Source organism: Microcoleus vaginatus HSN003, assembly GCF_022701255.1.
Taxonomy (GTDB): domain Bacteria; phylum Cyanobacteriota; class Cyanobacteriia; order Cyanobacteriales; family Microcoleaceae; genus Microcoleus; species Microcoleus vaginatus_B.
In genome coordinates, this window is the sequence record NZ_CP031705.1 from 3,929,043 (window position 1) to 3,986,713 (window position 57,671).

The 57,671-nt window shown below is 46.6% G+C and carries 41 protein-coding genes and 2 tRNA genes (2 of these 43 cut by a window edge); 17 read left to right on the top strand and 26 right to left on the bottom strand.

The window, feature by feature from the left end; translation table 11 throughout:
• The 3 genes from D0A37_RS17015 to D0A37_RS17025 all read right to left on the bottom strand — a co-directional run.
• Positions 1-138, bottom strand: partial view of a Uma2 family endonuclease gene (locus D0A37_RS17015; protein ID WP_242716105.1) — the beginning only. 438 nt of this gene lie to the left of the window's left edge; the window shows 138 of its 576 coding nt (coding positions 1-138); it begins with the start codon at positions 136-138; its stop codon lies beyond the left edge, outside the window.
• 394 nt (positions 139-532) lie between these two features.
• Positions 533-1,816, bottom strand: a complete 1,284-nt coding sequence (locus D0A37_RS17020) for an ABC transporter substrate-binding protein (protein WP_242716107.1) — start codon at positions 1,814-1,816, stop codon at positions 533-535.
• Positions 1,806-2,033 carry a hypothetical protein gene (locus tag D0A37_RS17025; protein WP_242716109.1) on the bottom strand — a complete coding sequence of 76 codons (228 nt, stop codon included), beginning with the start codon at positions 2,031-2,033 and terminating at the stop codon, positions 1,806-1,808. The genes D0A37_RS17020 and D0A37_RS17025 overlap by 11 nt, the downstream gene beginning before the upstream one ends.
• Before the next feature lie 212 nt (positions 2,034-2,245).
• On the opposite strand from D0A37_RS17025, the gene pilM reads away from it, so the two are divergent.
• The 7 genes from pilM to D0A37_RS17060 all read left to right on the top strand — a co-directional run bounded on the left by pilM (position 2,246) and on the right by D0A37_RS17060 (position 12,322).
• Positions 2,246-3,340 carry a type IV pilus assembly protein PilM gene (gene pilM / locus D0A37_RS17030; RefSeq protein WP_242716111.1) on the top strand — a complete coding sequence of 365 codons (1,095 nt, stop codon included), beginning with the start codon at positions 2,246-2,248 and terminating at the stop codon, positions 3,338-3,340.
• 414 nt (positions 3,341-3,754) lie between these two features.
• On the top strand, positions 3,755-4,660 hold the full coding sequence (locus tag D0A37_RS17035) for a PilN domain-containing protein (RefSeq protein ID WP_242716113.1): 906 nt from the start codon (positions 3,755-3,757) through the stop codon (positions 4,658-4,660).
• A complete protein-coding gene (locus D0A37_RS17040; RefSeq protein WP_242716115.1) occupies positions 4,657-5,460 on the top strand; it encodes a pilus assembly protein PilO in 804 nt (267 codons plus the stop codon). The genes D0A37_RS17035 and D0A37_RS17040 overlap by 4 nt, the downstream gene beginning before the upstream one ends.
• 472 nt (positions 5,461-5,932) lie before the next feature.
• Entirely contained in the window at positions 5,933-8,311 is a 2,379-nt protein-coding gene (locus D0A37_RS17045) for a type IV pilus secretin family protein (RefSeq protein ID WP_242716116.1), read from the top strand.
• A 702-nt stretch (positions 8,312-9,013) separates the two neighbouring features.
• Positions 9,014-9,304, top strand: coding sequence for a non-specific DNA-binding protein Hbs (hbs, locus tag D0A37_RS17050; protein ID WP_006634837.1), 291 nt, complete (start codon positions 9,014-9,016; stop codon positions 9,302-9,304).
• A 15-nt stretch (positions 9,305-9,319) separates the two neighbouring features.
• Complete coding sequence (locus D0A37_RS17055; protein ID WP_242716118.1) at positions 9,320-10,603, top strand: pyridoxal phosphate-dependent aminotransferase; 1,284 nt, start codon at positions 9,320-9,322, stop codon at positions 10,601-10,603.
• A gap of 240 nt (positions 10,604-10,843) precedes the next feature.
• Positions 10,844-12,322, top strand: coding sequence for a dihydrolipoyl dehydrogenase family protein (locus tag D0A37_RS17060; protein ID WP_242716120.1), 1,479 nt, complete (start codon positions 10,844-10,846; stop codon positions 12,320-12,322).
• Between the two features lie 335 nt (positions 12,323-12,657).
• Here D0A37_RS17060 and D0A37_RS17065 read toward each other — a convergent pair whose 3' ends face one another.
• Both D0A37_RS17065 and D0A37_RS17070 read right to left on the bottom strand, forming a co-directional pair.
• Complete coding sequence (locus D0A37_RS17065) at positions 12,658-13,950, bottom strand: FAD/NAD(P)-binding protein (RefSeq protein WP_445242410.1); 1,293 nt, start codon at positions 13,948-13,950, stop codon at positions 12,658-12,660.
• Between the two features lie 247 nt (positions 13,951-14,197).
• Complete coding sequence (locus D0A37_RS17070; protein ID WP_242716122.1) at positions 14,198-14,341, bottom strand: hypothetical protein; 144 nt, start codon at positions 14,339-14,341, stop codon at positions 14,198-14,200.
• A gap of 504 nt (positions 14,342-14,845) precedes the next feature.
• On the opposite strand from D0A37_RS17070, the gene D0A37_RS17075 reads away from it, so the two are divergent.
• Positions 14,846-20,320, top strand: coding sequence for a trifunctional serine/threonine-protein kinase/ATP-binding protein/sensor histidine kinase (locus D0A37_RS17075; protein WP_242716124.1), 5,475 nt, complete (start codon positions 14,846-14,848; stop codon positions 20,318-20,320).
• Positions 20,321-20,819: 499 nt separating this feature from the next.
• Here D0A37_RS17075 and D0A37_RS17080 read toward each other — a convergent pair.
• The 7 genes from D0A37_RS17080 to D0A37_RS17110 form a co-directional block, all read right to left on the bottom strand.
• A tRNA-Ser gene (locus tag D0A37_RS17080) sits at positions 20,820-20,906 on the bottom strand.
• A 60-nt stretch (positions 20,907-20,966) separates the two neighbouring features.
• The gene (locus tag D0A37_RS17085) at positions 20,967-23,516 is read right to left on the bottom strand and encodes a ComEC/Rec2 family competence protein (RefSeq protein WP_242716126.1); all 2,550 of its coding nucleotides are present in this window, start codon (positions 23,514-23,516) and stop codon (positions 20,967-20,969) included.
• A gap of 343 nt (positions 23,517-23,859) precedes the next feature.
• The gene (locus D0A37_RS17090) at positions 23,860-24,339 is read right to left on the bottom strand and encodes a DUF4079 domain-containing protein (RefSeq protein WP_015176986.1); all 480 of its coding nucleotides are present in this window, start codon (positions 24,337-24,339) and stop codon (positions 23,860-23,862) included.
• Positions 24,340-24,485: 146 nt separating this feature from the next.
• Positions 24,486-25,607 carry an IS630 family transposase gene (locus D0A37_RS17095; protein WP_242716128.1) on the bottom strand — a complete coding sequence of 374 codons (1,122 nt, stop codon included), beginning with the start codon at positions 25,605-25,607 and terminating at the stop codon, positions 24,486-24,488.
• 624 nt (positions 25,608-26,231) lie between these two features.
• Positions 26,232-26,570, bottom strand: a complete 339-nt coding sequence (locus D0A37_RS17100; protein ID WP_015176985.1) for a DUF1815 family protein — start codon at positions 26,568-26,570, stop codon at positions 26,232-26,234.
• A 317-nt stretch (positions 26,571-26,887) separates the two neighbouring features.
• On the bottom strand, positions 26,888-27,619 hold the full coding sequence (radC, locus tag D0A37_RS17105; protein ID WP_242716130.1) for a RadC family protein: 732 nt from the start codon (positions 27,617-27,619) through the stop codon (positions 26,888-26,890).
• Between the two features lie 122 nt (positions 27,620-27,741).
• Complete coding sequence (locus tag D0A37_RS17110) at positions 27,742-28,362, bottom strand: excalibur calcium-binding domain-containing protein (RefSeq protein ID WP_242716132.1); 621 nt, start codon at positions 28,360-28,362, stop codon at positions 27,742-27,744.
• Between the two features lie 1,174 nt (positions 28,363-29,536).
• Here D0A37_RS17110 and D0A37_RS17115 point away from each other — a divergent pair.
• Positions 29,537-30,553 (top strand): succinate dehydrogenase/fumarate reductase iron-sulfur subunit, encoded by a 1,017-nt coding sequence (locus D0A37_RS17115; RefSeq protein WP_242716134.1) that lies wholly within the window; start codon positions 29,537-29,539, stop codon positions 30,551-30,553.
• A 98-nt stretch (positions 30,554-30,651) separates the two neighbouring features.
• Complete coding sequence (locus D0A37_RS17120) at positions 30,652-30,840, top strand: CAB/ELIP/HLIP family chlorophyll-binding protein (RefSeq protein ID WP_242716136.1); 189 nt, start codon at positions 30,652-30,654, stop codon at positions 30,838-30,840.
• A gap of 236 nt (positions 30,841-31,076) precedes the next feature.
• Here the strand turns inward: D0A37_RS17120 and D0A37_RS17125 are convergent, their stop codons facing one another.
• Positions 31,077-31,697: a pre-peptidase C-terminal domain-containing protein gene (locus D0A37_RS17125; RefSeq protein ID WP_242716138.1), complete on the bottom strand. Its 621-nt coding sequence runs from the start codon at positions 31,695-31,697 to the stop codon at positions 31,077-31,079.
• Here D0A37_RS17125 and D0A37_RS17130 point away from each other — a divergent pair.
• Positions 31,696-31,842 carry a hypothetical protein gene (locus D0A37_RS17130; protein WP_242716140.1) on the top strand — a complete coding sequence of 49 codons (147 nt, stop codon included), beginning with the start codon at positions 31,696-31,698 and terminating at the stop codon, positions 31,840-31,842. The genes D0A37_RS17125 and D0A37_RS17130 overlap by 2 nt on opposite strands.
• A gap of 97 nt (positions 31,843-31,939) precedes the next feature.
• Here D0A37_RS17130 and D0A37_RS17135 read toward each other — a convergent pair whose 3' ends face one another.
• From D0A37_RS17135 to psbX, 4 genes are all read right to left on the bottom strand, one after another.
• The gene (locus D0A37_RS17135) at positions 31,940-33,391 is read right to left on the bottom strand and encodes a trypsin-like peptidase domain-containing protein (protein WP_242716142.1); all 1,452 of its coding nucleotides are present in this window, start codon (positions 33,389-33,391) and stop codon (positions 31,940-31,942) included.
• Positions 33,392-33,500: 109 nt separating this feature from the next.
• Positions 33,501-34,625, bottom strand: a complete 1,125-nt coding sequence (locus D0A37_RS17140) for a redoxin domain-containing protein (protein WP_242716145.1) — start codon at positions 34,623-34,625, stop codon at positions 33,501-33,503.
• A 267-nt stretch (positions 34,626-34,892) separates the two neighbouring features.
• Positions 34,893-35,708: a Ycf66 family protein gene (locus D0A37_RS17145; protein WP_242716147.1), complete on the bottom strand. Its 816-nt coding sequence runs from the start codon at positions 35,706-35,708 to the stop codon at positions 34,893-34,895.
• A 280-nt stretch (positions 35,709-35,988) separates the two neighbouring features.
• Positions 35,989-36,108 (bottom strand): photosystem II reaction center X protein, encoded by a 120-nt coding sequence (gene psbX, locus D0A37_RS17150; RefSeq protein WP_242716148.1) that lies wholly within the window; start codon positions 36,106-36,108, stop codon positions 35,989-35,991.
• Positions 36,109-36,232: 124 nt separating this feature from the next.
• On the opposite strand from psbX, the gene D0A37_RS17155 reads away from it, so the two are divergent.
• Positions 36,233-36,517, top strand: coding sequence for a YggT family protein (locus D0A37_RS17155; RefSeq protein ID WP_190736140.1), 285 nt, complete (start codon positions 36,233-36,235; stop codon positions 36,515-36,517).
• A 60-nt stretch (positions 36,518-36,577) separates the two neighbouring features.
• Here D0A37_RS17155 and accC read toward each other — a convergent pair whose 3' ends face one another.
• Positions 36,578-37,930, bottom strand: a complete 1,353-nt coding sequence (accC, locus tag D0A37_RS17160; protein WP_242716149.1) for an acetyl-CoA carboxylase biotin carboxylase subunit — start codon at positions 37,928-37,930, stop codon at positions 36,578-36,580.
• Positions 37,931-38,158: 228 nt separating this feature from the next.
• Between accC and D0A37_RS17165 the strand changes: the two genes are divergently transcribed.
• Together D0A37_RS17165 and D0A37_RS17170 are read left to right on the top strand one after the other, a co-directional pair.
• Positions 38,159-38,242, top strand: a tRNA-Leu gene (locus D0A37_RS17165).
• Between the two features lie 225 nt (positions 38,243-38,467).
• On the top strand, positions 38,468-38,680 hold the full coding sequence (locus tag D0A37_RS17170) for a helix-turn-helix domain-containing protein (RefSeq protein WP_242725581.1): 213 nt from the start codon (positions 38,468-38,470) through the stop codon (positions 38,678-38,680).
• A 68-nt stretch (positions 38,681-38,748) separates the two neighbouring features.
• Here the strand turns inward: D0A37_RS17170 and D0A37_RS17175 are convergent, their stop codons facing one another.
• The 7 genes from D0A37_RS17175 to D0A37_RS17205 form a co-directional block, all read right to left on the bottom strand.
• Entirely contained in the window at positions 38,749-40,275 is a 1,527-nt protein-coding gene (locus D0A37_RS17175; RefSeq protein ID WP_242716150.1) for a hypothetical protein, read from the bottom strand.
• A gap of 17 nt (positions 40,276-40,292) precedes the next feature.
• A complete protein-coding gene (locus D0A37_RS17180; protein WP_242716151.1) occupies positions 40,293-40,637 on the bottom strand; it encodes a hypothetical protein in 345 nt (114 codons plus the stop codon).
• A 10-nt stretch (positions 40,638-40,647) separates the two neighbouring features.
• On the bottom strand, positions 40,648-44,031 hold the full coding sequence (locus D0A37_RS17185; protein ID WP_242716152.1) for a CHAT domain-containing protein: 3,384 nt from the start codon (positions 44,029-44,031) through the stop codon (positions 40,648-40,650).
• 80 nt (positions 44,032-44,111) lie between these two features.
• Entirely contained in the window at positions 44,112-44,789 is a 678-nt protein-coding gene (locus D0A37_RS17190) for a DNA-binding response regulator (protein ID WP_242716154.1), read from the bottom strand.
• Positions 44,790-45,128: 339 nt separating this feature from the next.
• The gene (locus tag D0A37_RS17195; protein WP_242716156.1) at positions 45,129-46,400 is read right to left on the bottom strand and encodes an FAD-dependent hydroxylase; all 1,272 of its coding nucleotides are present in this window, start codon (positions 46,398-46,400) and stop codon (positions 45,129-45,131) included.
• A gap of 204 nt (positions 46,401-46,604) precedes the next feature.
• Positions 46,605-50,111 carry a PAS domain-containing sensor histidine kinase gene (locus D0A37_RS17200; protein ID WP_242716157.1) on the bottom strand — a complete coding sequence of 1,169 codons (3,507 nt, stop codon included), beginning with the start codon at positions 50,109-50,111 and terminating at the stop codon, positions 46,605-46,607.
• 535 nt (positions 50,112-50,646) lie between these two features.
• Positions 50,647-51,777, bottom strand: a complete 1,131-nt coding sequence (locus D0A37_RS17205; protein WP_242716158.1) for a protein kinase domain-containing protein — start codon at positions 51,775-51,777, stop codon at positions 50,647-50,649.
• A 603-nt stretch (positions 51,778-52,380) separates the two neighbouring features.
• Here D0A37_RS17205 and D0A37_RS17210 point away from each other — a divergent pair.
• The gene (locus D0A37_RS17210; RefSeq protein ID WP_242716159.1) at positions 52,381-54,075 is read left to right on the top strand and encodes a S8 family serine peptidase; all 1,695 of its coding nucleotides are present in this window, start codon (positions 52,381-52,383) and stop codon (positions 54,073-54,075) included.
• Positions 54,076-54,155: 80 nt separating this feature from the next.
• Here D0A37_RS17210 and D0A37_RS17215 read toward each other — a convergent pair whose 3' ends face one another.
• Positions 54,156-54,824 carry a glycoside hydrolase family 108 protein gene (locus tag D0A37_RS17215; protein ID WP_242716160.1) on the bottom strand — a complete coding sequence of 223 codons (669 nt, stop codon included), beginning with the start codon at positions 54,822-54,824 and terminating at the stop codon, positions 54,156-54,158.
• Between the two features lie 99 nt (positions 54,825-54,923).
• On the opposite strand from D0A37_RS17215, the gene D0A37_RS17220 reads away from it, so the two are divergent.
• Complete coding sequence (locus D0A37_RS17220) at positions 54,924-57,104, top strand: tetratricopeptide repeat protein (protein WP_242725584.1); 2,181 nt, start codon at positions 54,924-54,926, stop codon at positions 57,102-57,104.
• A 38-nt stretch (positions 57,105-57,142) separates the two neighbouring features.
• Positions 57,143-57,671: the 5' portion of a MiaE family protein gene (locus D0A37_RS17225; RefSeq protein ID WP_242716161.1), read on the top strand. It continues 68 nt past the right edge of the window; the window shows 529 of its 597 coding nt (coding positions 1-529); its start codon is at positions 57,143-57,145; its stop codon lies off the right edge, out of view.

Genomic DNA, 57,671 nt, shown 5'->3' on the forward strand with positions numbered 1-57,671 from the left:
ACTGATTTCACTGGATACGATGTCTGATGGCCCCCTAACTGAAATTATCCCGTCTTCTAGTTCAATTTGGTAATCTAAACCCGCTTTGGAAAAAAGGGTTTGAACTTGGTTGAAATCTTTGAGTGTCATCGCTGGCATAAGAATTTTCTCCTATTCCGATCTGAGCTTGGATTTTAACACGAGTCAAATTTATGAATATTTGAGGAATTCAGGCTATATCCCTACAAATCATCAATCAAGCTGAATTGAGAAAGGCGATCGCACGGGATAAAGAAACCCGTTTCCTGGGATGAGCGATCGTTCTTATCAACAAACATTTACCTCTAAAATATTCGAGATTGACTTATCCAGAGTTATCCTCCGACTCCGCGTTGTGAAGAGGCGGTAATTTCATCATTCGATAATAACTTAAAAGCTTATATATGCTGATATATATGGTGGCACAGATTCCCATTATTTAATAATACGTCAAGTGGCAGAAAAAAGCAAGGGGCGAGAGCAAATAAAATCCCGCCCCTGCTGCAATTCAAAACTACCTTTGATCCCAAGCCTTAGCCGCATCAGCCACAGCCTGTTCTACCGATTTCTCCTCCAACATTGCAGCCTGCAAATTGTCATAAATCGCCTTTTGCAACTTCTTAACATCCTTGAGAGGCGGAATCAATAGCTCGGCGGAACTCAACCCAGAAGCACTAACAACCCGAGCTCGATCGGCAGCAGGAGCATCAGCAGGAACGCTCTTAAAATAACCGTCCTGTAAAGCCTCAACCGTAGAAGGCAAAACATTAGCAGCCTTAGCAAAAGCCAACTGATTTTGAGAATTAGTCACGTACAAAGCAAACTTGACAGCATCATCAGGGCGCTTGCTGTCGCGGGGCACAACCAAATTCATCACCGCCACAGTCTTCTTGCCGGTTTCCCCCGTAATTTGAGGCGCAGCAGCCGAAACAGCACCAATACTCGGAGCATTCTCAGAAATCGCCTTCAAAAACTGAGGCCCCGAAGCTAACAAAGTAGTTTCCCCAGCTTGATAAAGCTCGATCGCCCTACGATGTCCCTGCACCAAAACATCCTGCGGCAAAAGTCCGCCCTTGTACAAATCCACCCAATACTGAAAAACAGCTTTGCCCTTAGCAGTATTAAAAGCAGCCTTGCCTTTAGCGTCAACCAAAGGCACACCCATCTGCACGAAAGATTGCAAAACTTCCGCCGAATCTTCCGGCACAAAAGTCACAAAAAAAGCAAACTTACCAGTCTTTTCCTTCACCTGCTTGGCAACAGTTGCCAACTCGGCATAAGTAGCCGGAGGCTTAGCAATTCCAGCCTTCTTCAATAACTCCGTATTGTAAATAGTTACCCCAGTCGTGAGATACCAAGGAATGCCAAAACTCTTGCCGTCGAGTACGCCAGCTTTCCAGATATTTGGCAGATAGGTCGATCGAACTTGCTGCGGAATCCGAGAATCCAAATCCAGCCAAGCATTGCGTCCCGCCAACAGCGAAGCAAAATCGGGATTTAGGTTCACCACATCCGGCGCAGTTTTAGCCGAAACCGCCCCCAAAATCTTGCTTTCCATCGCCGACCAAGGAACGTCCACCCAGCGCACCTTCACCCCCGGATTTTCGGCTTCAAAACCGGCGATCGTCTTGTTGAAATACTCAGTAAACTGAGGTTGAAGCTGCATAGTCCAGAACTCGATTTCCTGCGTATTATTTGCCTGGGAATTAACAGCAGGCTTGCCGCAACTCACCACCGCAGCCAGCAGCAGCCCCACCAGTCCAAAAACAGCAAACAGTTGCCAAGATTTACGTTTCATAGAATAAAATTTGAGAGTTATGGGAACCGTCAGACAAAAAAGCGTGAAACGAAGCTATCCCGTTCCCCGCAGGGGTTCCCGAAGGGTAGGGAATCGCCCGAATCAAGCGCGATCGAGTCAGTAACAGAGTTTTGTACCTGGGCACGGCGATCGAGAGAGTCGGTTTTTGTGCAGAATCGGCAGGTTTTCGGTCGATCGAGCTGGAATTTATTGACATTCGCAGCAGAATAGCTATTGTCAAGTAAATTGGATAGCATAAAATCGGAACTAGCGATCGCGCAACACAGACGGAGCTGCGTAGCTACGGCGGGATACCGAGATTACAGCACTCTTGCGACAGTTGGAAACCAACCCTCCAACACCGGGCGCGCTTAATCAGGCTGGCCAACTACAAAAGAAAAAAATAGCAATTACCGGCGACCCAATCACATGGTTAACTTTTTCAAAGGTCTACTTTCCCAACGCCAGCCAGGAATCGGGATCGAAATAGCCCCAGACCGCATCAACATCATTCAGCTCGAAAAGAAAGCTCAGGCATTAAAATTAGGCATCCTAGCCTCCATAGAAGTTCCAGAAGACTATGTACAAGAAGGACAAATAGTCGATCCGCCAGGAATGGCAGAACTAATAAAAGCCGTCCTCGCCGACAACAAAATCAAAGCCAAGCGAGTAGCCACAGCCATTCCCGGCCGCGAAGCCGTCATCCGCCTCATCCCAGTTCCCGCAGAGCTCAACGAAGAAGAACTGCGGGATTACATGAACGCAGAAGCAGGACTGTACTTGCCGTTTCCCCGAGAAGACGCCGACGTAGACTATCAAAAAATAGGCCTATTTGTAGATGACGACGGAGTAGAAAAAGTGCAAGTCGTGTTAGTAGCAACCCGCAGAGAAGTTACCGACACATACATCGAAACCTTCAAAGAAGCCGGACTGATTATAGACGTACTAGAAGTAACCAGTTTTGCCCTAATCCGCACCCTCAAAGACCAACTGCAACAATTTTCGTCCCAAGAAGCCGCAGTTCTCACCGCCATAGAATTTGACAGCACCGAGTTAGCTATAGTAGTGGACGGTATACCTCAGTTCAACCGTACCATCCCGATCGGCACCTACCAAATCCAGACCGCTCTCAACCAAGCCATGAACCTGCCGCCAACCAGAGACACCAGCGAACTGCAAGGCATGACCCTGCCAGTCACAGATACAATGGGGGCATCGGGAGACGCCAATCCCGGCACAAATGCGATGATAAAAGTATTGGGAGAACTAGCAGACGAACTGCGCCGCTCAGTAGACTTTTACCTCAACCAGAGCGAAGAACTCGAAGTAGCGCAACTGCTGCTAGCAGGCCCGGGAGCTGCGATCGGCAAACTAGACGAATTTTTTATGCAAAGATTAAGCTTGCCCGCATCTCAAGTCGATCCCATCGAAACCCTAGGGCTAGAAATCAGCCAAGAAATTACCCCAGAACAGCGAGCAGGTTTAGGAGTCGCCCTAGGTTTAGGACTAAGGGAGGTTATGTGACCTAACAGTTGTAGATGAGAGAAAAACCGATTTGAGAATTTTAGGTAAAATCCCCCTTCCAAAAGAAGAAGGCAGAAAGCAGAAGGTAGAATATTGGAGGTAGAAGGTAGAAGGTAAAAGGTAGAATATATCTGAGGTAGAAGCAGCCCCTTCCTTCATTAGAAGGCAAAAAGTTGTTTCTTTCTTCCCTAAATAAATCCTTCACTTGTACCAGCAATCTTGGGTTCTGTCTAAAATCTAAAATTTCCAATTTAAATCTATAGCAACAGCCAAGACTGTTAGGACATTCTTAATTGCTGAAACATAAGCGGTAGATCACTTTTTCCTTCTACCTTCTACCTTCTACCTCGTGCCTTCTACCTTTTACCTTGTGCCTTCTGCCTTCTTCCTTCTGCTATAAAATCGAGTGAAGCCATGTACAGCCTAGATATTAATTTTCTCAACGACCGTCCGGACTACAAACCCGTTGCAGTAGCCAAAAGCTCAACTAAAAAAAGTTCCGGTGGAGCGAAAGACCAACTGCCCCTAATTGGGGCCCTGCTGTTTGCCTTCGGCCTCAACGCCGCAGTCATGGGCGCCTGGTGGTGGGCGACTAACGAAAATACCAACTTAGCCGCACAACAAGCAACCATCGACGAAGAACTAGCAAAGTTAAACACTCAAGCCAACACCATCAAAGCCATCAACGCCGAAACCGACCAAGTTACCGCCGAATACAAAGCATTAGCCGGAGTATTCGACCAAATTAAACCTTGGTCGGCGATGCTGCAAGACCTCAGTGCCCGCACTCCGGCGGGAGTGCAAATTGGCAAAATCGAGCAAATCGACCCGAGTCCCTCCCCCGTTGCAGCAGCACCCCCACCCCCCGCAGCCAGCCCCGCAGCCAGCCCGTCCCCAGGGGAGAGTCCGTCCCCCGCTAGCCCCGCCCCGGCGGCTGCTCCGGTTCCCGTCGTCCCGCAGCAGCCAGCAAAAGTACAAATTTCAGGGATAGCCAGTACCTTTGCTCAAGTTAACGACTTTATGCTGCTAATCCAACGCTCTCCTTTCTTCCTTAACACCGATACCAAACTGATAGCGGCCACATTAAAAAACAACCCCGCACAATTACAAGTGCGTAACCAAAACGCAGCACCACCAGAACTTCCCAAACTGCGACCGGTGGTGGAATATAAAATTGAAACGACGCTCAGCCCGACCGGAGCCTCCGAGTTGCTCCCCGAGCTCCGCAGCAAGCAGGCAGACGGGCTAGCAATACGGATTGAAACACTTCAAGAAAAAGGAGTGCTAGAACCACAAAAACCAGAGGTGAAAAAACAATGACAGCAGCAAATGAGTTTATTCCCAGTGGCGGAAAAGCAGAAGAGACAGGGGGTCAGGAAATATTCGGCATTAAGCTGACGCCCCAAGTGCAAGCAATCGGCATTGCCCTTCTCGGTCTCGGAATTGCGGGCTACCTTGGCTACCAGTTCGTACTGCCCGAATTCCAAAAAAGCGACGAATTCAAGCAAAAACTTAGCGAAAGCAAGCAAACGCAACTGCAATTGCAGACTCAAATTCAAAAAAAGGCAGAAGCAGAAGCCAAGCAAGAAGAAGCAAAACAGCGCCGGGCCAACGTGACGGCAATGTTTGCCAGCGACGCCAGCGCCAACACGCTTTTGCTGGACATGACCCAACTGGTTAATAGAATCAACGCCGGCGTGCAAGGAGATGACCTCAAGGCTAAAATTACCAAATTTGAGCCCGATATGCCGGCAGCAGCAGCAACCGCCGCGCCCGGAGCTGCAGACCCGGATATTCTGGCCGATACCTCCTTTGGGCCGTCCCTGGCTGGCAAGCTCAGACGCAAAAAATTTAAGGTAGAGTTTGAAGGCACTTTCGCTCAAACCCGCAATTTTATGCGTAACTTGGAGTTGATGCAGTCGCTGTTGGTAGTGAGGAATTTGAAATCTGAATTGCTAGCATCAAATCAGCCAATTGAAGTTGATTTTTTGAAAGGGAAAATAGTTCCTGTGGAGCAGCCGGCAACCAAAATTAAAACTGCTTTTGACTTGCACGCACTGCTGCCGTTAAAGCAAGAAGAAAAACCGCCAACTCCAGCTCCGAGTCCTGGTGCTAAGTAGCGGTTGTTTGGCCGATATTAGCTATTGTTCTCAAGTCGCTCTTTCACAAGAAGGTAGAAGGCAGAAGGTTGAAATTGGAAGATTGAAAGTAGAAGTCAAAAAAGTATGAATGCCAGAAAAATATTTTTCTGGCATTCAAAAATTGGCTCTGAAATCTAATTTCTTCTAATACCAGTTTCAAAAAGTAATGGAACTGTATAGCAATCCTTGCAGGAGTCGTAAATTTTTTCCCCCACCCCAACCCTCCCCTTACAAAGGGGAGGGAGTAAAAAATTCACAAATGATGCGAGGATTGCTGTAGGATAGCTTGTAACCCTTATGTCATCTGGTATTCCCAATCGAAAATTAAAAATCGAAAAGGGCATAACTTCTTCCTTTAAAAAGGCTCGAAGCGAGAATATTTTAGTCAGTTTAGCAGCTAGCGACAAAAGACTGCGAACAACAAATAACAAAGTGTAGTGGAGGAGAGAACGTGAAACAGCATCTACGGTTAAGTGGAGGACTCTTATGCAGCGTTGCAGGAGTTGTGATCGCCCAAGCCCCCGTCTTGGCAGCGCCGACTCAAGTCACAGGAGTGCAAGTAAGTCAAGGTAATAATGGCGTAAATATTGTGCTGGCGACAGAAAAGGGCGATCGCCCGCAAGTTTTCGCCATCAATAACGGCAATACTTACCAAGCCACAATCGTTAACACCCAGCTCCGCTTGCCCGAAGGCAACAGCTTCCGTCAAGATAACCCGGCTCCGGGAATTTCTTCAGTAGAAATCAGCCAGGTAGAGGCTAACAGCATCCGCGTTGTGGTAGCCGGCACCAACGGAGTTCCCAACGGACAAATTGTGCCGGGACAAGGCCAAAGCATCGTCCTCAGCGTTGCCGGACAGGGTGGTACAGTACAGTCTGCCCCAACAGCACCTCCGCCGCCTCCAGGCCTGCCACTGAGCCAAACAGCTCCCCCGCCGGCTCCCCAAATCCGCACGTCACAAAACCCAGGCGTACTGCTGCCAAATCCCGAAGTTAGTGTTACCAGGAACGATCGCCCGCCCCTCCCCAGCGAAATTCAATCCCAGAGCAATCAGGCTGCGCCTTTCCAACCGCGGGCAGTTGCTCCGCCCTTGGGAGATATCGCAGTGTCTAACATCGCCCCCGGCGCGGGAAATATTGAACTGAGTTCGGGAGAACGCATCCCCCGCTTGGTGCTGCGGGATGCCCCAGTCCGGGACGTTTTGGCTCTGCTGGCTCGCGCTGCCGGCTTGAACATTGCTTTTACAGGTGGCGGTGCCCCTGCTCAACCGGGCCAGCCCGCAGTGCCTGGTCAGCCGGGAGCCACCGGTTCAGATGAAGGGCCAAAGATTTCTTTGGACATCGAAAATGAGTCGGTGCAAGATGTCTTTAACTACGTGCTACGGCTCAGCGGGCTGCAAGCTAACCGCCAGGGGCGGACTATTTTTGTAGGGACTAGCTTGCCGATCGACTCGCGCAATATTATCATTCGGACTCTGCGGCTCAATCAAGTTCGGTCTACGGATGCAGCTAACTTTTTGAGCGCTCAAGGCGCGGAAAGTCAACTGCCGATTACTCGGGTGACTATTCAAAGCGTGGGCCAGGGAAATGCGGCGCGGGATGTGGAAATTAGGGAACCCGACATTAAGGCGATCGGCGCTACCCAAGGCACCGGGCCGCTGTTGCTAAGGGGACTGTCGGTGCTGGCGGATGCGAGGCTCAATTCCATCACTTTGGTGGGCGACCCGCGCAAAGTTGACATGGCTGTGGCTTTCTTGACACAGCTAGATTTGCGCCGCCGTCAAGTCGCTGTCAACGTCAAGGTGATCGATATCAACTTGTTGGGAGACAACCGAACCAACAGCAGTTTCTCTTTTGGAATTAATAACAATTTCTTCGTCAATGACAATGGGGCGGCAAGTCTCAATTTTGGTGGCATCAATCCGCCCAGTGGCCTTGGAGATCCCATCGCTAGACCGATCGTCCCCAACCCCCTAGGAACCCCAGATGTTTTCTACGATGCGAACGGGCGGCGTATCGTGCCGTTTACAGGTCAAGGTCTCGAAGGCCCCGCCAAAGGTGTGTTCCTCCAGCCGACAGCCCCAATTACTAATGACCCCAGGCGAGTTGGAATTACGGATTACGAACCAGGCTCGACGACAGGCTCAGGAAGTGCAGAGTTCGGCTTGTTCCCACTGTTCCAGTATCCTAGGAGGTTCCTGTCGGCGTTGCAGGCAACTATTGAGAGCCGGAATGCCAAAATCCTGACCGATCCGACCCTGGTGGTTCAAGAAGGAGAAACGGCGAATGTGAATATTACTGATGAGGTGATTACTAACATCACGTCGCAAACGCAGAGTACCGGAAATACAAGTACCCAAACGGTGACGGCGGTCAAAGACAGGGCTGGTTTGCAGTTGGGAGTGGCGATCGATCGAATTGACGACAACGGTTTTGTCTCTCTGCGGGTGAACCCAATTATCAGGACACCCGGCAACACTCAAACCCTTTCGACTGGCGCGAACGCCAATAGTATCACTCTGCTGGGCGAGCGATCGTTGCAATCGGGGCTAATTCGTCTGCGGGACGGTCAGACTTTGATTGTTTCGGGGATTATCCGAGACGAAGAACGGGTTACAGCGAACAAGATTCCGATTTTGGGAGATTTGCCGATTATCGGTTCGCTGTTCAGGAGCACAAGTAAGGCCAACCAGCGGGCGGAGTTGATTGTATTGCTGACACCGCAGATTTTGGATGATAGCGATCGATCGAACTTTGGCTACCAAAACAGCATCAGTCCCGACGCGCGCCAACTGTTGCAGCGCAGTCAGCCGGTCCAGCCGAGACAGTAGGAACGAAGGAAAAATGCCTTGCTGTCAACTTTCCACGCTCTTTTCCCTGAGTCCGACAGTCCAACAGTCCGACAGGGGTTGAAACCCCTGCCTCAAAGCTAAAGTCCTCTAAAAGAGGACTATAAATCACTCTTTCAGTCGTCTTCAGACGACTTTCGCTATTAGCCAGGGGTTTCAACCCCTGGCGGGTTTCGGGAGAATGAAACAGCCCTGCCCCACGGGGGAAAGAAAGAGGGGAAAGAAAGAAGGAAGAAGGAAAAAACTTTTCCTTTAGCCCTTGACAAATGACATTTTATTCCTTCTATTTCTCCTTTTTTTATGCTTTCAAATCCACCGAGGCGAGAAATCTTCTCTCCAAGGCGGTATTTTTTTACCTAAATTTTGGGATTAATTAAAAAAATTGTCCAAATCCATATAAATTAAAGGTTCCACCGATCCATAACGGTCGGCAAGACTTTAGAATAATGCAGTGAAAATTAGATGCTGTGGGGTTTTCAGCAGTTAGAAACAAAAATTCCTTTTCTGACCAATTACCCTAGGGTAATTGGTATTCAGCAGGAGTTGTGATTCGGGGAAGCGGACGGGAGCAATCGGGAACCACCCAAACCTCCCAAAGCACACCTCAATCCAGTTGATAACTCACAGCTAATAGTTGAACTAACTCTGTTTAACGTAATTTTGCAAATCCAGAAGGAGTTCGCAATGAACAAAGGTGAATTGGTTGATGCAGTGGCGGAAAAGGCTAGCGTGACGAAAAAACAGGCAGATGCTGTTTTGAGTGCCGCCCTTGAAGCAATCATGGAAGCTGTCTCCGATGGCGACAAAGTGACGCTGGTCGGTTTTGGCTCGTTTGAATCGCGGGAACGCAAGGCCCGCGAGGGTCGCAATCCCAAAACTGGCGACAAGATGGAAATCCCGGCAACCCGAGTTCCTGCATTTTCCGCAGGGAAGTTGTTTAAGGACAGAGTTGCACCCCCGAAAAACGCGGAATAGCTGGCGAACTGAGTCTTGATTAGACCTGTACACGGTGGGAATTTAGCTTGGGCAGCCGCACTGGCAGGCTGCCCTGCCTCTGCTATTGTCGATTTTTCTGCCAGTATCAGTCCTTTGGGCCCTCCTGAGTCGGCATTGAATGCGATTCAAGCTCACTTGAGCAGTCTGACGGCTTACCCAGACCCGGATTATGGAGAGCTCAGGACTGCTTTGGGTGAGGCTTTGAATGTTGACCGGGATTGGATTTTGCCGGGGAATGGTTCGGCGGAATTGTTGACTTGGGCGGCTTGGGATTTGTCGAAGCTGGAGGCGACTTATTTGGTGACTCCGGCTTTTGGCGATTACTGGCGAGCTCTTTCGGCTTTCGGGGCGCAGGTGCTGAAATGTCCTTTGGAATTCACAACTTGCACCATTGTCAAAAACGGGCAAGATGCCCATTCCACAAGAAATGAATTTTCTTGTGGAACAGGCATCTTGCCTGTTCCTAAACAACTAATTGAGCATGGTGCAACATCTCAGTTGGAACTGAAATCGTTGGACGCTGGGGCAGGAAACGAGTTAGAAACCGATGATTTGTCGGTTTCTAACCGTTCCCTTGTCTCCCCTTCTTTCCGTATCCCCGTTCCTCTTGCTCTCAATGCCCCCTCTCGACGAGGTTTGCTACTGAACAACCCGCACAATCCTACGGGTTTACTGTTTGCAAGGGAGGCGATTTTGCCTTATGTGAAGCAGTTCGGTATGGTGGTGGTGGATGAGGCCTTTATGGACTTTCTACCGCCTTCTGAGCAGGAAACTTTGATCGATGCTGTTGAGGAGTTTCCGAATTTGGTGATTTTACGATCGCTCACTAAATTCTATTCTCTGCCGGGACTGCGCTTGGGCTGTGCGATCGCCCATCCCGATATTCTGCGCCGTTGGCAGTTGCTGCGCGATCCTTGGCCTGTGAATGCTTTGGCTGCTGCTGCTGCTGCTGCTGTGGTGCGAGATGCTGCTTTTGAGCGGCACACCTGGGATTGGCTGCCTGTTGCTCGCCAAGAGCTATTTGAGGGTTTGGCTAATTTACCGGGTTTGCAGCCTTTTGCCGGGGCGGCTAATTTCTTGTTGGTTGAGTCGTCGATGTCGGTTTCTTCTATTCAAAAAAGTCTCTTGGAACGACACCGCATTTTGATTCGGGATTGTTTGAGTTTTCCTGAGTTGGGCGATCGGTTTTTTCGGGTGGCTGTGCGCTTAAGGGCTGAAAATCTGCGGTTGATTGCTGGACTTGCGGATGTCATTAGTCAGTTGACAGTTGACGGTTGACAGTTGACGGTTGACAGTTGACTGTTGACAGTTGACTGTTGTCAGTTGACGCTTAACAACCAATAACACTTGACAAAGGGATTTTATTGGTCGTTCGAGCGGACATCCCCAAGAAACCCGGTTTCTATGATAAATCTTGGGTTTTGCAGCGAAGTATCTAAGAAGAAACCGGGTTTCTGACCCCGCGCGGATCGTCCTAAACTACTAACTACTGACTAATGACTACTGACTTTTTTATTTATGCGTGACTATGATTTAGTGATTATTGGTGGAACTGCGGCCGGACGTTATGCTGCTTTGACTGCAACTAATTTCCCGGCTCGTGTTGCTTTGGTGGAACCGCTCAGTAATTCGCAAGATTTGCCGACTGGGGAGAAAGAGTCGATCGACCTTGGTTTGAGATACAGCCAAACTTTGAGGGAGGCTGCTCGTTTTGCTCAGCAGATCAGCCGCCAGCAGTTGGGGGTGCGCTGGGAAGTCGCTAATTCCTCCGTGCCGATCAAATTGGGGTTTGACGGGGTTCTCAAGTGGGCCGAGGGTGTTGTTTCTAATTTGTCAGAAATTGATGATCTCGGCGTTTTGGCTGCTCGCGGTGTCGATGTTATTTTTGGCAGCGGCGAGTTTGTTGCTAAACCGGATTTGGCTTTTGTTGTCGGCGGGCGAAAATTGCGATCGCTCTGTTATTTGCTAGCTTGTCCAACTCTGCCGGCGATTCCCAATATTGAAGGACTTTCATCTGCTGGCTTTTTTACTTCGGAAACTGTCGCGGAATTAGCCAAACTTCCACAGTTGCCTAAAAATTTGGCTGTAATCGGCGCAGATCCCAGCGGTGTCGAAGTGGCTCAAACTTTTGCTCGGCTGGGGGTTGCTGTCACTTTGGTGGTGAAAAGTTCGCACATTTTGGCTAAAGAAGACCGGGAGGCGGCTGGGTTGGTTCAAGCTGCAATGGAAGCTGAAGGAGTGCGGATTCTGACTGCTACTGAGGTGACTCAAGCGAGGGTGATTGAGGGTAAAAAGTGGATTCAAGCAGGGCCAAGGGCGATCGAAGCTGAGGAGATTTTTCTCGCCGCCGGTAGAGGACACGATTTTTCATCGTTAAATCTCGAAGCGGCTGGGGTTAAATTCAGCTATCGGGGGGTAATTTTAAATGAAAAGCTGCAAACAACTAATCACCGCATTTACGCGATCGGCGATGTTGCTGGGGGTTATCCGTTCCCTCACATCGCTAATTGCGAAGCTGCGGTTGCTGTGAAAAATGCTTTGTTTTTGCCGATGTTTCAAATAGATTATCGCGGGATTCCTTGGGCGATTTTTTCTGACCCGCAATTGGCGAGGGTTGGCTTGACTGAAGCGCAAGCAAGGCGCCGTTTTGGAGACGATCTCATTATTGGTCGGGAATATTTCAAGAATGTTGAAAGAGCTCAAATGTCCGGGGAGACAACTGGTTTTTGTAAGATTGTCGGGCGTCGCAACGGGGAGATGTTGGGAGCGAGTATTGTGGGGCCACAAGCTGCTGAGTTGATTCACGCGATCGCCCTGGCTGTGCGTCACGGGATGAAGGTTGAGGCGATCGCCGAACTTCCTTATATTTGGTCGAGTTTTTCGGCAATTAACGGTCAAACTGCCTCTCTTTGGGAGTCGCAGCGCTTGGGCAGCAATACTTTTATCCAGAATTTGTGGGAGAATTTGTTTCACTGGCGCAGGTATTGGAATAAGTAAAGAAATCAAATGTTTCTAGTAGGATTTTTTGAATTTTTTATGATGAGCGCAGAGTTAAAAAGTAAATTGCTCATCAGCTCACTCAGCATTAAAATTGTGTGTCAATAAATAATCAAACCATAAGTGGGTAGTTGCTCCCAGGTCGCTAGAAATATGCAATTTTAATGTACCACAACTTAACTAATAACTGATGACTACTCACTGATAACTAATGACTACTGATCTCGTTTCCGGTTGCATCGGAATAATAAAATCGAGTCAACAGTTAGCACTCAACCATTCAGTTTTTCGACCCGCCCGTCAACAGTCAACAGTCAACAGTCAACAGTCAACAATCATGTATGAGTGCAACCGGAATTGATATGACTAATTATTGCTGGCGAGAGTGCAATGCTGGATTTGACGATCGCCGGTACAATGCGATCGCACGCCATTCTCGCCCCAGAAAGGTTTCTTGCGACTGGCCCCACTTGCAGCGCTGCTAAACCACCGGTCAAAAATAATTCGCATCCGGGCCAACGCAGGTGTTTGTCTAAAACTGGCAAACCTTTAACTATTTCAATGGGATGCGTTTCTAGCATTTCTTTGAACATGGGCTCGGCTGCAATGTCTAGTTTGGTGCCGGTTGCTAGCCAAATTCGATCGACTAATAACGTCTCGCCACTGCTGCAATCAACAGTCCATCTGTTATTTTCCCACCGAACGCCAACCACTTCGCACTGTTCGTGAAATGTCAGTTTTTCGCTGCGGGAGAACCTCCGCAACTGTGTCATAATTTCCGGTGTCATCGAGCCACCGTTGCGGGCTTGTTGAATGATTTCCCACCGCTTATGCCAATCTGGTTCGGCGACGAATCCTTTGAGGTATTTTGGCCCCAACCAACCGGGCTCGGCATCAAATAGTTTTTCTTGTAAATAGCGCCTAGTCATTAACAGGACTTTTGCTCCTCTGGCGGTTGCTCCTACTGCTAAATGTCCGCTGGTTAGTCCGCCTCCGACAATTAATATTTGTTCTCCTTGCAATTGCAAATTTCGCAAATCTACTTGATGGGAGTGGCGAATTCTTTCGGCGGGATGCTGTGTTTGAATTTGATTTGCCCACGCTGGTAAATGCGGTTTTCCACTTCCGGCGGCGACAATTACTCGGCGGGCGATCGCACTTTTTCCGTCTTCAAACCACAGGCGGAAATGGCCGGATTTCGGCTGAATGCGGGTAACTTTTGCTTTGATAACTCGATCGCCCAATTCCCACCTTTTTATTGTGTCCCCGCAAAATTCCTCAAATAACCGACTTCCAGGCAAATCGTAGGGGGGAAACAATTCCGAGGAGCGATTTTCGGCAAACCTCCGCAATTCGTAAGGGTTGGGATCTGGGTGGTGCACTGCGGGCGATCGCAAATGCCCAATTTCTAAAGCTGCAAATTGCCTCCGCCACTGGGTCAGCCATTCGCCGCTCGGATCGAATGCTAAAAGTTTATTCCGCAGGCTGTTGCGTTTTTTCAATATGTGTGATATTAGAGTCAGGGCGTGCGGCCCAGCGCCGATTACAGCTAAATCAACTTGGGGCGGCGTGGCTTCTGAGTTCGCTTGCATGAGAAGTGCTAATTTGCGAATGATAACAATTCTCATTATAAATTAATCGAGCATCAAGTTTACGCCTTTCGAGAGCAAGCAGGATGGATGTTCCGCAGAAAGACACAGGATACGCAAAAGCTCAGAAACCGGTTTTCTGAGAGATTTCTGCCCATCCTGAGCGCACTGGGGCGCTCAGAAACCGGGTTTTTTAGCCCACCGAAATGAAAACCGATCTCGGAAAGCGTCGGGACGATCGTCGGTGGGCGTTACGATAAAAGTAAAAAAAACTTGTAAAAAAAACTTAGCCGACTGCCTGCGGCGCTGCCTCAATTGCCAGAGTCGGCAAGCATCGCTGACGGGCGCTAATCTCTGCTTGGAGTGCCTGATTGACTTGGGCGAGTTTCATTCTCCGCTTCGGAACTTTAGCATTTAATACGTGATTCACTTCTGAGAATTGGGCAGATTGTTATTGAATCTTGACAAATAATTCAGCTTGCGATCCGAGGACTCCTAAGTGATCCGCAATTTTCTGGCGCACAAACTCGATTTCCTCTGCTTCCTGCTTTAAATGCAGAGTCGCGCGAATTGTAATGATGTGATTAAATTATGAGCTAAACTAGATATTAGATGGAATAGGCGATCGCATTCCAGCATCGGTTTCAAAAATACTATTAAGTATCTGATTAGCCTCTTAAATTCCTCTTCTATCAACTGCTGTCGTTTAATCAGCCTTAGCCTTCTTCATTTTCTACTTAGTCTTAACTCAAGCATAAACAGCTCTTACATAAAATCTTGAAGTATTGTTTTCAACTCGCGCTTTGATAATTTAAGCCACAAAGTATATTAAGAAAAATGTTATTCACTGAATACCACAGTAGAGCGAGCGAAAATAGTAGATAGTAACTCTCAAAAGCTTCTGGCTTGTCAGAAGTAGTAGGAATACGTAGATATGACTAATATCACAAAACTTTTCCTAGGATATCACCTTAACGAGCAAATTTACGCAGGCAATCGAACTCTAGTTTATCGCGGCATTCGCTCTTCAAATGGGCAACCCGTCGTCATCAAACTACTGCGAAATGAGTTTCCCAGCTTCAACGAACTCGTTCACTTCCGCAACCAATACGTCATTGCTAAAAACTTAAATATCCCCGGCACGGTCAAGGTCTACAGCCTGGAGAGCTATCATAACCGCTATGCTCTGGTGATGGAAGACTTTGGCGGAATTTCCTTAAGTAGTTACCTCGCTAGTCTGGCAAAAGCTAGCAACGAAACCCTAGAAGGCTTACCAGTTAACGACTTTCTTCCTATGGCGATTCAAATTGCCAACGCCCTTGACGGACTTCATCGCCACCACGTCATCCATAAAGACCTCAAGCCCGCCAATATTCTAATTAACCCCACCAACAAAGAAGTGAAGGTGATTGACTTCAGCATCGCTTCCATGCTGCCGCGCGAAACCCAAGAAATTCAAAATCCCAACGTCCTTGAAGGCACTTTACCTTATATATCTCCCGAACAAACGGGGCGAATGAACCGAGGCATTGATTACCGCACAGATTTCTACTCCCTAGGAGTAACATTCTACGAATTACTAACAGGAAAGTTACCATTTCAAACAGACGATCCAATGGATTTGGTACACTGTCACCTTGCTAAGCAACCTATCCCAGCCTCAATAGTCACCCAGAGCGTTCCATTGGTGCTGTCGGAGATTGTCAGCAAACTGATGGCGAAGAATGCTGAAGCTCGCTATCAAAGTGCCCTAGGACTCAAGTTTGATTTGGAAACTTGTTTATCCCAGTGGCAAGAGACAGGGGCGCTGACTAAATTTACCATAGGGGAGCGAGATTTGTGCGATCGCTTCATCATCCCCGAAAAAATGTACGGTCGGGAAAGCGAAGTATTCTCCCTGCTAGCCGCCTTTGACCGCGTGAGTGCAGGTAGCACTGAAATGATGCTCGTTTCTGGTTTTTCTGGCATTGGTAAAACCGCTGTTGTCAACGAAGTTCACAAACCCATTGTCCGGCAGCGTGGCTACTTTATTAAAGGAAAATTTGACCAATTTCAACGCACCCTTCCCTTTACAGTATTTGTCCAAGCTTTTCGCGATTTAATGGGACAACTGCTATCGGAAACAGATGCGAAAGTTGAACAATGGAAGTGGGAAATTTTGGCAGCTTTGGGCGAGAATGCTCAGGTAATCGTTGAAGTCATTCCTGAACTAGAACGTATTATCGGACAGCAAGCCCCAGTCCCCGAACTTTCGGGAAGTGCTGGTCAAAATCGCTTCAATTTGTTGTTTGAAAAATTCATTCAAGTCTTCACAACAAAAGACCATCCTTTAGTGATTTTCTTGGACGATTTGCAATGGGCAGACTCAGCATCGTTAAAATTAATTCAACTGCTGATGAGCGACGTTGATAACTGCTATCTCTTTTTAATTGGAGCTTATCGGGATAACGAAGTTTTTCCCTCACATCCATTGATGCTGACGTTAGCAGAGATTCAAAAAACTGAAGTAAAGGTGAATACTATTACCTTAGCACCACTTGATCGAGCCGACGTAAATAGTTTAGTTGCCGATACTCTAGCTTGTTCTACAGGGTTGGCTCAGCCTTTGACAGAACTCGTTTATCAGAAAACCCAAGGCAATCCATTTTTCAGCACACAATTCCTCAAATCTTTGCATGAAGATGGGCTAATAGAATTTAATCTTGAGCTTGGTTATTGGCAGTGCGATATTGCCCGAGTGCGAACCTTGGCACTAACAGATGATGTTGTAGAATTTATGGCACTTCAGTTGCGAAAGTTGCCAGCCCCGACACAGGAAGTTTTAAAGTTAGCTGCTTGTATTGGCAATCAGTTCGATTTGGCGACGTTAGCAATTGTTGATGAAAATTCGCCCGAAGAAACCGCATCGGCTTTATGGAAGGCACTACAAGACGGGCTAATTTTACCCATTAGCGAAGTTTATAAGTTTTATCAAGCAGAGGGAAATAGCGAATCGGTAATCGGTAAGGGCAAGAAATCTGACCAATTACTAATTACCCAGGACCAATTACCCAAATATAATTTTTTACACGATCGCGTCCAACAAGCTGCTTATTCTCTGATTCCAGAAGACCAAAAGCGATCGACTCATTTAAAAATCGGTCAACTGTTATTACAGAATACACCAGAAGCCGAGCGAGAAGAAAGAATTTTTGATATTGTCAACCACTTGAATGTGGGAGTTGAGCTAATTACTCAGGAAGCAGAACAAGAGCAATTAGCACAATTGAATCTGGTTGCTGGAAAGAAAGCGAAAGCTGCTACAGCCTATTCTGCTGCGGTTGAATATTTGAACGCGGCAAGGGGATTACTGACAGTAAATAGCTGGGAAAGTCAGTATAAACTAACTTTGACGCTGCATGAGGAAGCAGCAGAAGCGGCTTATCTGAACGGCGATTTTGAAAAAATGGAGATATTAGCTATAAGAGTGTTGCAAAAAGCTATATCGCTGCTGGACAAAGTGAGGGTGTACGAAGTGCAAATGCAAGCTTATATGGGGCAGAATAAGCTACAAGAAGCACTAGGTATGGGGCTACAAGTGTTAAATCTGCTCGGAATAGAGTTTCACAACTCGCCAAACCAATCTGATATCGGAGACGCGCTGACCCAAACCACTTCAATTTTGAGCGGAAAGCAAATTGAGAATTTAATCGATCTCCCTCAAATGACAGATCCGCATCAGCTAGCAACTATGAGGATTCTGTCAACTCTATTTTCCTCTGCTTACATAGCGATGCCGTCCCTAGTGCCTTTAGTAATTTGCAAACAGGTCGATTTATCTGTCTTATATGGCAATGCTTCTGTATCTCCCCCAGCTTATGCTCAGTATGCTTTTCTGCTGTGTGCGATGGGAGATATAGATACAGGCTATCAGTTCGGTCAATTAGCTTTATCTTTGGTGTCGAAGTCAAATGCTAAAGCAATCGCTGCCAAGACGCAGTACATAGTTGCTGGTGGCGTTCAACATTGGAAAGAACATCTCAAGAATACAGTAGAACTTTTGCTTTCAGCATACTTTATTGGTCGGGAAACCGGAGAGTTAGAATTTGCTGGCTATACTATTAGCGTATATATTAATCACTCGTATTTTAGTGGTAAGCAATTAACGCAACTGGAACGAGAAATGGCAACCTACTGGGAAGCAGTGCTGAAAATTAAGCAAGAAACACCGCTTCATTTTGTAGAAGTATTTTGGCAAGCTGCCTTAAACATGATGGGGCGGGTGGAAAATCCCTGCCAGTTAAAGGGTGAAGTTTACGACGAAGATAAAATGCTGCCACTACACCAGCAAACTAATAATGGAGTAGCACTTCATTACCTCTACTTGAACAAGATTGTACTTTGTTATTTATTTGAGCATTACTCGGAAGCACTGGAAAACATCGAGCGATTAGAAAGCTATTTGGGTGCAGCTACAGGACAGATAACTTTTGCTATCTTCTATTTCTATGATTCTCTGGTGCGGCTGTCGGTATACTTGAATACTCCCTTTTCCGAGCAAAAGGAACTTATTGACCGAGTACAAGCTAATCAAGAAAAAATGCAGAAATGGGCACATCATGCCCCCATGAATCATCTGCATAAATTCTATTTAGTGGAGGCAGAACGACATCGGGTTTTAGGGGAAAAAATAGAGGCGATCGAGATGTACGACAAGGCTATTGCCCTCGCCAAAGAAAACGAATACATTAACGAAGAAGCACTAGCTCACGAACTCGCTGCCAAGTTCTATTTGGAATGGGGGAAAGAAAAACTCGCAAAACCCTATTTAATTGATGCTTATTATGCCTACGCTCGTTGGGGAGCCAAAGCAAAGATTGACCATCTAGAACAGCGCTACCCGCAACTCATTGCTTCTATACTACAAAATGAGCAAGCTTGCCAGAATCCGAGCGAAATGATTCACTCGTATAGCAATAGTGAATCTTCCCTCTATAACAAGAATAGAACAATTATCGGTAGCACCAGCACCAGTTCGGAATTAGTAGATTTGCCGACCATTATCAAAGCTTCTCAAGCTCTCTCCAGTGAAATAGAATTAGAGCAACTGCTGACGACTTTGATGCAAGTAGCAGTTCAAAATGCCGGAGCACAAAGCGGAGCATTAATTTTGGATGAAGGTGGAAAGTGGAGAGTTTCCGTACACTGTACAAATCGCCAAGATTGTAATTTGGAATCACTTCTAGTTGAAGAAAGCAAAGCAATTCCTCTGAGCATAATTAACTACGTCAAACGTACAAAAGAAATCCTGGTATTCGATCGTGCCAGCACTCAAACCACCTTCGCGGCAGATCCTTACATCATTGAGCAGCAACCCAAGAGCGTTTTATGCACTCCGATTCTCTATCATGGTAAAGTAATGGGCATTCTGTATTTAGAGAATAATCTCACAACGGCGGCGTTTACGCGCGATCGCGTCGCCATCCTCAACATCCTCTGCTCCCAAGCTGCAATTTCCTTACAGAACGCCCGCCTGTATCAACAATCTCAGGAATATGCCCAAAAACTAGAGCAGTCTATCCAGGATCTCAAAGGCATGCAACTGCAATTGGTGCAAGGTGAAAAGATGTCTGCTCTCGGAAATTTAGTCGCAGGGGTAGCCCACGAAATTAACAATCCCGTAGGCTTTATCGCCGGCAATTTGCAACCCGCTCAAGAATACGTCGGTGATTTATTCAATTTGATTGATTTGTATCAAGAAACATTTCCCAATCCGGGAGGGGAAATTGAAACAGAAATTGAGGATATTGACTTGGAGTATTTGCGAGAAGATTTGCCCAAGTTAATTGGCTCAATGAAGGATGGAGTTGAGCGCATTCGCAATATCAGTACGAGTTTGAGAACGTTTTCCAGGGCAGATAGCGATCGACCCGTTTCTTTCAATATTCACGACGGACTCGAAAGCACTCTGCTAATTCTCAAGCACCGTTTAAAAGCGAGCGAGTTCCGCCCTGCCATTGAAGTTGTGAAAGAGTATGGTGATTTGCCCCTAGTGAAATGCTTTCCCGGCCAGTTAAACCAGGTATTTATGAACGTACTCGCCAATGCCATTGACGCTCTGGAGGAGTCAAATAAGGGACGCAGTTTTCAGGAAATTAAAGCCCTACCTAATCAAATCACGGTTCAAACTGCTCTGAGCGAATCCAAAGATCAGGTTTTAATTCGCATTAAGGATAATGGAGTGGGGATGTCGGCCTCCATAAAGGAAAACATCTTTAACCACTTATTCACAACCAAATCTGTGGGTCAAGGAACAGGCTTAGGATTGTCTATAGCCTACCAAATTGTTGTGGAAAAACATGGAGGTACGTTACTTGTGAATTCCTCGTTGGGACAGGGTTCGGAGTTTGTGATTTCTATTCCGATATGAGCAGTTCGTGCTGGGGCTTTAGCGCATAAAGTACAGCCTCCCAACTCGCAACCCCGTTATTAGAAGAAAGAGGACAAGGGGAACGGGCAACAGGCTCTCTTGCTCTCAGGCTAGGAACTAGCGACTACAAACTAGGGAAACAAAGAATCTAGGCTCATTCCCCCATACTCAGTCCACACCTTATTAATGATGGAGACAGCGGTTTGCAACCGCCTGCTTTACAAAAACTCTTCCCTGTTTTTGTTCTCGGTTTCGAGTTAAGAATTCCCTTGACATTCTAAGCATCTACTTACCGAAACGAAAACGGCTATCATGCTACTGAGATTGGGGAGTTTAATTTCATAGCTGAAAACTCTATTGGAATTAACTCATTTTTGATAGGGCGATCGCTAACATCATAATGTGCACAGCGCGGGCCCTACGTTGAAGTTTGGGTTAGATACGCAGCGCGCACCCTAAATTAATAAGGTGCGCGCTTGCCACTTGACGCTTAGATGTACGGAGAGGGTGGGATTTGAACCCACGTTAGAGTCACCCCTAAAGTAGATTTCGAGTCTACCGCATTCAACCGCTCTGCCACCTCTCCAATTGATTTGAGATGTGAGCTAAAAGTATATTACCGCACAGTGCGCCACATTGTAAATCATTATAAAAAAGAAGTTTGATTTTCTTCCGATTCCAGAGTGGTCTTAAATCCCCCTGCTGGAGTCCACTGGAGAGCTCCGTCGCGCCCTGTCCAGAATATCTGGGTTTTGCTTTGGCGCAGTTGGGCGGCGGTTTCTGGGTCGATTTCGTTAGCAGATGCGATCGCCACTTGCGGCCCCACTGCGCCCAATAACTCAGCCGTCAAGGTTTTTCCCGACCACCACAGCACTTGAGCCGGCTTCAAGGTTCCCGTTGCTGCCAATTTTCTTTGCGCTTCCGGTGTCATTTCACCGACTAGCAACCAAGTTCTATTGCCCACGAGCAATTCTACCACCGGAATCTCCGCATTCACGAACTGCAACCGCGTCGAACCCAGATCAACTGTACCGCTAGTTTCTAAAGGAATGTAAACGCCTTGGCGTGATTGCACAGCCGTCATAAATTCCTGATTGCTGCCACGGTGAATTTGTTTCGGAGCATGATTATCATAAAATGTTTTAATTGGCAAGCGTTCTAGTAATTTTCCCCAACCTGCGCTCAAACCTAAATGACCGTGAGTGGCGATCGCAAAATTCACAGAATTAACTCCTTGCTGCTGCAAAAAAGGCAACACTGTAAACCTTACGGTATTTTCATCACCGCTATTAATGAGCGTCACTTTTCCCCTATCTTGAATTACTAAAACAGGTTCGCCAGATGTCGCCAGCAAAGTAACTTGAAATAAAGATGATTGAACGTGCCAAGCTGGCAAAACTATGATACTTATTCCCGCCACAAGCGCCAGCGGTAAAATCCAAGCCGATGAAAAACTCGGCAGCGCAATAACTCTACTTTTCCCCTTCTTCTTTCTTCCCTCTTCCTTCTTCCTTCTTCCTTCTTCCTTCTTCCTTCTTCCCCCAATCCAAACCCAGCCAATTAAACTGTAAAGCGCGATTAATTGAAACACCGATACTTGACCGACAGCTACCGAATTACCGGGCAATTGCGAGAAATATTGGGCGATCGCAATTAACCCCTTTGCCGGATAGTCTAGGAGTTGCGCTAAAACACTGCCAGCGGGCGGAAAAATCAATCCAGCTAAAGCGCTAACCATCCCCCCAATACTCAAAATCCACAGCAAAGGAGCCGCAATAATATTAACTAAAATGCTGTAAGGTGATACCACGCTAAAAACGTAAAGTAACAGCGGCAGCACCCAAACTGAAGCGGCGATCGGAACCACAACAATCGAAGCGATCGCGGGAGGAATCCAGTCCAATTTTGCCATCAGTGGCAGCGTGGTCACTATTAATCCCAAAGTTGCCAAAAAACTCAGTTGGAAACCTAAATCCCAAATCCACAAAGGGTTAACCAGTAGTAAAATAGTAGCAGCGATTAACAGCAATCCCAGCGGCTTTACTGCGCGGTTGAGCACCAAGGCAAATAGTGTTCCAAATCCCATCAAAGCGGCGCGGCATACTGATGGTTCAAAGCCAGTTAATCCCACGAGCAAAAATAAAGCACCGACGCCAAAGCTAAATTGTAATTGTTTGGAAAAACGCCTAGTTAAAGCTAGAACTAAAGCCAAAACCATCGAAACTTGAGTGCCGGAAGCTGCGATCGCGTGGGCCAATCCAGCTTGCACAAAATAGTCGCGGATGTTGTAAGGTAAATCTACTGCTTGTTTGCCGAGGGCGATCGCACTGATCAGCGGGCCTTCGGGAACATTTAACTGCGATAGCTGCGATCGCACGATCCGCTGCCGCATCGCTTGAATTTTCGATGGCTGCATCCCGCTTGGCTCCAAGAAAGCAGCCGTTTGGCTGTTAACTCGATTTACATCTGCGATCGCTTTTTCTCTCCTCCAGTCGATTTGACGGCCTTTGAGCCCTACAAAAGCCCCTTCTCTGGCTAAATATGCTTGAAAATTAAAAGCCCCCGGATTCGACGGCGGCTGCGGTTTGTACAAGGAACCCACAACTGCGATCGTATTGTCGGCGTACAAACCTGTTGCTTGCAGCAGCGGCAGTGTAACGTAGAGTTTGCCGGATACTGGGCGGTTTACAACTGCTCCTCCCTCGCCGCCGTTGATTTCGCTAACTAAATCTGTTTCTAGCCAAAATTGCGATCGACCCGATCGAGTCAATCGAGGTGTACTGACAACTCTACCGCGAACTGTCACCGCCACTTCTTGAGTGTTGCCGCCAGCCGGAATCAGTTTGCTGATGTCATCTATTGCCGGTTGGGGCGATCGAACTGCAAAATAAACGCTAGCTAGAAATGCCACCAAACCCGCAACTGCCCACACCCATTTCGCTCTCGGCAGCCTTTCCAACAAACTCAATTCTTCCCTCGCATCTAAGGGTTCTTCAAGAGCATTTTCTTTTTGTCTGCTGCGTCTTTTCTTAGTAATTTTGACAGAATTTTTAGTAAAATTTCGCAACAATTTCGGCAGGGCGATCGCTACCGCTATTCCCAAAGCAAGTATCGCGTATCTCCCCCAAGGAACCGCTGTAGAAATCAATCCCAAAATGTAGGCAAGACAGAAAATGGCACCCGTTGCTTGATTCATTAATTAGTAATTTATATCAATTCCGGTTGCACCGGAATGATTGTTGACTGTTGACTGTTGACTGTGGACGGGCGGGTCGAAAAACTGAATGGTTGAGTGTTAACTGTTGACTCTATTTTATTATTCCGATGCAACCGGAAACGATATTAGAGGGGGAATATTTCAGGAAAACCTATGCCAGACTTCTGCACTCATTACCAAAGAAACCGGGTTTTTCAACCGGGATAAATGGTTAAACGCCGTGTAGGATAAAAAACCTGGTTTCTGGCTACCGATGCGTAAGTTATGGCAAAATTTCTTTCCTTACATTCTTTCCCTTCCCCTTCCCCTTCCTCTTCCTCTTCTAAATAGACAGCCCCAATTTTAAACCGAAAGCCGCGTGCAGCACCATAAGTGCAAGGGCTGTCGTGCCTAAATAAGCGTGAACCGCGCGCAGTGCCAGCTTATTGCCCCCAAAACCCGTTAGTGAAATCAAGCTGCCAACAGCCAGTAAAACCAGCACTGCCGAACCTGTCCAAAAATGCGGACTTTCCATGACTGGCTGGTGCTGCATCACCAGCGACAGCAAGCCGCCTGTATAGCCCAAAGCTAGAAACAGAAACATCCACGGTGCAAGCTTGCGGTGATCCGAGCGACTTTTGAGTGCGACATCTTTATCGGTGGCCAAACGTCCCTGCCATCCCGTATACCCGACAAAACTGCCCATCGCCACCACCACGATCCCCATCATTACAGGGTGTCCCCAATGGGTAATTGGTTCGGGAATTCCTAGACTGCGAAATTGACTGGCGATGGGTTCTAGAAGTTCGCTTAAATTTACCATTTGATGCTGACTCCAAACTTGGCGATAAATATTTTAGGACTGATAATTAAAATATTATAAAATATTAGTGTAGCAAGTGCGATCGGGCACTTCAAAGAGCGGTTTAATCTGAGGGCAAAACATTGCCCATAAGCCTAGATAAGCTGCTACGCAGCTAAACCAGATAAAATAGCATTGCCTTTATTTTTGATTTTTCGCTCCCATTTGATAACCATTTCTCCTTCATTTAATAATCTATGTAGTAATTCTGACAATTCTTCTACTGACTTAAACAGTCGATGTGCTATATATTCTTTCGCTGAATGCCAGACCAATTCAATCAAATTATAATCGGGGCTGTAAGGTGGCAAAAATTCTAAAATAATATGAAGCATTTCGGCTGATATTTGGCTCAGAATATCTTTCTTTTTATGAAAACTAGCATTGTCTAAAATAATTACAATCTTTATTCCTGATTCGGCAAAACTTTCAGCTTGATTACCCAGTTCTCTCCATTCTTGGACAATCGAATCATTTAAGGCATTAATTTGCTCATAAAACGTATTCGAGTCTCCTTTTTTTATTACAAAATTTAACCTTTTTTTGTCATGATATCTCAATCCACCCATGATATTTACTCTGCCTCTTCTCCTTTGACCTGTGATTTTTTTTCGACTACCTTTTTTACCCCAAGTTTTTCTTCTTATCACTCGCAAGCTAAATCCACTTTCGTCCCAAAACCATACCTGTAAAAGCTCTGGGGTTTGTTTTGTTATTTTTAAATACTCGGATAGCTTCTGTTTAAATACTTCTCTTTCAACGGGATTTTGTTTGTCCTCTAAACTATATTTAGCCCAAATGTAAACGTATTTTTTTTTATGTAATATCCTGGATATTTGGGAACCACTCAATTTAATTCCTGTGACTTTTTCTAAATATGTTGCTAGTCTGGCTGCCGTCCATCTCCCAAATTCATATCCATATTCTGCCGGAGCTTTATCGATTGTATCTATCAATATTTTTTCATACTCTGGAGTGACTTTGCGAAAATTACCTTGGCTTCTTTTATCTAAAAAACTATCCAAATTATCTGGGTCGCCATGAACTGACCAATAAGCTACCGTTGTGTAAGCAATCTCCATGAATTCACTGATTTGTCGATAACTTTTTCCGTCATTTATTAGCAATAAGATTAGAACTTTTTCCCTCACATAATTATCCTCAGACTCTTTTAATAGTTTAATGAGTCTCTGTTTTTGATTTTGAGATAGATGGTTTTTGGCTGGCATACATTATAACTAATTATCGCTTATTTTATATTTATATTATACAATCTAGCTGCGTATCAGCTTATACGCAAAACTTAGCCGGCTAAAGCCGGCTGTGAGATTTTTACAGCAATGATGCTGTTTCAAGTTAATTGTTAGCTTTATCGGCTAAATCGAAAAGCAAAAATAAATGCAATTCGCCCGCACGTCACACCCCGGGGCCGCCTTTGGCCCAATCTTCACAGCCTCATCCTCACTCTGGATGTTAAATTTTACCTGCCTGCTTAAAGTTAATTTCAATTCCTTGACTTTTGAATGCCAAGTGAGAAATTAACATCGCAGCCGACGAGCAGTCACACTTCTACATTTTGCTAATCGCTCTCAAGGGAGAATCAAATTCGGGAAAAAAAAACTAGAGGTTCCAAGTTTGAGACTTCGGGCATAAAGTATGCCGTCTGCCCAGGCTCACTTCGATCGACTGAGCGCTAAACCGTCTGAAGGCACCCTGAAAGCACCCTTCTATGTTGAGCAGCCATCGCTGTGCAACACGTCAACCCTCTCAACTAACTCGCTGGGGATTCGGTTTTAGCAGACAAGCACCCACTTTCTTGCGTCGCCTTCCTCGGAACCGTGCAATCGCTACACTCACTGCGCCGTCGCTAAAGTAGCTTCCGAAGGTTGGATTTGATACTTTACGAGATTTGCCAGTTCTTGTAACTGATTAATCGCTTCTGCACCTTCTAGTTTCATGAGTTCGCGGTCGTCCCGCATCTCAGTCCAAGTGATACCGTAATCTGAAACTAAAAATCGAATCAGATGGTTGTCCGTCAAACTGACCATAAATGAGGCACTGTTCATCTGACCCCCGCAAGTGTAGCAGGATGCCAGATAACCCCGATGCTCTAGCACGATCGCTAAAGCTTGGAGATTCATTACCAAATCTTGAACGAATTTACGGTGTTGTTCTGCAAGTCTCAGAAACACAGTTCTCCTCCTATCACCACACCGTGTATTTTACATCCCATTTAATAATTTCTTAATAAATGGATATTTAGGTGCTGGTTTAGTATACGTTTAGTATGCTCAAAAAAAATCGGATTAGCGACCTCTTCAGCCTACCTATACTAGATTAACCGAGTTGTGATCGAAACGAAGTATCAGCAGCGACATTCAGCCAAAACAGGCTCTCGCGGGGGACTCCAGCCTGAAAATTTACCTGCTCTCAGAGCTGATTGGGCCGTCGGAGGACCCAAAGATACAAATAACTAATGATAGTAATGAAATTAGTTAAGTATAAGAGTTCAATCGCCTTGGGGATACTCGTCCCAAAGCGTCGTCGTCTGCCGCAAGCTCCGAAAATCGCCATTCCCCAAAATCAAGTGATCCAGCAGGGGAATCGACAAAAACTGCGCTCCCGCCAGCAACTGTCGCGTCAAAGCAATATCCTCCGGGCTTGGCTCCACAATCCCGGAGGGGTGATTGTGCGAGATAATCGCCCGCGTCGCCCCCTGGCGGATCACCTCGCGAAAAATATCCCGTGGGTGAGCCAAAGTTTCCGTTGCTGTGCCGATCGTAATTATCTGAGTACCCAGCAGCCGATTTTTCACATCCAGCAACACCACAGCAAAACGTTCCTGAGACTGCCACATCAAATCCTGACTCAGGGCATCCGCTGCCGCTTGCGGAGAGTCAACCACCGCCATTTCCGGTGGCCTCGACTGAAACACCCGCTTCCCTAACTCGACCGCAGCCAAAATCGAAGTTGCCTTGGCAGGGCCAATCCCGTGAATCTGCGTCAACTCCTGAACGCTAATAGTGCGTAGCACAGCCAGAGGATCACGCTGGTGCAAACTCAACTGATTTAAAATATACTGTCCGAGCCCGACGGCGGAAAGTTTGCCGGGCCCCTGACCAGTACCCAGGAGAATCGCAATCAATTCCGCAGTCGCCAAACTTTTCGGGCCGCCCGCCATCAGCCGTTCCCGTGGCCGTTCACTCGTTGGCAAATCGACAATTCTCAAGCTGTAAGTCATAGCTGCACCCGCACCGCAAGCTCAACAATTACACAATTTTAGCCGATCGACTTGCCTTCTTCAATTAGTACAATCACCGAAAAAAGCCTTCATCATTAACCGAGGCTGTTGGCAGATAAAATCTAAGGCAACGTTTCACAAGCGATCGAGTCTTTATCTCGATCGAGCTTAAACCGATCGCCCGGATATGCCTCTAACACTCGCTGCGCTTCGTCTTGAGTCGTAAAGTCAGAACAGTTGCAATCCGAGTTAACGCAACTCGGAAAATCGGCACTTTTAACCTTCGGTTTAGAAGACTCATAAATAACTTTCTTGGTATCTTCCTTTGGCTGCTGTGCATCAATAGCAATCTCTGCGGTTCGCTCAACAGATTTGACTGAAGATGGCAATTTGCGGGGCTCTGGTTTGGCAAGTGCAGGTGTGGCAGCAGAAATGGCAGGTTTCGGTGTTGGTGTCGGCGTTTTCACAGTTTCCGGCTTGGGTGTCTGCACTGCCAAAAGCGGTGACGGCTTAGCGGTTTGAGAGGATACTAGCGGATCGGTTGGGGCCGGAAGCGCCACTGAAACTTCCTGAGACGGAGGGGGTGCGGTGACGCCAACAAGCACAAACGAAGCCGCCATCAACCCGCCGTACATCGCGATCGATCGCTTGCGGGTGGGTGCGCCCACCCATTTCGGATTAACAATACCCAGAAAGAAGGCAGGGATAGACAAGAGAAAGCTTAAGACGAAAAAATTAAACATAGCGATTTTTAGCAGTAAAAAAGAGAACTCATCCAGGACGCAGAAACCGGGTTTCTTTTACCAAAATCCGAGGTGAAGCACGAAGGATATCTGTTTAAACCACCTGAGTTCTTTAATCCCTGTGCGTCAGTCCTGAGAAGTTAAGTTGCTTATTTATCCGCCGACCAACTCACAAATCCCTATGATTTACGAAGTAAACTAGAACGTTGGACACCCAACCCTAGTGCAACCCGGTTTCTGAGTCATATCAATTTTGGTTGCACTCATACATAATTGTTGACTGTTGACTGTTAACTGTTGACGGGCGGGTCGAAAAACTGAATGGTTGAGTGTTAACTGTTGACTCGATTTTATTATTCCGATGCAACCGGAAACGATATCAGTCTTGGACGCACTCAAAGACCCAAAACCCCGTTGCTGCGTCAATATTTATCCAAAAAGCGACGAGTTGTGGAATAAACCGGGTTTTTTGCGTAAGTCCTGTTAGGGGATTTCTCCTTACTAAAGCCCCGATTTTTCCCTACAGTTGGCGATCGCACTCCGACGCCTATAAACCGGGGTTTTTAATTGCAGTAAATGAGTAGAACCAAGTATTTTTCTTAAAAAACTACGTTTCTGGCCCCAACCGGCCGTAAGTCCTGGTAAAATTTCTTGTAATGCTGCCAAAAAAGTGAAATGCATACCCAGCTACCTTCAGCGCAAAGGTGCGCTTACCCTAAATTCTGGCCATTCAGTTGAGGCCAGCAGCCCTGATGAAACTGGTTGTGGCGCCTTAGGTGCTGTAACCCCAAGCAAAACGAACGAAACTGCCATCAAGCCGCCGTACAAGGCAGTTGATCGCTTACGAGTTCCCAGTCCCACCCATTGAGGATTTAGCAGACCCAGACAAAAAGCCGGTGTGGAAAACATGAAAGTTAATACAAACAAGCTGGACATCACGCACCTCCGACTACCGAATTGCAGCGATTAATTACTTTTATCTCCAATTAATAGCTCACAAATCCGCTTAAAAAAGTGGTAATTTAGGATCTATAACTTGAGAATTATTGATGTTTATCAAACAATAATAAATTTTTTAAAATCTCTTACTTTAGGTAGTTGTTAAAAAAATAATAGCTTTCTAGAAAGTTAAAAAATTTAGCTTAAAATAGAAAGTAAATTCCTTACTCAAAATATGAAAGTCCGCTTTAATGTAGTGCGCCAAAATCAAAATGAGGCTCCTCGGGTTCACACTTACACCCTAGATGTGGAAGAGAGCAATACCATCCTCGACTGCCTCAACAGTATTAAGTGGGAACACGACGGCACTTTAGCTTTTCGCAAAAATTGCCGCAATACAATTTGCGGCAGTTGTTCTATGCGAATTAACGGTCGCTCAGCATTAGCTTGCAAAGAAAATGTAGCCAGCGAACTCGCAAGACTGCAAAAAATAGCCGATTCCAGCTCAGCAGAAATGCCTACGGATTTCGTCCCAGAAATCACCGTCGCCCCCATGGGAAATATGCCGGTTATTAAAGATTTGGTTGTTGACATGACCAGTTTTTGGGACAACCTAGAAGCAGTTGAACCATATATCAGCACCGCCTCGCGAGCAATTCCAGAACGCGAATTTCTGCAAACTCCAGAAGAGCGATCGAAACTCGACCAAACCGGCAACTGCATCCTCTGTGGTGCGTGCTATTCTGAGTGCAACGCCCGCGAAGTCAACCCGGAATTTGTCGGCCCCCACGCCCTCGCCAAAGCTTACCGCACGATCGCCGACTCCCGCGACAGCGAAACCGAAAATCGGCTGGAACAATACAACGAAGGCACCGCAGGCGTCTGGGGATGCACCCGCTGTTACTACTGCAACTCGGTTTGTCCGATGGAAGTGGCGCCGATGGATCAAATTGGTAAGATTAAACAAGAGATTCTCGATCGCAAAGACGACCAAGCGAGTCGATCGATCCGCCACCGTAAAGTTTTAATCGAGCTCGTCAAAGAAGGCGGCTGGATAGACGAGCGCAAGTTTGGCATCGAGGTAGTAGGAAACTACTTCCGCGATGTTAAAGGTTTGCTGAGTCTGGGCCCCTTGGGTTTGAGAATGATCGCTCGCGGCAAGTTCCCGCTGTTTTTTGAGCCTTCAGAAGGTACCGAAACCGTGCGAAATCTGATCGAATCGGTTCAAAATTTAGAAAAGTCAGCAGATTAGCGATCGGCTGTCATTTTCCTGGTAAATTACAAGTTGTGCGATCGATCGCAAAGCTTCCCAAAAGTCATTACTCAAAACTCAAAACTCAACACTTTTAAATGACTGCCAAAACTCCTCCATCCCCAACACCGACAACCCCAAATACCCCAAAACCAGAACCAGCCTTTGGGTGGAATGCCTATGCAGAACAAATCAACGGCAGATTTGCGATGGTGGGATTCGTGGGACTTTTGCTGCTAGAATTCTTCACCCGCCAGGATTTTTTTACCTGGCTGGGTTTTCGTTAAATTAATCTAAATCAAGAAGGGAAGTTGAAAATTTATCGCTTTTTCAGCTTCCCTTCTACTTTTAAGAGTTTTATTTAAAATACAGTTTATCAAATTATAAATGCAAAATTATGACTTTTCTAGTTTCAGATAACACATGAATGTACCAAAGTCGATCGCACTACAAGTAAGTGCGATCGTCCTTGAATTATAGGGACACGGCAATGCCGTGCCCTGACTCCCAAGTTTCGTTCAAACTAATTTCCAGTTATTTCGCGGACTGTCAAACTGTACTTGCCTCTACCTTTTGGAGGCGGATCGTAAGCATTGACAATGACGCGATAGCGACCATTCGCAGACAAGGTAACAGAAATCTCTGAATTGGAATTTTGCTGCGTTGCATCATCATTTTCTCCAACTATCTCGCCCTGGGAGTTGAAAATAGCGAGATAAGTATCAAACTCGGTACTTTCTACGGTAACAACCACTTTCTGACCCTGAGTGCCTTCAAAGGTATACTCGTCGTACAAACTGCTGTCCGAGGGCAGTACAGAAGACTTAGCAGGGGTGAGTTCTCCGTCTTGCTCTAAAATGACCTTAGATGCACCCCCATCAGGACTCGGCAGAGGTTCTACAGTTGGGCTCTGAGTTGGCGAACTCTCTGGTGATGGCGACGGGCTGGGGCTTGCTTGCGCTAAAACAGCCTTGTCAGCAGGCTTCGCGTTAGGTAAATTTTGAGGAATTTCTCCTGAAATGAGGGTGGAAATACTGTTAGCAACTCCACCTGAATTTGAAACTGGCAGGGAGAGAGTCGGTTTACCAGAAAAAGTAGCTAGTAGAGCAATTGGCGCGATCGCCCAAAATCTAACTTGACGCATGAATTACCTCGATTTGCAACGAAGAAGGAAGTTCGGTAACAGATTCGCAAGGGCGGATTTAATGGATGGAAGAAGGAAGTTCGGCAACGGATTCTGTAACGGATTGAACGGATGCAGGAAGGAAGTTCGGCAACGGATTCTGTAAAGGATTTAATGGATGTACGTAAGCATGAAGCAGGAAGCAGAATAATTCGACTAATTAATTACCAATTCCCGATTACCCCTTACCTTTTTCCCCATTTTCAACGGACTGTGAGAGTGTAACGACCCCGGCCCGAAGCATCGTAAGCATTGACAATTACGCGATAGCGACCCGTAGCGGGCAAAGTAACGGTCAGAAAAGCATTTTTAGTGGAATCGCTCCCATCGTCATTTTCTGCCACTAATCGGCCGTTAGGGCCAAAGATAGCCACATAGGGATCGAAATCTGTGCTTTCGAGGGAAATGGCTACAGACTGACCCGATCGACCTTCAAAAGTATACTCGCGATACAGACTGTTGTCAGACGGCAGTACCGGGCCGCCTGCGACTAAAGCGCCTTCTTCTTGCAAAATCGCCCGAGAAGGTTCGGTAGCAGCACTCGCTTTCAGTTCTAACGTATAAGACCCGGACTGCCTAGCTTGGTAGGAATTTGCCACTAAGGTGTAAGTCCCGTCTGCTGGCAGCGTGACTGTAATTCTGGCGTCTTTACTGCCTGCCCCGTCATCGTCTTGTGCGATTTCGCGCTGGTTGGGGCCGAGTAAAATTAAATAAGGGTCAATTTCTTGACTTTTCATTTCTATTGTGATTTGCTGGCCGGCTTTTCCCTCAAAGGAGTAGAGGTCAAAAAAGCTGTTGTCAGTGGGCAGAACGCTAGACTTGTCAGTGAGGAGGCCGCTGACGGCGGGCCCGTTTAAGGCAACTTTTTGAGGTGATTTGTTGCCAAAGGGCGATCGGGCTTGAGCAGCGCGGGGGGCTCGCCCTTCTCGCACGGCTGTCAGGAAAGCGGGTAATTTGTCTGCGGAAATAGCAAAACCGATACCGATACTGCCACCACCCCGACCGCGAGTAAAAATAGAAGTATTGACGCCGATTAATTCTCCCGAACTGTTGAGTAGTGGGCCTCCTGAATTGCCGGGATTGATAGCGGCGTCGGTTTGAATTAAGCCCCGCTGCTGGTCGATGCGACTGACGATTCCGACTGTAAAAGTACCTTGAAATTGACCGAAGGGATTGCCGATGGCAAATGCTTGTTGCCCGACTTTCACCGAACCTGGACGGGCTAAAGGAATTGTGGGCAAATTGTTTTCATTGCGAATCTTAACCACGGCTAAGTCTAGACCGTCTTCGCCGAATCCGATGACATCGGCGACCAGTTTTCTGCCATCTGCCAAAATGATATTTACGGTACCGCCTGCCGAAACAACGTGGGCATTGGTTAACACCATGCCGTCGGGGCTGATAATTGTGCCACTACCGTTAGATTTACCCGTATCCACGCTAACAACCGCAGGACTGGCTTTTTCGTAGACCCGAATATTGGTTTGTTCTTCGACACTATTTTGGGCGATCGCACCCTGGGAATGCAGCGAGTTAAATTCCGTTAAATCTGTTGATTGCCGTACAGGGGATGTCGTAACAACCGCAGTAGCGCTGGCTGCAACCCCAACCGTTAAAATTCCCGATACTGCTAAACTTAAAACTTTTAAATTCATGGCGATCGATTATTATTTAGCGATCGGTAGCTAGGAATTAGGTTTGGTGGCTAACCGCTAACTACCTTTTGTAATTATTTTAGGACTTGCACCAGGGTAGTGACCTTCCTCACGCCGGTTCTCCAACTCGGGAATCTGAATCAGCAGCTAAATACTTAAAATTAGCTTGTCGTACCGCAGCATCCTCATTGCCGTAGAAAAAAGACAGCAAAGCAAAACGCTGGCCGCTAATCACCGGCGTCGCTTCATGCAGCAAAGAACACGAAAAAATAATCGCCGTGCCACAATCGCCTTTATAACCGTGCGGCGCGTACTCTGGAAACCGTAAAAATCCCCCCGTGTACTCTCCCACATTCAAGTTTAGCGTCATCGCAAACCTGCGGTGCAGGGTAGCTTTGCTAGTGTTGTCGCGGTGCGGTCGAAAATAACCGCCGCTGTCAGCATCGTAACAGCCCACCAAATACCGCTCAAACCTAGTGATTGTAAACTGAAAAGCTTTCTCTACTTCCGGCCGCACCCGGCGCAAAATAATCGAATTCAATTGTCGCTGTAACTTTGGGTCTTCAATAAAAAAATCTCGGCGCTTCTTGAAATTCTCGTCGTGAAGGCCAACAGTTTTCCCGTCCACTTGCCTCATAAAGCCCGAGGGACTGCCACCATTAGCTTTGTACACCTCGATCAAACTGCGGCAAGAGGCTTTGTCCAAAACGTTAGGAATTACCAACACCGGGGCGTGGCGAGTGGCTGCTCGGGCTTCCTCAATAGGGGGCAAAGTTTTGAGAAAATCTAATACTTGCTGGGCGTGTTGGTGCGGTTCACCCATCGGCAAAATATTAATTATCTGAAGGTTTTCGTTGAGTACAAAAGTTTGGGGGACATAGTGAACTCCGGCAACTCCATTTTCTTCGGCATCTCGGGAAACACCGTACTGCTGACTGACTGTTTTATCCAAGTCCCAGAAAAAGAGGAAGGACGGAGCAATTGTTGTCGGTCTGTTTTGTTCTTTGTCTGCTGGGTCAACGCTGACTCCGAACCGCAGTATTTGCAAGCTTTGGAATTCTTCTGAAAGCTCTTGAAAGCTTTTGAGCATAACTTGGATTTGTTCAAAAGCTGCGCTGGCAAAGAAAAACAGCACGACTCGCCGGCCGGCCACCGTTGAGAAATGAAATAAGGGGTTATTTGTAGAAGGAATGGAAAACCAGGGAGCCGGATCTCCTATTTCAAGTAATGGCATCTTGCTGATTTAAGAATGGGTATTTTATATTAAGATTATTATGCTGTCGATTAGTTCCACAGCTTCGGTATGTCAAAATAATTTAAAAAAAAATTAGCTTTTATTTGTGTATATCTGCGTTGGTCTCGGGTTTCACATTAGCAATTTACAGTCTTTTTAATCACTTTAATATTTGAGAATAAGTAGATGGGCATCAATAAACGCAACTTATTTTTTGGCCGACGGGTACGAGAAAAGTTTAGTTTCACCCATCTACTTAGTGTTTGCCTATTTGTCGAAACTGGGGGAATTATCCGGTTGGTCTTCCGGGTATTCTACAGGTCGATACTCCACGTAGTCTGACGGCGGTGCTTCCACCACGTCGCGGTTGCTGGGGCGAGACCTGGATGATTCCGTAGGACGGGGTTTTTTGGTTCTCGCCGGCGTATCGGAGCTGCGGTTTTCCGAAGCTGGGGGGCGACTGCTGCGACTGCGGGTCGGTCTTTCTTCGGGGTTGTCTGAAACGTCCCAGTTGTCAGGCTCTTGGGCAGGCGGGGCTTCTGGGCGAGAGGGACGTTTGCGCGACGACGATCGAGCCGGCGAGTCGGGCTTGGAGGTGTTAACGCTGCCGTTGCGAGTCGAGGGGCGGCGGCGGGGTTCGTCGTCGTAGGCTTCCCGGGGGGAACGGTAGTCTTGGCTGCCTCTGATCCGGGGACGCTGCGGATAGTCTTCCTCGGGTTCTAGCTGCTCCATTTCGGGATCGTAGCCGTCGTAACTGTAGGCGTTGCTGACCGGTCGCTCTTCATCTACGTATTGGGCGCGAGTTTTGGCTTGGGCTGTGGTCGCTCCTCGCAACTTGATGCTTTCTGCTGCAAAAAATATGGCGGTACCGCTGAGCAGAAATTGACCGAATGCCAGAATTGGGTCAAGCCGCCACCCTTGAAATAACAGAATACCGCCGCACAGCAAGCCGACTGCTGCAAAAAAAATATCGTGGTCTCGGGCTAGTTTGGGACGCCACGATCGCAGAAAATACAGTCCTGCCCCTGCTACTGCTAGGATGATCCCTAACAGGCTGCTCCAGTTCAATCCTAAATTGACCATTAGCCTATCTCCTATGTCTTTCCTATGTTAGCGAGTTAGATTTTACATCTATCATTAAGTCTGTCAGCCCGACTGTGCTTTCTGGGGCAGCGTCCGGTCAGGGTTTCAGCTTGGGAAGTGAGTATAATAATGAGTTTAACGGGAAAAAACCTCAGCTTGGCAGTCAACTGAAGGTTTTGCCTTGACAGTTGCTGGTAGCCGAGGTTTCTCGGATCAGGGGAATGCCCGACGTGTAGCCGAAAATTGACTTTCACGCCGGACTTAGAAACCCGCTGACTTTTTAGGTGCGCTTGATTTTGTCTTTTTGGCTGATGAAGATCAGGCCGATCGTTGCTGGAAGCACTACAACCACCACGCCGATCAGCAGGCTGTACAAAAAGTTCGCGAGAGAAGGAGTCATAGATTCAAAGCCTTTGTTACAACAATTTGATTTTTATTAATTTTATACTTTCGATCGCACCTGTGAAACGGTTAAAATTATGAACGGCTGACTTAACAAAACTTAAAATTTCGAGATAAGACCCATGACTGGTATTACCGTTGCAAGTTGGATTCTGGGCTCTGTCCTAGTCGTGATGACTTTGCTGTTTATTTTTCGCATCGTCCTGACTTGGTATCCCGAGGTGAACCTGAGCAAGTTGCCGTTGAGTCTGATTGCTTGGCCGACGGAACCTTTTTTAGCCGTAACTAGAAAGATTGTACCGCCGATCGGCGGGGTGGACATTACGCCGATTATTTGGGTTGGTATCTGTAGCTTGCTGCGAGAAATGATTCTCGGTCAGCAAGGAATCCTGACAATGATGATGTAGGAGTTGGCAGTTGACTGTTGACAGTTGACGGTTGACTGTTGAGTGCCAACTGCCAACTGACTACTGACTATTGTTCAAGAACTGTTCGACGAAATTAGTGTAAACTTCGCCGCTGAGAAACTCGGGGGAATCGAGAATTTTTTGGTGGAAGCTGAGGGTGGTAGGAACGCCAGTGATGGCGCATTCCCGCAAGGCCCGTTTCATCCTGCGGATGGCTGTCGGTCGATCGCGCCCCCATACAATTACTTTACCGATTAAAGAATCGTAGTAAGCGGGTATTTCGTAATCGGTGTAGACGTGAGAGTCCATCCGCACGCCGGGGCCACCGGGAGGCAAATAACCGCTGATTCTGCCGGGATGGGGCCGGAAATTGCGATCGGGGTCTTCAGCATTGATGCGACACTCGATCGCGTGGCCGTTGAGAATTACTTGGTTTTGCTTGATTTGCAGTTTTTCTCCTTGGGCGATACGGATTTGTTCGGCTATCAAGTCGAGACCTGTAATCATCTCGGTGACGGGATGTTCTACTTGGATGCGAGTGTTCATTTCCATGAAGTAGAACTTGCCCGATTTGTCAAGCAGAAATTCGACTGTGCCGGCACCTGTGTAGTTGATCGATTTGGCGGCGGCAATGGCGGCGTGACCCATTTGATCTCGCAGTTTCTGGGTGAGGGCTGGGCTGGGGGCTTCTTCGAGGAGTTTCTGGTGTCGCCGCTGAATCGAACAATCTCTCTCGCCAAGGTGGATGACGTTACCGTAGTTGTCGGCGAGGATTTGGATTTCGATGTGGCGGGGCCTTTCGATGAATTTTTCGAGGTAAAGTCCGGGATTGCCGAAGGCTGCATCGGCTTCGCCTTGGGCTGCTGAGAATAGTTTGGGGAGTTCGGAGGCTTCTCTCACTAACCTCATCCCCCGGCCACCACCGCCGGCTGTGGCTTTGATCATCACAGGATAGCCGATGTCGCGGGCGATCGACAAAGCTTCGCGATCGTCTGCCAGCAATCCCTCGCTACCGGGAACTGTGGGGACTTTCACCCGCTGCATAGTTTCTTTGGCGGTGGATTTGTCGCCCATCGCTCGCATCGCGGCAGCAGAAGGGCCGATGAAGGTAATTTGATGATCGGCGCAGATTTCCGCAAATCGGGCATTTTCCGAGAGGAAGCCGTAGCCCGGGTGAATGGCTGCGGCGTTGCGCGTCAGGGCGGCCGCGATGATGTTGGGGATGTTTAAATAGCTTTTGCTGCTGGTGGGGGGGCCGATGCAAACGGCTTCGTCTGCCAACTGGACGTGCAAGGCGTGTTTATCTACGGTGGAGTGAACGGCGACCGTGGCAATCCCCATTTCCTCGCAGGTCCGCAATATGCGGAGAGCTATTTCTCCCCGATTAGCGATTAAAATTTTCGAGAACCCCATCTTCGCTGCTTAATTCACTCAATATTCTGTACAATAATGCCTTTCGGTATGTTCTGGATAATGGTTTTGCAGAAATTGTTCACAAAAATTTATTTTACATTTTGCTGGTAGTGGTGCTATGATTTTAAATCGGCGGTCTAAAAGGGCAAGTCACAAGTTAAATGTCAGGAACCTCAACCTGTGAATCTTTAACTCGTAACGCAAAAATCCCAGAGATTGCTAGAAAGAGCGGATGTGGCGGAATTGGTATACGCGCACGCTTGAGGTGCGTGTGGCATTATGTCCTTGCGAGTTCGAGTCTCGCCATCCGCATTGAATATGTAAAACAACTGTTGACAGTTTTTGCTGTCGGCAGTTGTTTTATATTGAGTGGTTTTTCCAGAAATTCGATCGAGTACCGTAGGGGGCGGATTCATCAGATATCTTTAAGTGCGATCGAACTTCTGACAGATCCGCACCATACAAAATACTCTTTAACTGTCGATCGACAATGGTGTTTGAATTAAAAACATAGATACTTGTCGTTTGTCAAGTAGAATCGGCTTAGTTAGGTTCCGAATCCGAGAGTTGGCTGAGGAAAAAGGATGGACGCTAAAGGATGTTGCCGATCGAGCCGAGGTTCCGTACAGCACAGTCAGGCACTATGCTCGTTCGGAAGGACTAGCAACGGTTGATATCACATCAATTCAAAAGATAGCTCGCACCCTAGATGTTTTGATTGAAGAGTTAATGGATGTTGTTAAAGAGTGAATTAATTTATCAGTAAGTCGCGAGAATATGAGTGCGAAAATGTAACTAACAAAGAAAGCAGAGGGCGATTACACATCCCCAAAGGGAAGTTGATTTTGGGGACTAGGTGAAATTGTCTGCTGAGGTGATGATTTAGCCTTGAGGTGGCGTTTAGTGAAAAACCAAGCCAACCATCCCAAGCCTCCACCGGATAAACAACTAAGTAGAAGGGCAATAATGAAGGGATGCGGGGGAAGCAGAGGATGTTGGGGAGAAGGGAAATCCCAAGGTTTTTCGATTATTAAGGGGTAGCCGGCTGCTACGATTCCGGCAAAGCCGACTCCGACACCGATGCCGGTACCGACTGCTTGAATCGTATTTTGTAAATTGCGATCGCGCTCTTTTTCCACTTTCTCATACTGTACCTGTTGTTTTTGAGCATCAACTTCCACAATGCCCCGGATTGTTTCAATCATCTGTTGAAACAATTGCCGTCCTACGGTAAGATAACTCATATTGACTTTAATCTGTTTCTGAAATATCGGGCAACTCCGGTCAACAAATTTTTGTATAAAATCTAAGTTATCCATTTCTTGGACGCTGCAATCGCCAAGTTGTTTGAGCCAATAACTATAATTTGCAACATTCGTTTCAATTGTAGTTTGGTGAAATTCTATATCTCGCAAATAGCGGGCATAATTTAACCCGATTTGGGGGAGTTCAGTCAGACACCCCTCCAGTTGTTCCAGCCGCTCCTCTCTATCTGATTTCAAACGGCTAAACTCTTCCACCTTCTCCTCTAATTGCCTATAAATTTTTCTCGCTTCCTCATTGCATCGATACGCTTGGTGATAAGCATAAATGATTTTACTGCGGCAGCATAACAAATTGATTAGCGGACGGTAATAATAGCCATCCTCCTCCCACTTTAAAGTTTTTTCATTAGTATCTAACCAGACTAGAATATGACACTTTAACCTGGGATCTTCTTGACTATTGTCAAATTCAAAAATGGGACTACCTAGAAGTTTTCCGTCACCGACTAAATAGGGTTTTGGCTGTTTAAGCTCTGAATCTTGAAACAAAGCCTCTACACAATCTACTGCTAAATCTTGATGATTGCCAGCAAAATCAACAGGTTTAGCAAATAATACTAGGGTTTGTCCCAGTGATGCTTCGATTTCACAAGGTAGCAGACAGCCTTGAAAATTTAGACTGCTCAGTTGCTTGACTTCTACTGTAGAATTGCGAAAAAGCAGCGTGAAGTCTAGTGCGTAAGTGTCGTGGAGTCGGAGGGGATAAATTACGCCTTTCAGAGGTAGTTGATCCGGTTGGCTAACAGTTGTAAATGACACCAGTCTCTCGACATTTGACTGCCAAAGTTCCACATACTCGCTCTGTTCGTTATTTTGGCTATTTCTATTGCTTAGGTTTTCAGGTAAAAAATCGAGCTTTGGCTCTGTTTGCAGCAGTTGTCCCAAAGCAACGCATTTATGCCATAAATGGTCAGCCTCTACAGATTGTTTATCCCCTTTTGCCAGGTTGCTGCACAAATGAAAGGCAAACAGCATTAGTTTGGGGTTGGCAAGTTTGCCTGTCAATTGAGTATTGTTCATCACCTAGAGCCTGAGTGCTATTTTGACTGGTTGGGGAAAGTTTCTTGGATGGCATTTGATAGCGTTTCTTTGGTGACTTCGCGACGAGGTTTAGGCTCTGGCTCTGAAGGAGCCTTCACGTTGTCGCCGATTCCTGGTGGGCGAAACTTATTACTATCGCCCTGCAAGTTTATCAAAGCCTCAAGTATTGGACGGCGACTTTCACAATTACACCAAATTGAGACAGCATGAGATATTTGATTAATATCATCTGACAGACTAGCACGTAGCTGGTGTAATTCAGCCTCGTGTTTATAAAATAATTGAGGCTGGGTAGCAATCAACAGTTGAAATGCTCTAGTGTTGTCTTCTTCAAATGACATTTATAGACTCCTATTGACCGATAGCACAGAAAGCAGCCCAGTGGTAAGGCGATTGAAAAGGTTTAGCTTTAGCTTCCATCTTATTAAATAATGCAGGTAACTGTACAATTTTTTGTGTGGGACTCAAGGTAAGTTTGCTTGTCCATAGCTGCAAATCTTCTTTAGTGGCATCCCGCAGCCAAACTTGAGCTGATTTAAGGGCAAGGGAGACACTTAACCCGGCTTTGAGAAGCTGATAAAATTTTATCATTAAAAATGAGGCTGACAAATCGCTGACGGCCCACAAAGTCGCTACTACACTAGAGCTACCAGCCGCCAGGAAACCGCTAGGTAAGCTGATATATTCGTCGCTGATGCTGTTAAATTCGCTGATGCCTGTTTCGCAGGCGGAGAGGACAACCAGGCGGCATTCTCGGAGGTCAAGGTCAAAGATATCTGCGAAGGTGAGGCATTTGGTGAGGTCGAGGGTGTTGCCATTTTGTAAGGGTAGATAGCGAGTGGGGTTTTCTTCAGGGGGAGGCGGGGGTAATTCGCAGTCGGCTAGCAGCAATGCTGATAGCAAAGGTTGATTAAAGTTAAAGTAGCCATGACAGCTAAAGTGGGCGCAGTGGGTGATGCGGAGACGGCTGTTATCTATGAATAATTTTTTGGCATCTCTTTGGATGAGGATATCTTTGAAGTCGAAATGCTGACTAATCACTTGTACTTCTAAGTCGCTACAGTTCAGGTCATTAGAGGGATTTTGGACGGCAAATAGGTGAGTGAAATTTGGGCGTTTTCGCCTTTGTGCCTGTTGCAGCAGTTGACAACTGGGGGAATAGCGGACACCTTGTTTGAAGCAATCTAGTAAGTAGGGATTGATGGGTTCAGGAGACTGAGTTTCTGGGTTAAATCGCTTCCAGGTTTCAGGGCTAACCGCCAAAGCGTGAAGGGGGAACAGGTGTAGGAAAATGTGGGGAATTAAAATTAGTCGATCGCAGTGTTTGGGTACTTTCCCCAGAATTTCATTGATATGCAATATTTCAGATAAGCTTTGGAGGCGAGGGGCTAGGTTTTCCCGCCATTGCCATTGGGTTTGATCTTCTTCTTGGTAATCTCTCAGATATTCCTCGCCCCAATTTACCAAGGCTTGAAAGTCGGCTTTTGAAGATTGCCATACTATAGGATTTGGTGATTGGGGGGTGATAATGAAAGTAAGGAATTTGTCGCCCAGGATGTACCATTCAAGGATAGCGGTGTTTTCTGCAGTGAGGGCTTGAATATCGCTGTAGAAGATGCCTTTAACTTCTTGAGTCAGGAGGAAGTCGGGGTCAATGGGTTTGATGTCACGGACGACCAGCTCGTCGAGTTGTTGCCGCAATTGGGTGAGATGGGTTTGATCGCGGCTGGTAGTTTGTAGGGTGTCGATTTGGAGGCCGCGTTCTCCCGATATTGTGCCGCCGTTGCTGTTACGATTTGTCTGTTGGTTGTCTAGTCGGCGCTGTTCGGCATCAATTTCTTGACGCAGGCGCGAGAGTTCCTTGAGAACGGTTTGGGGAAGATCGCCTTTGGGGTATAACTCGCGGGTGGCAACGAGTTCCACTAAGTTTCGGGCTTTGCTGCGTTCGACGTATTCTATGGCTTCGGTGTAGTTTTTTAGCTTTAGGCAAACTTCCACCATATTTCGATAGAGTTGATTCCATTCTTCGGCTAATTTCTGCTTGGTTTCATCCCCAGATTGAATCTCGCCCCGTAAAAATTCTACTGTTTCAATCGCTGCGGCATAGGTATCATAAGCGAGTTTCCATTGCTGGTTACTTCGGTAAAGATTACCTAAATTAAACAAAGTTTCTGTATATTTTTGCGGGAAAGCCTCACGAGTAGCGTCACGAGTTCTGATAGTTAAAGCATTGTGGTAATAATTTTTCGCCAGTTCGATATTCTGAGCTTTCTCTCCCCTGATTCTGTGACGGTAGGCTTCTCCCAGATTATTTTGCGTGCCCGCCCAATATTCGGGAAAGGCATCACGGGTGAGGACGGTTAATGCAGCAGTGTAAGATGCGATCGCCAGTTCGATATTCTCTGCTTTCTCTCCCCTGATTCTGTCACTGTAGGCAACTCCCAGATTATTTTGCGTCTGGGCCCACTCTTCGGGAAAAGCCTCGCAGGTGTAGACGGATAATGCAGCAGTGTAAGATGCGATCGCCAGTTCGATATTCTCTGCTTTCTCTCCCCTGATTCTGTTACTGTAGGCAATTCCCAGATTATTTTGCGTCTGAGCGCAATCTTCGGGAAAGGCATCGCGGGTGCGGACGGATAATGCAGCAGTGTAAGATGCGATCGCCAGTTCGATATTCTCTGCTTTCTCTCCCCTGATTCTGTAACTGTAGGCAATTCCCAGATTATTTCGCGTCAGAGCCCATTTTTCGGGAAAGGCATCGGGGGTGAGGACGGTTAATGCAGCAGTGAAATATGCGATCGCCAGTTCGATATTCTGAGCTTTCTCTCCCCTGATTCTGTTACGGTAGGCAACTCCCAGATTATTTTGCGTCGTTGCCAGATACTCGGAAAAAGCTTCGCGGGTGAGGACGGATAATGCAGCAGTGTAAGATGCGATCGCCAGTTCGATATTCTGAGCTTTCTCTCCCCTGACTCTTTCAGTGTAGGCAATTGCCAGATTATTTTGCGTCTGGGCCCATTTTTTGGGAAAGGCATCGCGGGTGTAGACGGTTAATGCAGCAGTGTAAGATGCGATCGCACTTTCGATATTCTGTGCTTTCTCTCCCCTGATTCTGTCACTGTAGGCAATTGCCAGATTATTTTGCGTTAGGGCCCATTTTTCGCTCCCGGGTTCCCGATTACTTAAAAGTATTTGATAACCGGTAATGGCAATTTCAAGATTATTCGCTCTCTCCCCCTGCGGAAAGTCACTAATATGACTAATCAAGTTTCCAATGAGGCCGAGAGTAAATTCAATTGCTTTGGGATGTTCGGCAATTAAATTCTGGGTCACTTGCTGTAAAGTCTCGGCAAAACGGTCATTGAGGAGATGTTGCCGCCCGGCCAGCATGGGGTAAATTACTTTAATATCGCCCCGGATATCTGCTTCTGCTTGCAATAATTCTCCGATAAACTTTGCATACTCTTGAGGATTTTCACCTTCTGAGTTATCGCTCTCTCCGTCATCGTTCATCCCCAAGAATTGCCCTATCTGACTGGCAAGATTTCGTAAATAATTAGCCTGATTTTCCTGTCCTTCCTCTACCAGGTTTTCTGCTACTACCTCGCAAAATTGCAGAAACCCCGAATCTACCAATTCTAAGTTAGCCTGTAAAATCGGCAGTTCCTCATCGTTGGGGCAATTCAGGAGTGTCTCAATCAATTGCAGATAAACTTGGGTGCGGGTTTCTTCCATTGTGGGGAGTTGTCAGTAACACCGATGTTTATTTTATCACGATTGGTGGTTTGGCGGTTGACGCTCCCCCGTATCAATTTCTACCCCATCCCGAACAAGTAATCGAAATTACCCTCTCCCACAGAGTTTTTAAGCGTATTGATAATTTTCTTTGTATTATCGTGAGGCCCTTCAATATAACAAGGTTTTCCATTGCGACCGAATTTCAAGCCAATTTCGCTGGTTGATTCTCCTAAATGAGCCTTCGACTGCTCGAAATCGCGATGCGGTTCAAAGCCTAATGTTTTGGCATAAGCGATCGCACCCCAAACTAGGGCTTGTGCTTGCTCTAAACTAATCTCCTCGTACTCTTGCATAAACTGCGAGTAACAAAGCTGAACGAAATTTTTATATTGGCTATCGTTGCAGTTACGTGGCGGCATGGCATCCTTAACTCCCAAACACCAGTAGTCGATCAAATAAGAGGCTGTAACAAAACGATTGTATCCCTTGGAACGGGTAACCACCACTAAACCCAAACCGCTCGTTTCAGAGGTTTCATTCCCCAACAATACCTTCGCAAAATTTACATCCACGAGACATTGAGCAACGGGCAATAACTCTCCTTTTTCGGCGCTAGCGAGGGCTGTTTGTTCTGCATGAGATTGAAGAAAGGTACTGACTTCGGATGCTTTCAATCCTAACTTTCGGGCAATTTGTTTGGGCGTTAATTGGCGATCGCGCAGGTTGAGAATTTCTTGTTCTTGTTCGGGCTGCATGGTTTTTCTATTGCCGTCAGGGCTGGGTTCGAGCGGAGTCGATCATTGTACCGCGTTTTTGCGACCAACTTCGTAACATTGCAAAGATTGAGGAAAAAACCCGGTTTCTTTGATGGTGCGAGTGGCGAGAAACCTCGGTTAGCCCGATAGTCCGCCAGGGGTTGAAACCCCTGTCTCATAGCAAAAGTCCTCTTAAAGAGGACTAAAGAGTTTTTCATTTTTATCTCAGATTTTCAGTCGGTTTCAACCGACTTTCGCTATTAGCCAGGGGTTTCAACCCCTGGCGGTTGTGGCAACACCACTAGAGTACAAGCAACATAGGAAAAAACCGGGTTTCTTCTAATTTTGCGCTAATTCTGGCGGCCGGCCTATTAAACCGGTCATCAAGCGCAAAGCTAAAAACCTCACTGGGGGAATTGTCCGCAAACACCACAATCCAAAGCGGCGAAATGCTACAATTGGCAGCCAAGTATTGGAAAATAATCTGTCTAGAAAATCTGTAAATCCTAACACGATTAAATTCTCTTTTTTGCGCCAGTTGTGATACCGTTTCAATACTCGCAAATCGCCGATATCTTCGCCTTGTTGGTGCGCTTGCTGCAAGATTTGGGCGATCGCCCCAGCGTCTCGAATGCCCATATTTAATCCCTGGCCGCCGACGGGATGGCAGCAGTGGGCGGCATCGCCAATTAGTGCTAATCTGGGCAAAACGTAGCGATCGCTCTGCATTAACTGCACCGGAAACAAAAAGCGATCGCTCTCCAATTCCAAACGCCCCAAAAGCCCGCCCGTGCGCTGTTCCAACAAAGTCAAAAACTCTTTTTCATCCATTTGTTGCAAAGCTTTTGCTTCCGCGTGGGGTGCTGTCCAAACTACTTGACAGCGGTTCCCAGGTAATGGTAAGACTCCCATCGGGCCGCTCGGCCAAAAGCGCTCAAAAGCTATATCATTGTGCGGTTTTTCTGCTTTAATAGTGATAGCAACGCAGGATTGCCAGTATTTCCAGCCGCGAGTGCTGATGTTGGCTTCGGTGCGGATGCGCGATCGCGAACCGTCGGCTGCGACTAATAATTTGCTGCGAATTGTGCGGGTTTCGCCGTGTTGTTTGACTTCTATTTCGGCGCAATGAGTTAAATATTTTACCTCGACTACTTCCGCCGGACAAACCCAACTAAAATTCGGGTTTTTTGCCAAAGATTCTTGCAAAGCTGACAGCATGACTCGGTGCTCGCCAACGTAACCTAAAGCTGTTTTTGGTACTGGCAATTTGCCAGTATTTCCCAAGTCTGGGCGGTGGAATTCGACGACACCGGGATAGTCGCCGTCGCAGAGGCTAATTTGCTCGAAGGTGGTGATTTGCGGCAAGATTTGCTGCCACACGCCGATACCTTCTAAGATCATTCCTGATAGCAGGGTGATTGCATAGGCTTGTTTTTTGGCTGCGGCGGCGGCGGGGAGTTGGGTTTCAATTATTGCTATTTTTAAGCCGGAATCTTTTAAGGCGCTGGCTAAGGTGGCCCCGACTATGCCGCCTCCGACGATGGCTATGTCAAAGTCAAGTGTCTGTGTTTCCGTGGAGGCTGTGGTTGGAGAAAATTGGTTTACAGGCATTTTCAAGGGATTTTGTCAAAGTTAATTGGATTGTTACTTTGTTATTGTAAAGAATTATTTCGATTTAGGGCGATCGAGCGACGGAGACGGGAGATGGGGAGACGGGGAGACGTTTAGAAATTTATGATTAATGACAACCATCAACGATCAACTGCCCACTATCAACTGCCAACAGTCAACAGTCAACAGTCAACTGTCAACTGTCTAATGACTCATGACCATTTCCTTTGTGTTTTCGGCAGCCAGCGCTGATACTTCCTGGCAAATGGGAATCTCGATGACAAACTCTGCACCTTCCCCGGGCGCGGAAATACACTGCACTTTGCCTCGGTGCTTTTCAACTATAATCTGATAGCTGATAGACAGTCCCAAGCCGGTGCCTTTGCCGACGGGTTTAGTAGTATAAAATGGGTCGAACAACTTGTGAATAACTTCTTGATTGATTCCCATCCCGTTGTCGGCAATCCGAATTGTTACAGTGTCTGAATTCGCACTGGTGCTAATCCGAATTCTGTTGGGGTTACAATATATTTCTTTTGAAGAACGCTTGCTGTTGTACTCTTCGAGGGCGTCGATCGCATTTGCTAAAAGATTCATAAATACTTGATTGAGCTGACCTACATAGCACTCAACTTGGGGGAAGTTGCCGTATTCTTTGATAATCTCAATAGCGGGACGAAGTGGATTACCTTTGATCCGGTGCTGCAAAATTACCAAAGTGCTTTCGATTCCTTCGTGAATGTCTACTCGCTTCATCTGCGATTCGTCGAGTCGGGAAAAGTTGCGTAAGGATACAACTAAGTCGCGGATGCGATCGGCGCCTACTTTCATTGATTCCAAAATCTTCGTAAAGTCTTCCATTAAGAAATCGATTTCAAGATCTTCGGCTGCTTCTACAATTTCCGGGACGGGATTTGGGTATTTTTCCTGGTAAAGGTGGAGCAAACCGAGCAAGTCTGTGGCGTATTCGTTGGCGTGGGTGATGTTGCCGTAGATGAAGTTAATCGGATTGTTAATTTCGTGGGCGACGCCGGCGACTAGCTGCCCGAGAGAAGAGATTTTTTCGGTTTGGATTAGTTGAGTTTGAGTTTGGTGCAACTCGTGGACAGCTTTTTCGAGCTCGGCTGCTTGCGATCGATACTGTCCCTCGGACTGCTTGAGTGCTTCCAAAACTTGGACTCGATCGCTAATATCGGTGTGAGTACCCACCCATTCGCGAATGCTGCCGTCTGCTGCTAAAACTGGAACTCCGCGCACCCAGAAGTGTCTGTAGCTACCGTCTGCTGCCCGCAAGCGGTGCTCGATTTCGTAGAGACTTTTGGCTTCTACTGCGCGCATCCAAGCTTGCGCCGTGATCGGGCGATCGTCTGGGTGAATTGCCGAAACCCAGTTTTCTGTGGCTTCCTCGAAAGTTTGACCTGTATATGCCATCCAATCGATCGGCGCGATCGGCTTTCCCTGGGCGTCTGTCATCCATACCAGTTGCGCGGTGGCCCTTGCGAGCGATCGGTATCTTTCCTCGCTCAGACGCACAAATTCATCGGCTTCTCGGCTGGCTGTCACGTCGCGCAAAATTGCTGTGAATATGATTTCGCCTGCAACTTCGAGTTTGGAAATAGAAGCTTCGGCGGGAAATTCCGTACCGTCTCGGCGACGGGCGAAAATTTCTTTGCGGTTGCCCATTTTTCGGGCTTGTTTAAGGCCGCAGCCGAAATTGCTGACGAGGTGACTATGAGCCCTGGTAAAAGCTTCGGGCAACAGCAGACTCAGGGATTGCCCGATCGCCTCAGCAGCCGTCCACCCAAAAATCCGTTCTGCACCTTGGTTGAACAGGATAATTTTTTGCTCAGCATCCACGGAAATAATCGCATCGTCGGCAATGTCTACAATGCCGGCGAAACGAGCTTGAGACAGTTGCAGCGCTTGTTCAGCTTGTTTGCGATCGCTGATGTCGCGGGCGATCGTCGAAATGTATGTGAGTTTGTCGTCCGGTGCGGAGTGGGAGATAAGGACTTGGCTGATGGGAATTTCGAGTCCCGATGTTGAGACGAAGGCTGTTTCTCCGCTCCAAACGCCCCCGGAAACAGCGGTGGCGATCGCTTGTTTCAAAGTGCTACGGGCTGAGGCTGCCGTGAATTCTGCAACTTGTCGGTGGGATATATCTTCGTTTTCGCCTATACCCACCATTTTTCTGCCTGCTTTGTTGATGTAAACGGCGCGTCCTTCGAGGTCGCAGATACCTACAAAATCCGGGGTTGCTTCCAGAATTGCTGCCAGACTTCTGTTGGCGATTTCGGCTTGTTTGCTTTCAGTAATATCCCGCGAGATGGTAACTATACCGCTAATATTTCCTAGTCCGTCCCGGTAAGCACTTTTTGTAGAAAGAAATGTCCTCAAATTTCCTTTGACTGGCAGGTCTTCTTCGATCGCCTGCGTTTGGCCGGCTGTCATAATTGGGCGATCGGTTTTTCTAATTAGGTCGGCAATTTCCGGGTGAAATAACTCGCTGTCATCTCTGCCGATAATGTCGTCTACCGACTTGCCAATTATACTGGCTCCCGCAGCATTGAGCATCAGATAACGGCCCTGAATATCTTTAACAAATAGGGCTGTCGGCGTACTATTGATGACGGCAAGCAACAGGTTGTAGTTTTTTTGAAGTGCCTGCTTAGTTGTTTTAGTGTCGAAAATTTGCTCCTGCAATTGCTCATTGGCGAGTTGCAGTTGGATAGTGCGTTTCTCAACTTTAGTTTCTAAGTCTGATTTAGCTTTCCTCAGTCCCAGTTCCGCTCGATATCGCTTCCGGTCTGCGCTGCAAAGAGTTTTGGCATTCTGCCAAATCAGAACTGTAAAAATAATCACGTTCAATACGGTTAACAGCGATATCCCTACCTCCGATGTGTAGGCTTGTAACCGCTCTCCCGAGATGATGAAATAACCGACTAGAGGCGGGATAATAATTGCCCGTGGTAACAAGCGCCGCGCCATGATGCCGCCCGCGCGATCGCTCGTCATTACTGCGATCAATCCTCGCTCTGGACTGGCAAATAAAATGCCGAAGCTCAGCAACATAAATGCTGCGGAGGTGTGCAAAGCCATTCCTGTATTATTGCCAATTTGGTAAAATAAAGCTTTGTTGTAGAGGTAGCCTATCAAACCCGTAAATGCAATTAAAAATGCTGAACAGCTTAAGATTTGAATCCGCAGGTATTTAGGCCGACGTTCTGACAGCAGCAGCAGCGCTGTTCCCAACAATAAAAAAGCACCAGCAGTATTCGGCGCCATGCGTCCTGGTGTTCCGCGGCTTGTCAACCTATAACTTTCTTTAAATAGCAGTTGGTCGATGCCTAAGTCTAAATTAAAGCTATATTGAGCTAGGGTTAATACGCTAATTAATATAATTAAAAATGAACATCCCCAAATTAAATATTTATGAGGTTTTTGAGGCTTTCTTGCTGTTAATTTGGCGCGCCGGATCTGTTGGATGAATAGAGAAAACCCGCCCAAAATAAAGCAGACCGCAGTATTGGCTTTCATGGTAACGAGTCCGGGCAGAATGCTTTTTAAGAGTGGCAGATCGAATATCCAACCCAAAAGGACTGTACAGCCGATCGCCATTACTGCAATACTCGCTTTTTTGGAAAAAGACTCGACAGCAGCCATTCGGGTTGAGGGCGTTTGCCGTTGTTGTGCTCGTTCAAAAACTTCCAATTTCTCGATCCCTCTAATTATTGGGTTTCTACGTATCTAAGGTAACAATAAACACTCTCGTAATATTGTTGCCTACTATACAAAGCTCCTTAAGATTTTCTTAAAAGTGCTAATCATAAAATATGAATTATTTTATCTAACTTTAGATAGATAGTCAACGGCAGGTTGAAAGCTCTTATTTAGAAGGCATTCGGCAGAATTCAATAATTTTTATTTTTTGTAAATTAAAACAAAAGATTCCTTGTTCCTTGTTCCTTGTCCTCTCGATCTCGGAAATTGGCACCCTATTCATCGGCAAGACCGAGTGTTTTTACTCAGTACATTCAGGCGTCATAGTAGCGGATTAGTCAATCGGCAACACTATCGCTCGGATTGTCAAGCGGCTGCTGTGGCTGTGGGAAATTCGGCAGAACAGATAAGACTCGGCGGTTGAAACCGCTACTACAAAAACAAAGTCCCAGCAGAGAGGGACTAAAGAGGGGATATTAAAGTCGGGTTTGGTAACTGTCAACTGTCAACTGTCAAATGACAACAGTCAACTAACTCCCAAGTGTTGAAGTGCTTGCAAAGCTTCGGTTGCTGACGGGTAACGCTGTGGGAAATGGTAAAGCACCATCTTGTCTAAAACGCTAGCCAACTTCGGGGTGACAGTTGCATTTTTCTGCCAGATGAGATTGCCTAAATTATCAACTTTAAGTTGTTTCGGGCGCATCCCTGTCAAGGCCTGAATCCCGATGATGCCGACAGCATAGATGTCGCTGCACAATTTCGGGGAACCGATGGCTTGTTCGGGGGGGATGTAATCTTGCTGAGTACCGCCGCGCGATTTCGTTTGACCGATGCTGTGGTGCGAGGTATTAATTTCTTTAACTGCCCCAAAGTCAATTAATACAATTTTGTTATCAGATGTGCGCCTGATTAAGTTTTGAGGGTGAACATCGCGGTGAATTACATCTTGTTTATGAACAAAAACAAGCACTTCTAAGATATCTTTCAGCAAAGCAAGAACCTGATCTTCTTCCCAGGGTTGACCTTCAATTAGTTCTTGATACAGGGGTTGCCCTTCGATGAATTGATAGACTAAATAAAAATATCCATCTTCTTCAAAGCGAGCTAACAATTCCGGTATCCGATCGTGTTGGCCCAATCGATATAAAACGCGCGTTTCTCGATCGAATAGCTGACTGGTTCTTTCCGACTGACTTTTCAGGCGCTTGACGAGACATAAAGGTCGATCGGGCAAATTTTCATCTTCAGCCAGATAGGTATCGCTGTACTCCGTGCTTACCAAATGTTCTCTGATTCGGTAACGCATTCGCAGCAGCTTTTGCAACATCGGATCAAGAGAATTAGTTGGTTGTGTGCCTTTTTGTACCGATCTCATGATGCAGTCCCAAAGATTTGCTCCGACTACTTTTTCTTCTGATCCAATAATTCCTGCTTGCTTCAATACTTTGGTGAGATCTTTCCACAAGTTGTAGCCGACATAGCGCCCCAGGTAGCATACTGTGTACCCGCGGGCGATCGGATCATTTTCCTGAATTTCTTTGTACGTCAAACCACCTACAACACCTCGAATTATCGACTGTTGCAACCGACTCAGGTGTTTTTCAGTTTGTTCGTATACGAGATTGTCCAAAAACAATATTGCTTCTTCTACAGTCATAGCTTCATGTGTTAAGTTATTGGTACACGCTCTGCACATTTTTTTTCCTAAAATAGTAACTTGCCAGGGAGGATCTACAGCTTTCCACTCACCAATTAGCCAGTACCCCTGGCGTTGCGATCGGGCAACTGAAAACTGCTGTATTTAGCTTATACATGATTTAACTTTACTTTGATTGCTTGTCTACTTATTGCAATATATTTTTACAAATATGACTTTTATGACTTTAACTTCTGAATTTTATGAATTGACCTTATAAGGAGTTTGGGTTATTATAAGAATTAATTTTTTTAAGGCAAGTAAATCTATGAGGCTTTTAAAAACATAGCCGTTATAACCTCCCGGTTAATGGGGGACAATACATCTGAAAGCGTTACTTGGTCGATCGCCAATCCAACGCCATGAATTCCAACGCTATCTGAGGCTTTGTGGAAGATATAACGCCGACTCAACTTCCAAGCCGCAGCATATCGGTTCAGGAATTTTCATCATTTTTCATAGGTTTGTAGTGAGGGCGCAGAGTCTTCTTCAATGGAGATTAAGGACTAAACTCATTACTACAAACAACGTCACATTTTGGAAAAATTACAATCTTTTTAACTTATGTTAGGCATCTACACCAATCCTACCGATCGCCCTTTTGTCATTCAACAGCCAAACAGGAGCGCCACATCAGCATTTCCGGTTAACAACGACTTGCCCAAGCTAGCGATCGATCCATTCAAGGTTTCTAGTTATAGTGCTGAATCTAGCTTTCCTAATGTCGCAGCATTCAGCACCGACCCACAGACACAAACTACGGATTTTATTGTACCTAATGCCAGCCCTGACTTCAGTTACTCTGTGAGCGATGCTCAACTCAAACCGCAGTCACAGTCAGCGAGTCCAAACACTGATCCCCTAACGGGAACAATATCTGCCTCTCAGTTGAATTTTTCCGATCCAGGTAACTCTCTTTTGACAGCTCGTAATGTTGTTGGCGTTCAGAACGGTAGCATCAGCTTAACGGAGTTCGTGGGAACCGGGGATATCGACGATTTCTACCGATTCGATACCAACACTAATAGCAATTTTAGCCTGCGTCTCGACGGTTTGACGGCGGATGCTGACGTACGGTTAATTCAAGATAGAAACAGCAACGGTGTTTTTGATTGGGGTGAAAGTATTGGCTACTCTTTTGAGAGTGACACTATCCCGGATGTGATTAATTTATCCAATCTGGCTCCAGGGACATACTATGTCGAAGTCTCTAGCTACTCAGGCTCTACCAATTACAACCTGACTGTTTCTGCAACACCTGTGCCTGTATTGCCTGATATTCCTACACCTAACGGTGCTTTTAATCGCAATTACGGCTATGGTTTAGTGAATGCAAATGCAGCAGTTAGCCGCACCCTGAACCGCTCAACTCTCTTCCCTGATGTTCCTAATTTGGGCGAGAATAATTGGGGGCGAGACGCGATAAATGCGCCCGAAGTTTGGGATCAGAACATTACAGGAAATGGGATTGTTGTAGCTGTCATTGATAGTGGTGTTAACTACACCCATCCCGACTTGGATAATAATATTTGGCAGAACGCTGATGAAATTGCCGAAAATGGCATCGATGACGATCGCAACGGATTTATTGATGATATTCGGGGTTGGGATTTTCTGTATAATGACAACTACCCAATGGATCTGTCTCCCGATGGTCACGGGACTCATATAGCAGGTGCGATCGCGGCGGAACGAAATGATTTTGGTATCACAGGAGTTGCGCCCAATGCTAAGATTATGCCTGTCAGAGTGTTGCCCGCCTTTGGTTACGGCGAGTGGAATAATGTTGCTGCTGGAATCCGGTATGCTGCTGATAATGGAGCAAATGTAATTAACCTCAGTATTGGAAATGAGTTTTACCCTTCCAACGTAGTAAATGACGCAATTGAGTATGCAAATAACAAAGGCTCTGTTGTGGTGATAGCAGCGGGAAATTCGGGTTTTAGCCAACCTGATTATCCTGCTCGTAATGCCGATCACAGGGGAATTGCCGTGGGCAGTATTGATATAAACGGCAGGATGGCTGACACCTCGAACGGTGCGGGTTCCACACCTTTGGATTACGTAGTTGCTCCGGGAGTAGACATCTATTCTACAACTCCCTATAGCGCCTATGACACCCTAACTGGCACGTCTTTTGCAACGCCACACGTAGCGGGTGTAGCGGCTTTAGTTTTGAATGCTAATCCGACTTTAACTCCGGCTCAAGTTGAATACATTTTGACGACAACAGCTAATCGGAATGGGGTGACTGTATAGCATCCATCGGGTAAATGAGACAGGGGTTTAAACCCCTGTCGTGGGACTACTACAACTTGGAGAAAATTAATCCGCCCTGCTTAATTCTTAATCTTATTCACATAGCCCCACAAACTATAATCGCGACTCAGCCAACCCCGGAAAAAAGCCATTTGAGTCGGATCTTCTTGCACCCGTTTGTAGCGGTAAATAATTCGTTCATTAATCATTTGCAGCGCGGTATTTCTGTTATTTGCCCCTTTTAGCGCTTCCTTGGTGCGGGCATCAAAAACTCCCGTTTGCGGCAATCCTAAGGCTTGCTGAAGAAAGGTAATAGAGTTATTAATACCGAAATTAACGGCGGTGTCAAACATGACGATCGCCAAAGCCGGCTGCATCGTGCCCGATAGGCTCGAGTCCCAGTAATATTTATAAATTTCTAGGAGCTCTGCTTCCGACATCTGCGTCACGTCGAGAGGCGGAAGCCCACGACTGTAGCGGTAGGCGTTGTATTCCGTTTGCAAGACGCCCCGATAAGTTCTGCCGCCCTTATCGGCTGGGTGATTGCTGAATCCACCCTCAAAATAGAGGGTGAAATAAAGAGCCGTTTGAAATAATTTCTGCCGAAAGCTGGCTGTCTGCTGCTGCTGTGCGAAACTCTTTTGGGCAAAGGGTAAGGGGATTGCTAAGGTTAACAAGAGTATCCCCAGCAGGAGGTTTGGTTTCCACTTAATGTTATGTTGGCGCTGTGTCGCTTGCTTGTCGCTCATAAATTCTCTGTGACGATCGCCCGTAATTCCGCTAAAACTGCTACTCTGCAAAATAATATAGATTCAACCTTTAACTTGATAGCACAGATAGGCCGCCAAATGAAGTCCGATTTTCCCAACCAATCCGAAACACCCCAATTGGAAGATGCTGCATCGCTGACAGTCGTTGCAGAAACCTATTACTCTCAAGGCAATTTAGCAGCAGCCGTCGCTGCTTGTCGCCGAGCTCTGGAATTGCAACCGGATTGGGCGGCGGCTTACGTGACAATGGGCAATGTGCAGCAAGCAACCGGCCAAATTGAGGAAGCGATGCGGTTGTATTCCGAGGCGATCGCTCTGAATCCCGATTTTGCTGAGGCCTATGCTAATTTGGGCAGTATGCTCTACAAACAAGGGCATTTGGTGGAGGCGGTTGTCAATTACGAAAAGGCGATCGAACTTAAACCGAATTTGGCTGCTGCTTACTGGAATTTGGCAGGGGCACTGAAGCAGCAGGGGCAGCAGGATGCAGCGGTAGCATACGAGCAAAAAGCTCTCGAACTCAATCCCCACCTAGCTGAGGTAGATTTTCACTTAAATTTAGGAGAGACATTAGCGCGGCAAGGCAAGTTAGATGAGGCAGTGGCTGCATGGCAGCAGGCGATCGCATTCAAACCCGATTTAGCCGAAGCATACTGTCAAATTGGCCAAGTTTTGCGCCACCAGGGCAAATTTAAAGAGGCCATACCCAACCTTCAAAAAGCTCTAGAAATTAAACCAGATTTTATTTCGGCACACCAACATTTGTGCGGCCTCCTCAGAGACACTAACAATTTAGCTGCCGCACGACAAGCTGTGCACCAATACAGTCAAATGTGTGCCGAAACCGATCCAATTATGACCGCGATTTACTTCATCAGCACCTATCAAGTGTCGGGATTAAATCAAATTGCGAGCGATCGCTTTTTAGAGCTAGAGTCGTACTTGGAGCAAAACTTAGAAACCGCTAGCCCGGTGGAAATTCAATCGCTTTATGCAAACTTGTTATTGAGCACACCCTATTTGCGAGATGACTTAGCAGCCAACTCAAAACTTTACAGATTAATTTCCCAAAAGTATATCGACCAATGTATCAAACCTAATTTTTCTCAACCCGCCAATTACAGTTTCAAACCAACTGCCCCATCCAGCAAGTTAAAAATCGGCTTTTTGTCGAATCACTTCAGCCGCCATTCTGTAGGTTGGTGCAGCGCTGACATCATTCGCGAATTGTCCAACATCACACCCAATTTGTATTTGTACGCTTCCGAAAGAATTGTTCCTGACGATCGCACTCAGCAATTTGAAACTTGGGGCAAACTAACTTTTCCGACAACCTACCCGAACGGAATTGCCAATTCTGCAGAAATTATCGACAAAATTCAGCAAGATGAACTGGACGTTTTAGTTGATTTAGATTCTCTCAGCGTACCAGTTCACGCTGACATTTTCTACCAAAAACCCGCACCAGTTTGTATTTCTTGGCTGGGATTTGACGCCCCTTACATATCGCCGGAAAATTACTTTCTTACAGACTGGCACTCGCACCCAGCCGGGCGGGAAAAATATTATGACGAGCAGCTAATTAGGATGCCGGATTCCTTTGTAGCGGTGTCCGGTTTTCAGAGATATGGAGTCGATCCTGTTGCATTGAGAAGGTCGAATCGGATCGGTTTGGATCAGATAGTTTACTTGTGCGTTTCACCCGGCATAAAATTCAATCACGAGTTGGTAAAAGCCCAAATTGCGATTCTCAAACAAGTGCCAAACAGTATTTTAATTCACAAAGCTTTAGGCGATGCTGCGGTGTTTGAGGCTGCATATCACCAAGCTTGCGAAGCTGAAAAAGTGAGCAAGCACCGAATAAAGTTTTTGCCGAGGTTTGCTACTGAGGAAGAACACAGAATTATCTATCTGTTGGCCGATGTTTTGTTAGATTCTTATCCTTACAACGGACGCACTCACACTTTAGAGGCTTTGTGGTTTAATTTGCCAGTGGTGACTCGTACAGGAGAGCAGTTTTTGTCGAGAATGGGTTATTCGTTTTTGCAGGCATTGGGGATTGAAACTGGTGTGGCTTTGTCTTGGTCGGAATATGTGGAATTGGGTGTAAAATTGGGTAAAGAACCTGAATTGAGAAATGCAATTAAAGCACTGTTGGTGAAATCTAAAGCTCCAGGCAATTTGTCGCCGCTTTGGAATCCGAAAAAGTTTGCTGGTGATATGTATGCGGTGTTTGAAAAATTGTGTAAAATACGATAAATGCTGGCTAGTGACTGCTGACTAATAACTGATGACTAATGACTTCAACACTACCAACTATTAAGTTTTTAAAACAGCCGACTTCGGAAGCTTGGATAGAACAGGCGATCGCCCATTTGGATACAATCTTATTAGACCATTCTCACTGCGAGCGGAAAGCGGCGGGAGTAGCGTTAAATTTAATGTTTCGCTACCCAGCCCGGGAAAAATTGGTGAGGATGCTAACGGCGATCGCCCGCGAAGAATTAGAGCATTTCGAGCAAGTCAACCTGCGGTTAGAACAGCGCAGCATTGCTTTAGGGCCTTTGGCTGCACCTCCCTACGGTGCTGGTTTGTCCGCCCAAATTCGCAAGCAGGAACCGGAGAGACTTTTGGATTCTTTGTTGGTTTCGGGTTTGATAGAAGCGCGCAGTCACGAACGGTTGGGGTTGCTGGGCGATCGCTGTCCCGACGCGGAATTAGCTAAATTTTACCGCAGTTTGATGGCTTCGGAAGCGCGCCATTACGGTGTATATTGGATTTTGGCAACAACTTATTTCGATCGCGATATTGTGATGCAGAGGTTGG

Coding starts and splice junctions, on each gene's coding strand:
- D0A37_RS17020 (WP_242716107.1), bottom strand. CDS start 1,816: ATGAAACGTAAATCTTGGCAACTGTTTGCTGTTTTTGGACTGGTGGGG.
- D0A37_RS17025 (WP_242716109.1), bottom strand. CDS start 2,033: ATGTCAATAAATTCCAGCTCGATCGACCGAAAACCTGCCGATTCTGCA.
- pilM (WP_242716111.1), top strand. CDS start 2,246: ATGGTTAACTTTTTCAAAGGTCTACTTTCCCAACGCCAGCCAGGAATC.
- D0A37_RS17035 (WP_242716113.1), top strand. CDS start 3,755: ATGTACAGCCTAGATATTAATTTTCTCAACGACCGTCCGGACTACAAA.
- D0A37_RS17040 (WP_242716115.1), top strand. CDS start 4,657: ATGACAGCAGCAAATGAGTTTATTCCCAGTGGCGGAAAAGCAGAAGAG.
- hbs (WP_006634837.1), top strand. CDS start 9,014: ATGAACAAAGGTGAATTGGTTGATGCAGTGGCGGAAAAGGCTAGCGTG.
- D0A37_RS17060 (WP_242716120.1), top strand. CDS start 10,844: ATGCGTGACTATGATTTAGTGATTATTGGTGGAACTGCGGCCGGACGT.
- D0A37_RS17065 (WP_445242410.1), bottom strand. CDS start 13,950: ATGAGAATTGTTATCATTCGCAAATTAGCACTTCTCATGCAAGCGAAC.
- D0A37_RS17075 (WP_242716124.1), top strand. CDS start 14,846: ATGACTAATATCACAAAACTTTTCCTAGGATATCACCTTAACGAGCAA.
- D0A37_RS17085 (WP_242716126.1), bottom strand. CDS start 23,516: ATGAATCAAGCAACGGGTGCCATTTTCTGTCTTGCCTACATTTTGGGA.
- D0A37_RS17090 (WP_015176986.1), bottom strand. CDS start 24,339: ATGGTAAATTTAAGCGAACTTCTAGAACCCATCGCCAGTCAATTTCGC.
- D0A37_RS17095 (WP_242716128.1), bottom strand. CDS start 25,607: ATGCCAGCCAAAAACCATCTATCTCAAAATCAAAAACAGAGACTCATT.
- radC (WP_242716130.1), bottom strand. CDS start 27,619: ATGACTTACAGCTTGAGAATTGTCGATTTGCCAACGAGTGAACGGCCA.
- D0A37_RS17110 (WP_242716132.1), bottom strand. CDS start 28,362: ATGTTTAATTTTTTCGTCTTAAGCTTTCTCTTGTCTATCCCTGCCTTC.
- D0A37_RS17115 (WP_242716134.1), top strand. CDS start 29,537: ATGAAAGTCCGCTTTAATGTAGTGCGCCAAAATCAAAATGAGGCTCCT.
- D0A37_RS17120 (WP_242716136.1), top strand. CDS start 30,652: ATGACTGCCAAAACTCCTCCATCCCCAACACCGACAACCCCAAATACC.
- D0A37_RS17130 (WP_242716140.1), top strand. CDS start 31,696: ATGAATTACCTCGATTTGCAACGAAGAAGGAAGTTCGGTAACAGATTC.
- D0A37_RS17125 (WP_242716138.1), bottom strand. CDS start 31,697: ATGCGTCAAGTTAGATTTTGGGCGATCGCGCCAATTGCTCTACTAGCT.
- D0A37_RS17135 (WP_242716142.1), bottom strand. CDS start 33,391: ATGAATTTAAAAGTTTTAAGTTTAGCAGTATCGGGAATTTTAACGGTT.
- D0A37_RS17140 (WP_242716145.1), bottom strand. CDS start 34,625: ATGCCATTACTTGAAATAGGAGATCCGGCTCCCTGGTTTTCCATTCCT.
- D0A37_RS17145 (WP_242716147.1), bottom strand. CDS start 35,708: ATGGTCAATTTAGGATTGAACTGGAGCAGCCTGTTAGGGATCATCCTA.
- psbX (WP_242716148.1), bottom strand. CDS start 36,108: ATGACTCCTTCTCTCGCGAACTTTTTGTACAGCCTGCTGATCGGCGTG.
- D0A37_RS17155 (WP_190736140.1), top strand. CDS start 36,233: ATGACTGGTATTACCGTTGCAAGTTGGATTCTGGGCTCTGTCCTAGTC.
- accC (WP_242716149.1), bottom strand. CDS start 37,930: ATGGGGTTCTCGAAAATTTTAATCGCTAATCGGGGAGAAATAGCTCTC.
- D0A37_RS17175 (WP_242716150.1), bottom strand. CDS start 40,275: ATGAACAATACTCAATTGACAGGCAAACTTGCCAACCCCAAACTAATG.
- D0A37_RS17180 (WP_242716151.1), bottom strand. CDS start 40,637: ATGTCATTTGAAGAAGACAACACTAGAGCATTTCAACTGTTGATTGCT.
- D0A37_RS17185 (WP_242716152.1), bottom strand. CDS start 44,031: ATGGAAGAAACCCGCACCCAAGTTTATCTGCAATTGATTGAGACACTC.
- D0A37_RS17190 (WP_242716154.1), bottom strand. CDS start 44,789: ATGCAGCCCGAACAAGAACAAGAAATTCTCAACCTGCGCGATCGCCAA.
- D0A37_RS17195 (WP_242716156.1), bottom strand. CDS start 46,400: ATGCCTGTAAACCAATTTTCTCCAACCACAGCCTCCACGGAAACACAG.
- D0A37_RS17205 (WP_242716158.1), bottom strand. CDS start 51,777: ATGACTGTAGAAGAAGCAATATTGTTTTTGGACAATCTCGTATACGAA.
- D0A37_RS17210 (WP_242716159.1), top strand. CDS start 52,381: ATGTTAGGCATCTACACCAATCCTACCGATCGCCCTTTTGTCATTCAA.
- D0A37_RS17215 (WP_242716160.1), bottom strand. CDS start 54,824: ATGAGCGACAAGCAAGCGACACAGCGCCAACATAACATTAAGTGGAAA.
- D0A37_RS17220 (WP_242725584.1), top strand. CDS start 54,924: ATGAAGTCCGATTTTCCCAACCAATCCGAAACACCCCAATTGGAAGAT.